General features: G+C 74.8%; 46 protein-coding genes and 1 pseudogene (1 of these 47 cut by a window edge). 19 read left to right on the top strand and 28 right to left on the bottom strand.

Annotation, left to right across the window (positions count from 1 at the left end):
- On the bottom strand, positions 1–871 hold the 5' end (the start) of the coding sequence (locus ACLQ20_RS16135) for an NAD+ synthase (RefSeq protein WP_425856199.1). The gene continues 890 nt to the left of window position 1, outside the view; 871 of the gene's 1,761 nt are visible here — the first part of the coding sequence; the start codon lies at positions 869–871; the stop codon falls past the left edge of the window.
- A gap of 188 nt (positions 872–1,059) precedes the next feature.
- On the opposite strand from ACLQ20_RS16135, the gene glnA (ACLQ20_RS16130) reads away from it, so the two are divergent.
- The 5 genes from glnA (ACLQ20_RS16130) (at position 1,060) to ACLQ20_RS16110 (ending at position 7,552) form a co-directional block, all read left to right on the top strand.
- A complete protein-coding gene (glnA, locus tag ACLQ20_RS16130) occupies positions 1,060–2,409 on the top strand; it encodes a type I glutamate--ammonia ligase (protein ID WP_151454028.1) in 1,350 nt (449 codons plus the stop codon).
- 108 nt (positions 2,410–2,517) lie between these two features.
- On the top strand, positions 2,518–2,943 hold the full coding sequence (locus ACLQ20_RS16125) for a DUF350 domain-containing protein (protein WP_151454027.1): 426 nt from the start codon (positions 2,518–2,520) through the stop codon (positions 2,941–2,943).
- Between the two features lie 35 nt (positions 2,944–2,978).
- On the top strand, positions 2,979–3,674 hold the full coding sequence (locus ACLQ20_RS16120; protein WP_151454026.1) for a helix-turn-helix transcriptional regulator: 696 nt from the start codon (positions 2,979–2,981) through the stop codon (positions 3,672–3,674).
- A 71-nt stretch (positions 3,675–3,745) separates the two neighbouring features.
- Entirely contained in the window at positions 3,746–7,072 is a 3,327-nt protein-coding gene (locus ACLQ20_RS16115; RefSeq protein WP_425856196.1) for an NACHT domain-containing protein, read from the top strand.
- A gap of 102 nt (positions 7,073–7,174) precedes the next feature.
- A complete protein-coding gene (locus ACLQ20_RS16110) occupies positions 7,175–7,552 on the top strand; it encodes a VOC family protein (RefSeq protein ID WP_425856194.1) in 378 nt (125 codons plus the stop codon).
- Between the two features lie 58 nt (positions 7,553–7,610).
- Here the strand turns inward: ACLQ20_RS16110 and ACLQ20_RS16105 are convergent, their stop codons facing one another.
- On the bottom strand, positions 7,611–8,096 hold the full coding sequence (locus tag ACLQ20_RS16105; protein ID WP_425856192.1) for a hypothetical protein: 486 nt from the start codon (positions 8,094–8,096) through the stop codon (positions 7,611–7,613).
- A 210-nt stretch (positions 8,097–8,306) separates the two neighbouring features.
- On the opposite strand from ACLQ20_RS16105, the gene ACLQ20_RS16100 reads away from it, so the two are divergent.
- Complete coding sequence (locus tag ACLQ20_RS16100; RefSeq protein WP_425856190.1) at positions 8,307–9,191, top strand: virginiamycin B lyase family protein; 885 nt, start codon at positions 8,307–8,309, stop codon at positions 9,189–9,191.
- Positions 9,192–9,390: 199 nt separating this feature from the next.
- Here the strand turns inward: ACLQ20_RS16100 and ACLQ20_RS16095 are convergent, their stop codons facing one another.
- Together ACLQ20_RS16095 and ACLQ20_RS16090 are read right to left on the bottom strand one after the other, a co-directional pair.
- Complete coding sequence (locus tag ACLQ20_RS16095; RefSeq protein ID WP_425856435.1) at positions 9,391–10,266, bottom strand: S66 peptidase family protein; 876 nt, start codon at positions 10,264–10,266, stop codon at positions 9,391–9,393.
- Between the two features lie 100 nt (positions 10,267–10,366).
- The gene (locus ACLQ20_RS16090; protein WP_151456101.1) at positions 10,367–10,783 is read right to left on the bottom strand and encodes a VOC family protein; all 417 of its coding nucleotides are present in this window, start codon (positions 10,781–10,783) and stop codon (positions 10,367–10,369) included.
- A gap of 76 nt (positions 10,784–10,859) precedes the next feature.
- Between ACLQ20_RS16090 and ACLQ20_RS16085 the strand changes: the two genes are divergently transcribed.
- The 3 genes from ACLQ20_RS16085 (at position 10,860) to ACLQ20_RS16075 (ending at position 15,388) form a co-directional block, all read left to right on the top strand.
- Positions 10,860–11,450, top strand: coding sequence for a TetR/AcrR family transcriptional regulator (locus ACLQ20_RS16085; protein ID WP_151456100.1), 591 nt, complete (start codon positions 10,860–10,862; stop codon positions 11,448–11,450).
- 69 nt (positions 11,451–11,519) lie between these two features.
- Positions 11,520–12,287 (top strand): type 1 glutamine amidotransferase, encoded by a 768-nt coding sequence (locus tag ACLQ20_RS16080; protein ID WP_151456099.1) that lies wholly within the window; start codon positions 11,520–11,522, stop codon positions 12,285–12,287.
- Positions 12,287–15,388: a bifunctional [glutamine synthetase] adenylyltransferase/[glutamine synthetase]-adenylyl-L-tyrosine phosphorylase gene (locus tag ACLQ20_RS16075; RefSeq protein ID WP_425856187.1), complete on the top strand. Its 3,102-nt coding sequence runs from the start codon at positions 12,287–12,289 to the stop codon at positions 15,386–15,388. The genes ACLQ20_RS16080 and ACLQ20_RS16075 overlap by 1 nt, the downstream gene beginning before the upstream one ends.
- 33 nt (positions 15,389–15,421) lie before the next feature.
- Here ACLQ20_RS16075 and ACLQ20_RS16070 read toward each other — a convergent pair whose 3' ends face one another.
- Positions 15,422–16,129 (bottom strand): SAM-dependent methyltransferase, encoded by a 708-nt coding sequence (locus ACLQ20_RS16070; RefSeq protein WP_425856185.1) that lies wholly within the window; start codon positions 16,127–16,129, stop codon positions 15,422–15,424.
- 138 nt (positions 16,130–16,267) lie between these two features.
- The gene (locus tag ACLQ20_RS16065) at positions 16,268–18,013 is read right to left on the bottom strand and encodes a hypothetical protein (protein ID WP_425856183.1); all 1,746 of its coding nucleotides are present in this window, start codon (positions 18,011–18,013) and stop codon (positions 16,268–16,270) included.
- Positions 18,014–18,057: 44 nt separating this feature from the next.
- Here ACLQ20_RS16065 and mptB (ACLQ20_RS16060) point away from each other — a divergent pair, with 44 nt between their 5' ends.
- The 3 genes from mptB (ACLQ20_RS16060) to ACLQ20_RS16050 all read left to right on the top strand — a co-directional run bounded on the left by mptB (ACLQ20_RS16060) (position 18,058) and on the right by ACLQ20_RS16050 (position 21,944).
- Positions 18,058–19,458 (top strand): polyprenol phosphomannose-dependent alpha 1,6 mannosyltransferase MptB, encoded by a 1,401-nt coding sequence (gene mptB, locus ACLQ20_RS16060; RefSeq protein ID WP_425856181.1) that lies wholly within the window; start codon positions 18,058–18,060, stop codon positions 19,456–19,458.
- Positions 19,459–19,526: 68 nt separating this feature from the next.
- Positions 19,527–21,047, top strand: a complete 1,521-nt coding sequence (gene mptB, locus ACLQ20_RS16055; RefSeq protein WP_425856433.1) for a polyprenol phosphomannose-dependent alpha 1,6 mannosyltransferase MptB — start codon at positions 19,527–19,529, stop codon at positions 21,045–21,047.
- A gap of 147 nt (positions 21,048–21,194) precedes the next feature.
- Positions 21,195–21,944, top strand: coding sequence for a phosphotransferase (locus tag ACLQ20_RS16050; protein WP_327029196.1), 750 nt, complete (start codon positions 21,195–21,197; stop codon positions 21,942–21,944).
- 73 nt (positions 21,945–22,017) lie between these two features.
- Here the strand turns inward: ACLQ20_RS16050 and ACLQ20_RS16045 are convergent, their stop codons facing one another.
- The 4 genes from ACLQ20_RS16045 to glnA (ACLQ20_RS16030) all read right to left on the bottom strand — a co-directional run bounded on the left by ACLQ20_RS16045 (position 22,018) and on the right by glnA (ACLQ20_RS16030) (position 25,681).
- Complete coding sequence (locus ACLQ20_RS16045; protein ID WP_327029195.1) at positions 22,018–23,028, bottom strand: hypothetical protein; 1,011 nt, start codon at positions 23,026–23,028, stop codon at positions 22,018–22,020.
- Entirely contained in the window at positions 23,025–23,384 is a 360-nt protein-coding gene (locus ACLQ20_RS16040) for a PadR family transcriptional regulator (protein ID WP_327029194.1), read from the bottom strand. The genes ACLQ20_RS16045 and ACLQ20_RS16040 overlap by 4 nt, the downstream gene beginning before the upstream one ends.
- 39 nt (positions 23,385–23,423) lie before the next feature.
- A complete protein-coding gene (locus ACLQ20_RS16035; RefSeq protein WP_425856177.1) occupies positions 23,424–23,621 on the bottom strand; it encodes a helix-turn-helix domain-containing protein in 198 nt (65 codons plus the stop codon).
- 635 nt (positions 23,622–24,256) lie between these two features.
- A complete protein-coding gene (glnA, locus tag ACLQ20_RS16030) occupies positions 24,257–25,681 on the bottom strand; it encodes a type I glutamate--ammonia ligase (RefSeq protein ID WP_132236059.1) in 1,425 nt (474 codons plus the stop codon).
- A gap of 264 nt (positions 25,682–25,945) precedes the next feature.
- Here glnA (ACLQ20_RS16030) and ACLQ20_RS16025 point away from each other — a divergent pair, with 264 nt between their 5' ends.
- Positions 25,946–26,347, top strand: coding sequence for an RDD family protein (locus tag ACLQ20_RS16025; protein ID WP_393164957.1), 402 nt, complete (start codon positions 25,946–25,948; stop codon positions 26,345–26,347).
- 59 nt (positions 26,348–26,406) lie between these two features.
- Here ACLQ20_RS16025 and ACLQ20_RS16020 read toward each other — a convergent pair whose 3' ends face one another.
- Positions 26,407–27,096, bottom strand: coding sequence for a DUF4191 domain-containing protein (locus ACLQ20_RS16020; protein WP_425856174.1), 690 nt, complete (start codon positions 27,094–27,096; stop codon positions 26,407–26,409).
- Between the two features lie 194 nt (positions 27,097–27,290).
- On the opposite strand from ACLQ20_RS16020, the gene ACLQ20_RS16015 reads away from it, so the two are divergent.
- Positions 27,291–27,461, top strand: a complete 171-nt coding sequence (locus ACLQ20_RS16015) for a hypothetical protein (protein WP_192581532.1) — start codon at positions 27,291–27,293, stop codon at positions 27,459–27,461.
- Between the two features lie 206 nt (positions 27,462–27,667).
- Positions 27,668–30,565, top strand: coding sequence for a helix-turn-helix transcriptional regulator (locus ACLQ20_RS16010; protein WP_425856171.1), 2,898 nt, complete (start codon positions 27,668–27,670; stop codon positions 30,563–30,565).
- A gap of 83 nt (positions 30,566–30,648) precedes the next feature.
- Here the strand turns inward: ACLQ20_RS16010 and ACLQ20_RS16005 are convergent, their stop codons facing one another.
- Both ACLQ20_RS16005 and lipA read right to left on the bottom strand, forming a co-directional pair.
- Positions 30,649–32,421, bottom strand: coding sequence for a hypothetical protein (locus ACLQ20_RS16005; protein WP_425856169.1), 1,773 nt, complete (start codon positions 32,419–32,421; stop codon positions 30,649–30,651).
- A 64-nt stretch (positions 32,422–32,485) separates the two neighbouring features.
- Positions 32,486–33,535, bottom strand: coding sequence for a lipoyl synthase (gene lipA / locus ACLQ20_RS16000; RefSeq protein ID WP_192581533.1), 1,050 nt, complete (start codon positions 33,533–33,535; stop codon positions 32,486–32,488).
- Positions 33,536–33,974: 439 nt separating this feature from the next.
- Here lipA and aspS point away from each other — a divergent pair, with 439 nt between their 5' ends.
- Complete coding sequence (aspS, locus tag ACLQ20_RS15995; RefSeq protein ID WP_425856165.1) at positions 33,975–35,261, top strand: aspartate--tRNA(Asn) ligase; 1,287 nt, start codon at positions 33,975–33,977, stop codon at positions 35,259–35,261.
- A gap of 133 nt (positions 35,262–35,394) precedes the next feature.
- Here aspS and ACLQ20_RS15990 read toward each other — a convergent pair whose 3' ends face one another.
- From ACLQ20_RS15990 to ACLQ20_RS15980, 3 genes are all read right to left on the bottom strand, one after another.
- Positions 35,395–35,787 carry a VOC family protein gene (locus ACLQ20_RS15990; protein ID WP_151457613.1) on the bottom strand — a complete coding sequence of 131 codons (393 nt, stop codon included), beginning with the start codon at positions 35,785–35,787 and terminating at the stop codon, positions 35,395–35,397.
- A gap of 3 nt (positions 35,788–35,790) precedes the next feature.
- Complete coding sequence (lipB, locus tag ACLQ20_RS15985; protein WP_327029189.1) at positions 35,791–36,432, bottom strand: lipoyl(octanoyl) transferase LipB; 642 nt, start codon at positions 36,430–36,432, stop codon at positions 35,791–35,793.
- Positions 36,433–36,535: 103 nt separating this feature from the next.
- Positions 36,536–38,356, bottom strand: coding sequence for a DUF2079 domain-containing protein (locus ACLQ20_RS15980; RefSeq protein WP_151457611.1), 1,821 nt, complete (start codon positions 38,354–38,356; stop codon positions 36,536–36,538).
- Positions 38,357–38,517: 161 nt separating this feature from the next.
- Here ACLQ20_RS15980 and ACLQ20_RS15975 point away from each other — a divergent pair, with 161 nt between their 5' ends.
- A complete protein-coding gene (locus ACLQ20_RS15975) occupies positions 38,518–39,753 on the top strand; it encodes an extracellular catalytic domain type 1 short-chain-length polyhydroxyalkanoate depolymerase (RefSeq protein WP_327029187.1) in 1,236 nt (411 codons plus the stop codon).
- An 80-nt stretch (positions 39,754–39,833) separates the two neighbouring features.
- On the opposite strand, the gene ACLQ20_RS15970 is transcribed toward ACLQ20_RS15975, so the two are convergent.
- From ACLQ20_RS15970 to lpdA, 7 genes are all read right to left on the bottom strand, one after another.
- Positions 39,834–40,736 (bottom strand): TIGR01777 family oxidoreductase, encoded by a 903-nt coding sequence (locus tag ACLQ20_RS15970; protein WP_425856162.1) that lies wholly within the window; start codon positions 40,734–40,736, stop codon positions 39,834–39,836.
- 103 nt (positions 40,737–40,839) lie between these two features.
- Entirely contained in the window at positions 40,840–41,355 is a 516-nt protein-coding gene (locus ACLQ20_RS15965; protein ID WP_151456451.1) for a M23 family metallopeptidase, read from the bottom strand.
- 101 nt (positions 41,356–41,456) lie between these two features.
- On the bottom strand, positions 41,457–42,374 hold the full coding sequence (locus tag ACLQ20_RS15960; protein ID WP_327029185.1) for an LLM class flavin-dependent oxidoreductase: 918 nt from the start codon (positions 42,372–42,374) through the stop codon (positions 41,457–41,459).
- Between the two features lie 130 nt (positions 42,375–42,504).
- The gene (locus ACLQ20_RS15955) at positions 42,505–43,002 is read right to left on the bottom strand and encodes a hemerythrin domain-containing protein (protein ID WP_327029184.1); all 498 of its coding nucleotides are present in this window, start codon (positions 43,000–43,002) and stop codon (positions 42,505–42,507) included.
- Between the two features lie 226 nt (positions 43,003–43,228).
- The gene (locus ACLQ20_RS15950) at positions 43,229–44,560 is read right to left on the bottom strand and encodes a low temperature requirement protein A (RefSeq protein WP_151456445.1); all 1,332 of its coding nucleotides are present in this window, start codon (positions 44,558–44,560) and stop codon (positions 43,229–43,231) included.
- A gap of 213 nt (positions 44,561–44,773) precedes the next feature.
- The gene (gene sucB, locus ACLQ20_RS15945; protein WP_327029183.1) at positions 44,774–46,585 is read right to left on the bottom strand and encodes a 2-oxoglutarate dehydrogenase, E2 component, dihydrolipoamide succinyltransferase; all 1,812 of its coding nucleotides are present in this window, start codon (positions 46,583–46,585) and stop codon (positions 44,774–44,776) included.
- Between the two features lie 66 nt (positions 46,586–46,651).
- Complete coding sequence (gene lpdA, locus ACLQ20_RS15940) at positions 46,652–48,043, bottom strand: dihydrolipoyl dehydrogenase (protein WP_151456447.1); 1,392 nt, start codon at positions 48,041–48,043, stop codon at positions 46,652–46,654.
- Between the two features lie 179 nt (positions 48,044–48,222).
- Between lpdA and ACLQ20_RS15935 the strand changes: the two genes are divergently transcribed.
- Positions 48,223–48,552 (top strand): hypothetical protein, encoded by a 330-nt coding sequence (locus tag ACLQ20_RS15935; protein WP_151456448.1) that lies wholly within the window; start codon positions 48,223–48,225, stop codon positions 48,550–48,552.
- Between the two features lie 69 nt (positions 48,553–48,621).
- Here ACLQ20_RS15935 and ACLQ20_RS15930 read toward each other — a convergent pair whose 3' ends face one another.
- Positions 48,622–50,193, bottom strand: coding sequence for a leucyl aminopeptidase (locus ACLQ20_RS15930; RefSeq protein ID WP_151456449.1), 1,572 nt, complete (start codon positions 50,191–50,193; stop codon positions 48,622–48,624).
- Between the two features lie 161 nt (positions 50,194–50,354).
- Between ACLQ20_RS15930 and gcvT the strand changes: the two genes are divergently transcribed.
- On the top strand, positions 50,355–51,479 hold the full coding sequence (gcvT, locus tag ACLQ20_RS15925; RefSeq protein WP_327029182.1) for a glycine cleavage system aminomethyltransferase GcvT: 1,125 nt from the start codon (positions 50,355–50,357) through the stop codon (positions 51,477–51,479).
- Between the two features lie 135 nt (positions 51,480–51,614).
- On the opposite strand, the gene ACLQ20_RS15920 is transcribed toward gcvT, so the two are convergent.
- The 4 genes and pseudogenes from ACLQ20_RS15920 to ACLQ20_RS15905 form a co-directional block, all read right to left on the bottom strand.
- Positions 51,615–52,910, bottom strand: a complete 1,296-nt coding sequence (locus ACLQ20_RS15920) for a DUF2314 domain-containing protein (RefSeq protein ID WP_425856156.1) — start codon at positions 52,908–52,910, stop codon at positions 51,615–51,617.
- A gap of 66 nt (positions 52,911–52,976) precedes the next feature.
- On the bottom strand, positions 52,977–53,750 hold the full coding sequence (gene cobS / locus ACLQ20_RS15915; RefSeq protein ID WP_425856154.1) for an adenosylcobinamide-GDP ribazoletransferase: 774 nt from the start codon (positions 53,748–53,750) through the stop codon (positions 52,977–52,979).
- Positions 53,740–55,713 (bottom strand): bifunctional adenosylcobinamide kinase/adenosylcobinamide-phosphate guanylyltransferase, encoded by a 1,974-nt coding sequence (locus ACLQ20_RS15910; protein ID WP_151456669.1) that lies wholly within the window; start codon positions 55,711–55,713, stop codon positions 53,740–53,742. Before ACLQ20_RS15910 ends, cobS begins: the two co-directional genes overlap by 11 nt.
- A gap of 119 nt (positions 55,714–55,832) precedes the next feature.
- Positions 55,833–57,535, bottom strand: a pseudogene (locus tag ACLQ20_RS15905) (serine/threonine-protein kinase).
- Positions 57,536–57,671: the final 136 nt, after the last annotated feature.

The following is a 57,671-nucleotide window of genomic DNA, read 5'->3' as shown; positions in this document are numbered from 1 at the left end:
GCGCCGGCGGGATGTCCCCGGCCTCCGTCCGCACCACGCGCATCCCGTCCGCCAGCTCCTGCTCCGGGGCGGCCGGCTCGCCGGCGGCGGGCAGCTCCACGTCGTGCACCAGCAGGTGCTCGACGAACTGCGGGGCCCGGGCGAGCAGCGTGCCGTCGGCGCCCACGATCATCGAGTCGCCCTCGAAGACCAGCTCGTCCTGCCCGCCGACCATGTTGACGTACGCGATCATCGCCCCGGCCTCGGCGGCCCGGCGGCGGACCAGCGGCAGCCGGACGTCGTCCTTGTTCAGCTCGTACGGCGAGCCGTTGACGCAGAGGACGAGGCCGACCCCGGCCTGGCGGGCGACGGCGAACGGGCCGCCGGCCTGCCACAGGTCCTCGCAGATGGTCAGCGCCACGTCCACCCCGCCGACGCGGACGACGCTCAGCGCGTCGCCGGAGACGAAGTAGCGGTCCTCGTCGAAGACGCCGTAGTTGGGCAGGTGGTGCTTGAAGTAGGTGGCCACGATCCGACCGTGGTGCAGCAGGGCCGCCGCGTTGCGGGCGCCGCGACCGGGCTCGGCGTCGCCGCTCACCTGCGGCGGGCCGTCGGCGTCCAGGTAGCCGACCAGCACCGGCAGGGCGCCCAGCCCGTCGGCGTCGAGATCGGCGGCGAGGCGTTCCAGCGCGGCCTTCGACGCGGCGACGAAGGACCGGCGGAAGACCAGGTCCTCGACCGGATAGCCGGTCAGCATCATCTCCGGGAACGCGACGATCTGGGCGCCGGTGTCGGCGGCCCGGCGGGTCCAGTCACGGACCAGGCCGGAGTTGCCGGCGAGGTCGCCGACGGTCGGGTTGACCTGGCACAGGGCGAGACGCAGGGTGGGCATGTCCTCATCTTGCCCCAGCCGTGCGGACCCGACACGCGGGGCGGGTCGAGACCACGGGAGCCGCGGGACAGGGCAGGACGCCCGCCGGCCGGTCGCGTAACGTCGGCGTAACGAGGCCGGTGGAGACTGGTCGGTCAGGCCGGGTCGACCCCGGTCGCAGGTGCGCAACGGTGTCGCGAGGGGTGGAAGTGGACCGTCAGCAGGAGTTCGTCCTCCGTACGCTGGAAGAGCGGGACATCCGGTTCGTCCGGCTGTGGTTCACCGACGTGCTGGGCACGCTCAAGAGCGTGTCGGTGGCCCCCGCCGAGCTGGAGGCGGCCTTCGAGGAGGGCATCGGGTTCGACGGCTCGGCGATCGAGGGCTTCGCCCGGGTCTTCGAGTCCGACATGGTGGCCATGCCCGACCCGACGACCTTCCAGGTCTTCCCGTTCGAGGGTGGGGCCAGCGGCGAGAGCGCCCGGATGTTCTGCGACATCCTGCTGCCCGACGGCGGTCCGTCCTGGGCCGACCCGCGGCACGTGCTGCGCCGGGCGCTGTCCAAGGCCGCCGAGAAGGGGTTCACCTTCTACACCCACCCCGAGATCGAGTTCTTCCTGCTGGAGAACGGCCCGCTGGACGGCTCGGTGCCCATCCCGGTCGACACCGGCGGCTACTTCGAGCACACCACCCACGCCGTGGCCCGCGACTTCCGCCGGCAGGGCGTGCTGGCGCTGGAGCGGATCGGCATCTCCGTGGAGTTCAGCCACCACGAGGTGGCCCCCGGCCAGCAGGAGATCGACCTGCGCTACGCCGACGCGCTCACCACGGCCGACAACATCATGACCTTCCGGCACGTGGTCAAGGAGGTGGCGCTCTCCACCGGCGTGCAGGCCACCTTCATGCCGAAGCCGTTCACCGACCAGCCGGGCAGCGGCATGCACACCCACCTGTCGCTGTTCGAGGGGGAGCGCAACGCGTTCCACGACGCCGGCGACCCGATGAAGCTGTCCAAGGTGGCCCGGGCGTTCATCGCCGGGCTGCTGGTGCACGCCCGGGAGTACACGGCCGTCACCAACCAGTGGGTCAACTCCTACAAGCGGCTGTTCCCGCAGGCATTGCCGGACCGGGTGACCGAGAGCCCCGCGTACGTCTGCTGGGGTCACCTGAACCGGTCCGCGCTGGTCCGGGTCCCCGCCTACGGCAAGCCGAACTCCGCCCGGGTGGAGGTCCGCTCGCCGGACTCGGCGGCCAACCCCTACCTGGCCTTCGCGGTGCTGCTCGGCGCCGGGATGAAGGGCATCGAGGAGGGCTACGAGCTGCCGCCGGGCGCCGAGGACGACGTGTGGTCGTTGACCAGCGCCGAGCGGCGGGCGATGGGCTACGAGCCGCTGCCGGAGAACCTGTCCGAGGCGATCGACGTGATGGCCGGCTCCGAACTGGTCGCCGAGGTGCTCGGCGAGCACGTCTTCGACTTCTTCCTGCGCAACAAGCGGGCCGAGTGGGAGCAGTACCGCCGCGAGGTCACCCCCTACGAGCGGCAGCGATACCTGTCGCTGTAGGCCCGCCTCCCGGAGCCGGAGCGGGGCTCCCGCTGCTGGCGCGGTGCCGCTATCGTCTCGGTCACCGCGCCGGCATTCCCGCCGGGCGCAGAGTTCGGGAGGCAGTCGGTGCTGGAAGATCTGCTCAGCGGAGCCTGGCAGAGCGTCGTGTTCGGGGTCGTCGGGGTGGCCCTGATGGCGGCCGGGTTCGGGCTGGTCGACATGCTCACCCCCGGCAGGCTGCGGGAGCTGATCTGGGTACGGCGCAACGGCAACGCCGCGCTGCTGCTCGCCGCCAACCAGCTCGGCATCGCCGGGATCGTGTTCACCGCGATCCTGACCAGCTACAGCGACTTCGCCAGAGGGCTCGCTTCGACTCTCGTCTTCGGCCTGGTCGGACTGGTCATCATGGCGCTGGCGTTCTTCGTGCTGGACCTGCTCACCCCCGGCAAGCTCGGCGAGATCATCTGCTCGGACGAGCCGCACCCGGCGGCGCGGGTCAGCGCCGCCACGCACTTCGGCGCCGCGCTGATCGTCTGCGCCTGCATCGCCTGACCTGTCCCGTCACACCCCCGTCGTAGGTTGCGGGGGTGAACCGGACGGACCGTCTCTACGCCCTGGTCGAGGAGCTGCGCGCCGTGTCGCCACGGCCGCGCAGCGCCCGCTGGCTCGCCGCCCGCTTCGAGGTGAGCACCCGCACCATCGAGCGCGACATCGGTGCCCTCCAGGAGTCGGGCGTGCCGATCTGGGCCGAGCCGGGCCGCACCGGCGGCTACGCGCTCGACCGGGCCCGCACCCTGCCGCCGGTCAACCTCACCCCCGTCGAGGCGGTCGCGATGGCGGTGGCGTTGCACCGGATGCGCGGCACGCCGTTCGCCGCCGCGGCCGGCACCGCCCTGCGCAAGCTGATCTCCGTGATGCCGGCCGCCGACGCCGCCGAGGCCCACCGGCTCGCCGCCCGGGTGCACCTGATCGGCGACGGCCCGGTGACGCCCGTCCCGGCCGCCGTCGCCGACGCGGTGCGCGCGCGACGCGTGCTGCGCCTGCGCTACGCCGACCGCTCCGGTGCCGGCTCGCTGCGCGACGTGGAGCCGCTGGGCTACCTCGGCAACCCCCGCCACTGGTACCTGCTGGGCTGGTGCCGGCTGCGGGCCGGCATCCGCGCCTTCCGCGTCGACCGGATCACCTCGGTCACGACCCTCGCCGAGCGGGTGCCGGAGCGCGAGCTGTCCGCCGACGACATCGACATCCCCCAGGAGCGGATCCGCCGGCTCAGCCTGGTCTGACACGGGGCAGCGCGGCCCTCCCGTGCACGGCATGCTGTCTCTTCCGCATGTTCCCCGCAGGAGGTCACCACGTGCCCGACGCGCTCAGCTACGCCGACGCCGTTCGCCTGCTCGGCGGGGAGAAGAGCAGGGTCGTCGACTGGTTCGACAAGCTGACCGGAGGAGCCCTGCTGGCCGCCTCGGTGCCGGTGCCGGCGCTGCTGGGGATCTTCGACGCGAAGGCGGAGTTCGTCCGGCTCGGCCACGAGCTGGTACGCGGCATGTCCGAGAAGCGCTCCGGGCTGTCCCGGTACGACCGCACGCAGCGCCTGGAGGCGGCGCACGCCGTCATCGCGGTGACCGCCTTCTTCGAGGTGCTGAGCGAGATCGACCTGCCCTTCGACGTGGCGAGCGCCCGGATCAGCAAGGCCGAGCAGTTGTCGTTGGCCGGCTCAGGAGCGGTGCACGAGGCGGCCCTCACCGACGCGTTCTTCGCCACCGCGGCGCCGCTGCCTGGTCCGCAACTGCCCTATCCCGCGTTCCGCCATGCCCTGGTCGCCTACTACGGCGGGCTCGTCGGCCGGCTGCAACACCTCCTACGCGGCCTGGCCGTGTGGGAGGCCGTCGACGAATGGCGGCGACAGGCGACGGAGAAGGTGCTGCTCCGGCTGCCCATGACCGCCGCCGACCGGCACCGCGACCTGCTGACCCAGCTCGCGGTGGACTACGTCGAGGTGTCGTTCTGGATCGGCCTGCACGAGCACGAGGCGACCCGGACGCAGGTGCGTGCCCTCTCGGTGGGGCTGGACGAGATGCGGCAGGCCCTGGTCGCCCTCTCCGCGGGAGGCCCACCCGACGGCCGTCGGGCGGCGCTCGCCGTGGCGTACACCACGGAGTTGGGACGGCCGATCATCTCGTCCGGGGAGGTGCCGACCGGGCTGACGGTGCCGACGCTCGGCGAGGCGTACGTGCCGCCGCTGTGCCGGATTGAGGAGTTGCCCGCCCACGCGCGACCGAGCGACGAGGCGTGGTGGGATGGGCGGCCGTTGCGTGACGACCTGTGGCAGTCCCTGGTCGTGCACCTCACCTCGCCGAACGCCACCCGGGCCCCGCTGCTGGTGCTCGGCCAGCCGGGCTCCGGCAAGTCCGTGCTGACCCGGGTCCTCGCCGCGCAGCTGCCGCCTGCCGACTTCATGGTGGTGCGGGTGGTGCTGCGCGACGTCCACGCCGCCGGGGAGCTCCAGGACCAGATCGAGCAGGCGGTCCGTAACGACACCGGAGAGAGGGTGGACTGGCCCGGCCTGTCCAGGTCGGCCGGCGACGCCCTGCCGGTCGTGCTGCTCGACGGCTTCGACGAACTGCTCCAGGCCACCGGAGTCAGCCAGACCGACTACCTGCGCCGGGTGGCGGCGTTCCAACGGCGCGAGGCCGACCAGGGGCGTCCGGTGGCGGTGCTGGTGACCAGCCGCACCAGCGTCGCCGACCGGGCGCAGCCGCCGCCCGGCACGGTGGCGGTACGGCTGGAACCGTTCGACGGCGAGCGGGTACGGGCCTGGACCGCCACCTGGAACCGGGTCAACGACGGGGCGTTCCGCGCGCTCGGCGTGCAGCCGCTGGAGCCGGCGACGGTGCTGGCCCACCGTGAGCTGGCCGAACAGCCGCTGTTGCTGCTGATGCTGGCGCTCTACGACGCCGAGGGCAACGACCTGCGATCGGCCGGCGAGCTGCGCCGGGGCGAGCTCTACGAACGCCTGTTGCGCAGCTTCGCCCGCCGCGAGGTCATGAAGCACCGGCCGGGCCTGTCCGAGCGGGACCTGGACCGGGCGACGGAGGACGAGCTGCGCAGGTTGTCGATCGTGGCGTTCGGCATGTTCAACCGGGGCGTCCAGTGGGTCACCGAGAACGACTTCGAGTCGGATCTCGCCGCGCTGCCGTTCCTGGGCAGCCGTCCGGCGGCTGTCACGACCGACGGACACCTGCGTACCCCGCTGCGACCTGCCGAGATCGTCCTGGGCCGCTTCTTCTTCGTGCACCGCTCACAGGCGATGCGGGACCAGACCCGGGCCAGCACCTACGAGTTCCTGCACGCCACCTTCGGTGAGTTCCTGATCGCCCGGACGACCGCGCTGGTGCTGGACGACCTGGTGGCCCGGGAGGCGAGCGCCCTGCTGGGGGCCACGCCGACGGACGACGATCCGCTCCACGCCCTGCTGTCCTTCGCGACACTGACCGGACGCACCCCGATCGTCACCTTCCTCACCGAGATCCTGACGTCGTGGGGCGGAAGCCGGCGGGACGCCGTGGTCGACATGCTGCTGCGCCTGTTCCGGGCGGCGACCGGCCGGCGACCGGCGCGCCACTTCGAGTCGTATGAGCCTCGGCAGTTGTCGGTTCCGAAGCGCCACGCCGTGTACGGCGTGAACCTGCTCGTGCTGCTGCTCGCCGCGAGCGGGCAACTGCGGGGAAGCGAACTCCCCTTGGACAGCGGCGACGTCGTGTCCGGGTGGAACCGACTGGCTCTCTTCTGGCGTTCCCAGCTCAGCGACAGCGAGTACGCCGGCCTGTTGGGCGCGGTGCGGGTCGAGCGGGCGTGGTCGGGAACGCGACGGGATCTGCTCCTCTCCATCGAGGAAGGTCAGGACAAGTCGCCGCCACCGGCGGGCGACCCCAGGTGGTTCATCAGCGGCTCCAGGGACGACAGCCCCGTGGAGGACGCGGCGAGTTACTACCTGATGACCGGGACAGACTTCGCCCTGTTCGCTCGGACCGCGCACTTCGAGTGCGATCCGAATCTCGACACGGCGCTGCACGCGCTGGGACCGCTGGGGCATCCGCTCGACGCGCTCGACGGCTTCTGGACCTTCAGGGACGGCGACCGGTCGGAAGCCCGGCTCCTGCTCGACGTGTCGCTTCTCCCGATCCTCGGCGCGGGGGCTCGGGAGCGGGAGCGGGCCTACCAACGCCTGCTGGCCATCGTGGAGGAGCCGGACGAGACACCGCAGCTGCCGGTGGCGGAGTTCGTGCTGGATCGGATCTCGACCGATCACGGGTTGTCCGCCGCGTTCGTCGCCGATGTGCTGTGTCTTCTCCAACAGGACGTGACGCTCGTCGGCTCCCTGCTGGCGTCGGCCGCCCGCTGCGTTCTTGCCTTCCTCGGCCGCGACCGGGAGACCGACGTCAGGCTGGCTGAGCAGGCCGACCGCCTGATCGCCGGCGCACAGTGGTACGCCGCCGCTGGCGGCAGTCCGCTCGACTGGCTCGACACCGACACCGCGGAGTTGGTCGTCCGCACGTACGAGGCGGGCGTGCGGCGGTACCCGGTATCGGTGGCCGAAGCGGCGAGTTTCCGCGCCCGCCACGGATCGCGCCGCCCCGACCTGGTCGACCGGTTGATTCCGCTCACCGACCCGTCCGAGTAGCGGTCTGGTCGCAAACACCGACAGGACGGTGTCGCGGACGGGGCGGAGGCTGACTCCTGACGGCGCCGGCCGAACGGCCGGCGCGCGAACGGGAGGCGACACATGTCCACGATCACCAGCGGGGTCAACTGGTTCGAGGTCGGCACGGACCGGCCGGAGGAGACCGGGCGCTTCTACACCGACCTGTTCGGCTGGGCGTTCGGCGAGCAGGGGACGCCGGAGGCGTCGTACCGGGTGACGGAGGCGGGGCCAGCGGGTTCCATCCAGGGCGCGATCCGGGACACCGGCGGGGCGAGCCCGAACTACGCCATCTTCTACGTCCAGGTGGCCGACGTGGCCGACGCCGCCCGGCGGTCGGAGGCGGCGGGCGGCAAGGTGCTGGTGCCGCCGAGGTCCAACGACAACGGGCTCACCTTCGCCCACCTGGCCGACCCGGTCGGCAACCACTTCGGCGTCTACGCCCCGCCACCGGGGGCCTGAGCAAGACCGGCCGGGTCGCCGCCCGCCCCGGCCGGGTCGCCGGGGCGGACGGCGTACGTCACTTGCCGGCCGGACCGCCGTGGCCGCCCCGACCGCCAGGGCCGGGCAGGACGCCGGCCTCGGCGGCGGCGGTGACGGCGTCGGCCTGCTCCTGGGTGAGCTTGCCGTCCTCGACGGCCTGCGCCAGGCGCTCCTTCATCGCGGCCTGCCGGTCGGCGGGGTCGCCCTTACCGCCCTTCTCGGGCCGGTCGCCCTTCCCGGGCCGGTCGGCGGGCTTGTGCTCCTCGCGCAGCTTCTCCAGCGCGGCCGTCACCTTGTCGGTGTCGACGCCCAGCTCCGCGGCCAGCTTCCCGGCGAACTCCTCCTGCCGGTCGGCCCGCTGCTGCTGGCGGTCGCCGCCCTCGGCGGCGCTGGTGCTGGCGCCCGGCGCCGGGGTGTCGCCGTCCGCGGCGAACGCGACCGTCGGGGCGGCGAGGCCCACGCCGAGTACGCCGGCCGCGGCCAGCCCGGCCAGCAGGTGGTTCTTCCTCGTGGTGCGGGACATGTCGTCCTCCAACTCGTCGATGGGTCGTGCGATGACCTCACCGACCGTGACCGGTAGGGCTGAGGGGATGCCGTGGCGACCCTGTCAGCGAGCTGGCAATCCGGGGGCCGCCCGACCGGACAAACGGGTTGCATCGACGCGCGCTAGCGGCGAGGGTGTGCGGTCGGCAGGGCCCCGCCGGGGCGGAGCAGGTGACGGAAGGTGACCCTCGTGACGACGTCCGCGAAGATCAGGGAAGTCCCGCTGGCCGGGGCGGGCGGCGGCCCGTACGGCATCACGGTCGGCCCCGACGGCGCGCTCTGGCTGACGCTGGCCCATGCCGGCGGCATCGCCCGGATAGGTGCGGGCGGTGAGCTGCGCACCTGGTCGGTGTCGCCCGACAGCCGACCGTTGATCATCACCCCGGGCCCCGACGGCGCCCTCTGGTTCACCCGCTCCGGCGACGACCGTATCGGCCGGATCACCACCGACGGCGAGCTGAGCGCCGTCGCGCTTCCGGCCGGGACCGGCCCCTGCGGCATCGCCGCCGGTCCCGACGGCGCCCTCTGGTACGCGGCCATGAACGCCGACGCGATCGGTCGGGTCACCGTCGACGGGGAGCAGACGCGGTTCCCGCTGCCGGTGAGCGGCGGCTTCGCCTCGATGGTCGCCACCGGGCCGGACGAGGCCGTCTGGTTCACGCTCAACCAGGCGAACGCGGTGGGCCGGATCGGCATGGACGGCGCCGTGACCCTGCACGCGCTGCCGACCGAGGGGGCCGCGCCGGTCGGCATCACCGCCGGCGTCGACGGGGCGCTCTGGTTCGTCGAGATCGGCGCCGGTCAGCTCGGTCGGATCACCCCGGACGGGCGGATCACCGAGTACCCGCTGCCGGACCGGTCCGCCCGGCCGCACGCGATCGTCGCCGACCCGGCCGGCGGCTGCTGGTACACCGAGTGGGGCGGCAACCGCATCGGCCACGTCGCCCAGGACGGCACGATCGACACCTACGACCTGCCGACCCCGGCCTCCGAACCCCACGGCCTCACGGTCGCCCCGGACGCCACGGTCTGGGCCGCCCTGGAAACGGGCGCCCTGGCCCACCTGACCCCCTGACCCACCCACCCCCCCACCCGCCCATCCCCCCTCGCCCTCGGCGCGTTGATCATGAAGTTATTGCCGCCAGACGCCCGTATTGCCGCAATTAACTTCATGATCAACGCGCCGGGCGCGGCGCGGGCCGGGCGCGGCGCGGGCCGGGCCGGGCGCGGGGTTGGCGCGGGGCGCGGGGTGGGGTGGGGCGGGGTGGGTGGGGTCAGCGGACGGCGGGGGTGACCGTCAGGGTGCCGGTTTCCGTGTCGAGGGTGGCCTCGGTGCCCACGGGGACGGTGAGCTGGCCGGGGCCGTGGCCGATCGGCAGGCCGCCGAGGACCGGGACCCCGAGGTCGCCGAGGCGCTCGGAGAGCACGTCGGCGACGCCGACCGACCAGCCGTCCGCGCAGTCGGTGAACTGGCCCACCGCCACCCCGGCCAGCCCGTCCAGGACCCCGGCGCGGCGGAGCTGGGTGAGCATCCGGTCCACCTTGTAGGGCGGCTCCTGGACGTCCTCGACGAGCAGGACCGCGCCGGTCAGGTCCGGCATGTCCGGGGTGCCCAGCGACGCCACGACCAGGCAGAGGTTGCCGCCCAGCAGCGGGCCGGTGGCCCGGCCGGGCACGCGTACCGCGAAGGTTTCCTCCTCGGCGACGGCGCTGACCGCGACCGGCTCGGTGGTCATCAGGGCGGCGTGCAGCGACTCGGCCGAGCGCAGCGGCGTGCGCTCGTCCAGCCAGGCCGCCCCCGGGCCGTGCACGCCGGCCAGCCGGGCACCCCGCCAGAGTGCGAACTGCAACGCCGTGATGTCGGAGAAGCCGGCGACCACCTTCGGGTCGCGGCGTACGGCGGCCATGTCGATCGCGTCGACGATCCGCTGCGCGCCGTAGCCGCCCCGGGTGCAGATCACCCCGCGCACCTCGGGATCGGCGAACGCCGCGTTCAGGTCGGCGGCGCGCAGGTCGTCCGTGCCGGCGAGGTAGCCCTGCCGGGCGTACGCGTTCGGCGCCAGCACCGGCCGCAGTCCCCAGCCGGTGAGCAGCTCGACACCCCGGGCCACCCGTTCCGGTCGGGTCGGCCCGGACGGCGACACCAGCATCACCGTGTCGCCGGGGCGCAGCGCCGGCGGTCGTACGGCGGTGGCGGGACTCGTGCGGGCGAGGTCTGACACAGCGGCAGAGCCTAGTCGCGCGGGCGGCTCAGCCGTCGAGGTACTGCTCGGCGTGCGCCCCCGACGGTGGGATGGGCGTGATCACGTCGATCAGGACCCGGTCGGGTGCGGCGACGATGAAGTGCCGCTGCCCGAAGTCCTCGTCACGCAGCGGTAGCTCGGCGTGCAGTCCGCCCCGGACGACGAGCCGCTCCCATTCGGCGTCGACGTCGGTCACCTCCAGGTTGAGCAGGAGTCCTCGCACGGGTGCCCGGTACGCCTCGGGCAGCGTCGGGTGCTGGTGGTCGAGCAGTGCCAGTTCGTACGCGGGCGGCCCCGGTCGGCGCAGGCTCACGTACCAGTCGGCCTCGAAGGTCGTCTCGAAGCCGAAGAAGCGTCGGTAGAAGTCGTGTGACTCGCGCAGCTGTGCGGTGCAGACGACGGGGTAGAAGCTGGTCAGGTTCATCTCGGCCCTTTCGCATACCATCGGTATGTCGAGGACCGTATTTAACATACCGTTGGTATGTCAACGAGGGGGTGCGATGACCGAGGGTGTCCGGGCGCAGCAGCGGGAACAGACCCGGCGGGCCCTGGTGGCCGAGAGCCGGCAGCTGTTCGCCACCCGGGGCTACGCGGCGGTCGGCCTGGCGGAGATCGTGCGGGTGGCCGGAGTCACCAAGGGCGCGCTCTACCACCACTTCGCCGGCAAGGCCGAGCTGTTCCGGGCGGTGCTGGCGGAGGTGCAGCGGGAGGTGGCACACCGGGTCGCCACGACCGCCGACGCCGAGGCGGACCCGTGGGCCCGGTTCACGGCGGGCTGCCAGGCGTTCCTCACCGCGAGCACCGATCCCGAGATCCAGCAGATCATGTTGATCGACGGCCCGGCGGTGCTCGGCTGGAACGAGTGGCGCGCGCTGGACGAGGCGGCGTCAGGCCGGCACCTGGCCGACGCGTTGACCCTGCTGATCCAGGAGGGGCTGATCGCGCCGCAGCCGGTGGCGCCCATCACCCACCTGCTCTCGGGTGCGATGAACGAGGCGGCGCTCTGGATCGCCAGGGCGGCCGACCCGACCGCCCTGGCCGACACCCGCACCGCCCTGGCCCGGATGCTCGACGCGCTGCGCGCCCCCTGAGTTCGATCGTCCGCCGCGCCGGTGGAGGCGTTCCGGGGTCCGTCCGGGCCACCGGCTAGCCTCGACGTCGTGGCTACCGCGCTGGTGATCGAGAACGACCCGACCGACGACGTCCGCCGGCTGGGCGAGTGGCTGACCGAAGCCGGCCTCGACCTGTGGGTGGTTCGCGCCCACGCCGGTGACGAGATCCCCGCCGACCTGGAGGGATACTCGGCGCTGGTCGTGCTCGGCGGCGCGATGGCGCCGTACCCGCTGCCGGACGGGTCGCCCGCCGCGCCCTGGCTGCCGGCGCTGGAGGGGCTGCTGCGCAAGGCCGTCCGGCACCGGGTGCCGACCCTCGGCATCTGCCTCGGCGCGCAGCTGCTGGCCACGGCGCACGCCGGCGAGGTCGTGCGCAGCCCGAGCGGCCCCGAGGTCGGCCCCTGCGTGGTCGGCAAGCGGGACGCCGCCGACACCGACCCGCTGTTCCGCTACGTCCCGCTGATCCCCGACGTGTTCCAGTGGCACGCCGACGAGATCACCGAGCTGCCCCGCGGCGCCACCCTGCTGGCGGCCTCCACCCGCTACCCCCACCAGGCCTTCCGCCTCGGCGACCGGGCCTGGGGGTTGCAGTTCCACATCGAGTGCGACACCGCCATGATCGCCGACTGGGCAGCCGACTCGAGGCTGCTGGCCGAGCTGGGCTACGACCCCGACCTGGTGGTGGCGGCCTGCCACGACGTGATGGTCGACGTCGAGGAGGTCTGGCAGCCGTTTGCCGCCCGGTTCGCCGCGCTGGCCCTGGGTGAGCTGGAGGACGCCACGCCCCGCCGCAGCCTGCCCCTGCTCGGGCAGTGATGAGCCGGCCGGCCAGGGCCGCGGGACGGCTCGCCCGCTACGGCTTCGGCACCGACGGCGGTGCCGGCGCCACCCGCGCCGCCGACCTGCTCGGCCCGGACGGGCTGGGGCTGTGGCGGCCGGACGTGCAGGAGCCCACCGACGGTCGCGCGGCGGAGCTGCTCGCCGCGCTCTCCCGGGCCGCCGACCCCGACCTGGCGCTGCGCCAGCTGCACCGCATCGTCGAGGCCGAGCGCCGGATGGCCGCGAACGGCACCGGCCCCGCCACGGGCCGGTCCGGGGGGAAGGCCCACCCCGGGACGCCGGTCGAGGCCGAGCGTCGGGAGGCCCCGGAACAGGCGCCGTCGGCGCTGCTGGCGGGGCTCGCCGACGACCCCGGCCTGCGCCGCCGGCTGATCGCCGTCCTCGGCGCCTCGTCGGCGCTCGGCGACCACCTGGTCGCCAACCCGGACCAGTGGCCGGCGCTGTGCACCGCCCCGGACGGGCTGGCGCCGACCGCCGAGGGGCGGCTCGACCTGTCCGGCGACGGGCAGCCGGTGGCGGTGCTGCGCAGGGCGTACCGGCTGGCGCTGTTGCGGATCGCGGCGGCCGACCTGACCGGCGGCCGGGGCCTGGAGCAGACCATGGCCGCGCTCTCCGCGCTGGCGGACGCGACCCTGGCCGCGGCGTACGAGATCGCGGTCGGCGAGCTGCCGGAGGGCACCCCCCGGCCCCGGCTGGCCGTCGTGGCGATGGGCAAGTGCGGCGGCGACGAGCTGAACTACGTCTCCGACGTCGACGTGATCTTCGTGGCCGCCGAGGACGACGACCTCGCCGCGGCCACCACGGTCGCCACCCGGCTCATCCACGTCTGCGGACTGGTCGCCTGGCCGGTCGACGCGGCCCTGCGTCCGGAGGGCAACCGGGGGCCGCTGGTGCGGACGCTGGCCAGCCACCTCGCCTACTACCGGCGTTGGGCGCGCACCTGGGAGTTCCAGGCGCTGCTCAAGGCGCGGCCGGCGGCCGGCGACCTGACGCTGGGCCGGGCGTGGATCGACCAGCTCGCCCCGCTGGTGTGGCGGGCCGCCGAGCGGCCCGAGGCGGTCGAGGACGTCCGCGCCATGCGGCGCAAGATCATCGACAACATCCCGCCGAAGGAGCTGGAGCGCGAGATCAAGCGGGGTCCGGGCGGGCTGCGCGACATCGAGTTCGCCGTGCAGCTGCTGCAACTCGTGCACGGCCGGGGCGACGAGTCGCTGCGGGTGCCCGGCACCATCCCGGCGCTGCGCGCGCTGGTCGCCGGCGGCTACGTCGGCCGGGCCGACGGCGAGGCGCTGCTGCGCGGCTACCGCTTCCTGCGCGGCGTCGAGCACCGCCTCCAGCTCCAGGGGCTGCGCCGCACCCACACCGTGCCGACCGAGCCGACCGCGCTGCGCTGGCTGGCCGCCGCGCTGGGCCACACCGCCACGCCGGGCCGCAGCGCCGTCGAGGAGTTCCGCGCCGAGTGGGTCACCCACGCCGCCGAGGTACGCCGACTGCACGCCAAGCTGCTCTACCGGCCACTGCTGGAGTCGGTGGCCCGGGTGCCGGCCGACGGGCTGCGGCTGACCCCCGAGGCGGCCCGGCACCGGCTGGAGATCCTCGGCTTCGCCGACCCCGCCGGGGCGCTGCGTCACCTCCAGGCCCTCACCGGCGGGGTGAGCCGCACCGCCGCCATCCAGCGCACCCTGCTGCCGGTGCTGCTCAGCGAGTTCGCCGACGCCCCCGAGCCGGACCGCGGCCTGCTCAACTACCGGCAGGTCTCCGACAAGCTCGGCAGCACCCCCTGGTACCTGCGCCTGCTGCGCGACTCCGGGCCGGTGGCCCGCCGGCTGGCCCGGGTGCTCTCCTCCTCCCGCTACGCCGCCGACCTGCTGGCCCGCGAGCCGGAGGCGCTGCGGCTGCTGGCCGAGGAGAGCGAGCTGGTGCCCCGGCCCAGCACGGTCCTCTGCGAGGGCTTCGCCGCCGCCGCGGCCCGGCACTCCGACCCGGTCGAGGCCACCCGGGCGATCCGCGCGCTGCGCCGTCGGGAACTGGTCCGGATCGCCTGCGCCGACCTGCTGTGCCGGGCCGGCTCGCTGGCCCCGTCGCCGCCCCGGCCCGACGGCGGGCGCGCGGCGCTGGGCCTGGCCGATGTGACCGCCGTCGGCACCGCCCTGGCGGACGTCACCGACGCCACCCTGGCCGCCGCGCTGCGGGCCGCCCGCGCGGCCCAACCGCCCGTGCCGGGGCTGCGCTTCGCCGTCATCGGCGTGGGCCGGCTCGGCGGGTACGAGTCGAACTACCTCTCCGACGCCGACGTGCTCTTCGTCTACGACGCGCCGACCGGCGCGGGCGACGGTGCGGCGGGTGCCGCCGCCCGCGCGATCGCCGAGGAGCTGCGCCGGCTGCTCGGCATGCCCGCGCCCGACCCGCCGCTGGGCGTCGACGCCGACCTGCGTCCGGAGGGCCGGCAGGGCCCGCTGGTGCGCAGCCTCGCCGCGTACGCGCAGTACTACGCACGCTGGTCGAAGGTGTGGGAGGCTCAGGCGCTGCTGCGGGCCCGGTTCGTCTGCGGCGACGCAGACCTCGGCGCCGAGTTCGTGGCGATGATCGACCCGGTGCGCCACCCCGCCGACGGGCTGAGCCGCGAGCAGGTGGTGGAGATCCGCCGGATCAAGGCGCGGGTGGAGCACGAGCGGCTGCCCCGGGGCGCCGACCCGGCCACCCACACCAAGCTGGGGCGGGGTGGCCTCGCCGACGTCGAGTGGGCCGTGCAGCTGCTCCAGCTCCGGCACGCGGGGGCACTCCCGGCGCTGCGCGGCACGCGTACGCTCGACGCCCTCGCGGCGGCCCGGGACGCGGGCCTGGTCGACCCGACGGACGCCACGGAGATGGCGGCCGGCTGGACGCTGGCCGCGCAGGTCCGCAACGCGCTGATGCTGGTCCGGGGCCGGGAGGGCGACCAGCTGCCGCGGCACGGCGTCGAGCTGGCCGGGGTGGTCCGGCTGCTGGGCCGCGACGATCCCGGCGAGTTCCTCGACGAGTACCTGCGCACCTGCCGCCGCTCCCGGGCGGCGATGGAACGGGTGCTCGACTCCTGAGCCCGCCGGACGGCCGGGCCGTCGCTGCGGAACTCAGCGACGGCGGTGCACCAGCACCACGTGGTCGACCAGCTCGCCGGTCTCGCCGTTCGGGCCGGTGGCCTGCCGGCGCGGGGCGTCGAGCCGCTCGGTGTCCCACCGGTCGGGGTCGAGGTCGAGCGCGGCCAGGGTCTCCTGCGGGGTGGAGAAGCGGGCGTGCGCGTGGTCGTGCCGCCCCCAGGGCGGGACCTCGCCGTGCTCGACGATCAGCAGCCGGCCGCCGGGGGCCACGGCCCGGGCCGCCGACCGCAGCAGCTCCGCCCGGGGGAACTCCAGCGGCGACTGGAGGAACTGCGCGGAGACCAGGTCGTACGCGCCCGGCGGGAAGGTCCGGGTGAGGTCGTGCCGGCGGAACTCGATGCGGGACGTGACCCCGGCAGCGGCCGCCTCCTCGGCCGCCCGGGCCAGGGCGGTCTCGGAGACGTCGACGGCGGTCACCCGCCAGCCCCGCGCGGCCAGCCAGAGCGCGTCGCCGCCCTCCCCGCAGCCGAGGTCCAGCACGGTGCCGGCCGGCAGCGAGCCGGCGACGTCGACCAGGACCGGGTTCGCCCGGCCGCTCCAGACCCGCTCGTGCCGCCCGTAGTGCTCCTCCCAGAACCGCGCGGTCTCCTCGTCCACGTCCGGGTGCCGCCGCCCGTCGTGGCCGGAGGCCGCGCTGGTGTCGTCGTGCCGGTGTCCACCGGTCGTCGCGTCGTGCCGCACGTCTCGTCCTCCTGGTGCGCTGCCTGCCTCCTCGCCGAGCATGCCGACTGCGACGAGGTCGTCCCTGCCCGTCGATCGTGGCGTGGCGGCAGCGTGGGAGCAAAGATTGTTGCCGGGTTGGCAAAAGGTGGTGACCGGTCAGCTGCCGAGCCGGTACTGCCCGGCGCGCGGCACCGTCACCGCCGTCCAGCCGCCGTCGGCGGCGACCGTGGCCCCGCCGGAGGCGGTCAGCCAGCGGCTGTGCCGCACCCGGACCGGCACCGAGCCGGCTTCCGGCGCCCGGAACGTCACCGACGCGCCGTCGTGCGCGACCAGCTCGGCCGGCGCCTCGACGATCGGGGTCGGGTCGGTCACCGCCCAGACCCGCCAGTGCGGGCCGGACCAGACGGGCGTCAGGTAGGGCAGCCCGCCCGCCACCAGCTCGGCCTCGGCCCGCCCCACCCAGGACAGCGGGGCGTCCGGCACCGCGACGAACTGCACCGCGTTGGCGGTGAGCCAGTCCCGGTAGCTCGCGCCGGTCAGTGGCATCCCGGTGCCCGCCGCCCCCGGCACGGTGGTGAAGAAGAGCGGGTTGCGGTCGATGTCGGCCTGCCGCAGCCAGCCCCGGGCCAGGGGCACCTCGCCCAGCCTCGCCGCCTCCCAGTAGTTGCGGGTCGGCGGAACCTCCACCCGGCCGGTGAGGCGCTGCCCGTCGAGGAACGCCCGCAGCGGCGCGAAGTAGGCCGCCCGGCTGGTCGGGTCCTCGACGCTGCGCAGGTCGGCGGGGGACACCGGCGGCTGCCACCAGCACACCGCCGCCAGCAGCCCGGCCAGCACGACGCCCCAGGCCCGCGTGCCGCTGGCTCCGGCGGGTCCTACGCCGGTCCGCCCGGCCGCCCCGGGCCCGTTGGCGGGTGACGCGCCGCCCCGGCCCAGCCATGCCGTCAGCCGGGCCGGGGGGCGGGCGGCGGCGGCCAGCAGGGGCAGGGCGAACATGACGGCCAGTCGGGTGGCGTTCAGCCCCACCGGGGTGTGCACCAGCGCCGCCGCCAGCACCCCGGCCGCCGAGAGCAACGCACCCGCCCGCACCGGCCGGTACCCCACGAGCGCGGCCACGAGCAGGCTGGTCAGCACGGCGCGGACCGTGTCGGTGCGGCTGATGTTCATCCAGCCACCATCGCCGAAGAGCAGGGCGGTCAGCCCGAGCGGCAGCGCGGCGGCGACACCGAGCACCAGGCCGTCGGCGTACCGGCGGGTCAGCAGCAGCGCCGCCCCGGCCAGGCCGACGAAGAGACCCGCGACCGGGCTCGTCGCCGAGGCCAGCAGCGCACCGGCCGCCGCCAACCCGAGCCGCACGAGCCGCCGTCGCCGCCCCCGCCTGTCGGGGCCCGCGCCGGTCGGCCCACCCGGGCCCGTGCCGGTCGGTCCCTCGGGGCCGGAATCGGTCGGTCCACCCCGGGCGCCGCCGGTGGGGGCAGTCGGGCCGAGGGTGAGGGCCAGCAGCGCGCCGAGGCCGAAGGCCACCCCGAGGCCGTACGTCACCCGGCCCGAGACCAGGTTGGCGGCGATCGTGAGCACCCCGACGAGGCTGCCGAGCAACGGGCGGGGCACCCCGGTACGCACCAGCAGCGCCGCGAACGCGGTCGCCGCCGCCACCAGGGCCAGCGCGCCGGTGACCCGTACCCCGAGCAGCGCCATCACCGGCTGCGAGACCAGGCTGTAGCCGAACTGCTGCACGCCGCCGTACCAGCGCAGGTCCACCGGAGCGAGGCCGTGCGCGGCGAAGAAGTCGGCCCGGGCCACCTGGGCGGCGAGGTCGGAGCCGGTCGGCGGGAGGGCGACGTACGCCACTGCGAGGAGCACGGCGGAGACGGCGGCCACCGCCACCACCCGACTGCGCCGCATGCCCACCTCCGTACCGCGACCACCGTACTGGCAGCATGTCCGGCGTGCCTCACCACCTCGCGCGCTGGATCGGCCTCGCCGGCTCGACGCTGCTCGCCGTGGCCGCGTTCCTCGGCGGAGCGTTCCCCGACGGCGACCTGCGCCCCACCCCGGTCAGCATCTGGCAGGGCCCGTACGGCCCGCTGATCATCGCGAGCTGGGCGGTCGGCACCGGCGCGATGGCGTACGCCTGGTGGACGCTGCGCGACCGGGTGCCGTCGACCCGCTGGGCGCTGGTCACCGTCGGGCTCTGGCTGCTGCCGCTGCTTCTCACGCCGCCGCTGGGCAGCCGGGACGTCTACGCGTACGCCTGCCAGGGGGCCAGCTTCTCCGCCGGCCTGAACCCGTACGAGCAGGGCGTCTCGGCGCTGCCGTGCCCGTGGCTGGACACCATCTCCTACATCTGGCGGGACACCTCGGCCCCGTACGGGCCGCTGTTCGTGCTGCTCGCCGGGGCGGTGGTGAAGGCCACCGGATCCCTGTACGGCAGCATCGTGCTGTTCCGGCTGCTCGCCGTCGTCGGGGTGGGGCTGACGGCGGCCTGCCTGCCGGCGCTGGCCCGCCGCTGCGGCGTACCGGGCGGCCGGGCGGTCTGGCTGGCGCTGGGCTCACCGCTGATCGGGGTGCACCTGGTCTCCGGGGCGCACAACGACGCGCTGATGGTGGGGCTGCTCGTCGCGGGGCTGGCGGTGGTGGTGTCCCGGCCGGGCCGCCCCGGCCCGCTGCTCGGCGGGGGAGTGCTGCTCGGCCTCGCCGTCGCGATCAAGGTGACCGCGCTGGTCGTGGTGCCGTTCGCGGCGCTGGCCGCGATCGTCGGGGCGTACTCGATCAGGGCGCTGGTGCGCGACGGCGGGTGGGTGGTCGGCGGGGCGGTCGCCGCCGTGGTCGGCGCGACCCTCGCCACCGGCCTGGGCTTCGGCTGGGTGACCGGGCTCGAACAGGGCGGCCTGGTGATCGCCTGGACCTCGCCGCCGACGGCGGTGGGGCAGACCGTCGCCTACCTCGCCGCGCCGTTCGGCTGGCACGGCGACCCGCTGCCGGCCACCCGGGGGATCGGCATGGCGGCGCTGGCGCTGGTGCTGCTCTGGCTGTGGTGGCGGGCGCGCACCCGGGAGCCGATCTGGCACGCCGGCCTGGCGCTGGCCGCCACCGTCGCGCTCGCCCCGCTCTTCCACCCCTGGTACTGGACGTGGCCGCTCGCGGTGCTCGCGGCCACGGCCCGGCGCACCGAGTGGTTCGCGGTCGTCGCGATCGTCTCGTCGTTCCTGGTGCTCGCCGACGGCACGGGGCTGGCCCGGTACACCAAGACCGTCGGGGCGCCGCTGATGACGCTGTTCGTGATCGTGGTGGTGGTCCGCTTGGTACGGTCGGCCCGAGCGGCCCGTCGACCGGCCGCCGTGGACTGAGGAGAGGGACGCCGGTGACCGCTTCCGGCGCTCCGCCGGTCCCGCCCGGCACCCCGCGACCGCCTGGCATCCCGCCCCCGCCCGGCCCGCCATCCGGGCCCCCGCCGTCGCCCGGATCCCCGTCGCCCGGACCTGCCCCGCCGTCGCCCGGTCCCGCCGGGCTCGCCCGGTGGGCCGGCCTGGCCGGGGCGGTGCTGCTGACCGTCGCCGGCTGGCTCGGCGGCGCGCTGCCCCGGGCCACCCCTGCTCCGAGCCCTGCCGACGAGCCGTGGACCGTCGCGCTGTGGCTGGTCGGCACCGGGCTGCTGGTCGGCGCCTGGTGGGCGCTGCGCCGGGGCGCGCCGTCGACGCGGTGGGCGTACCGGACCGCCGGGCTGTGGGCGCTGCCGCTGCTGGCCGCGCCGCCGCTGGGCAGCCGGGACGTCTACTCGTACGCCTGCCAGGGCTGGGCGTACGCGCACGGCGTCGACCCGTACGCCGTCGGCGTGGCCGGGGCCGGCTGCCCCTGGGTGGACGCGGTGGCACCGATCTGGCGGGACACGCCGGCGCCGTACGGTCCGTTCTTCGTGCTGCTCGCCGCGCTCGCGGTGACCCTCGGCGGCGGGCTGGTGGGCGCGATCGTGGCGTTCCGGCTGCTCGCGGTCGCCGGGGTGCTGCTTACCGCCGGATGCCTGGTCGGGCTGGCCCGGGCCGCCGGCGTGCCCACCCGCCGGGCGGCCTGGCTGGCGCTGGCCAGCCCGCTGGTCGGGGTGCACCTGATCGCCGGTGCGCACAACGACGCGGTGATGCTCGGGCTGCTGACGCTGGGCCTGCTCGTGCTGGTCCGCCGTCCCGGCAGGCCGGGGCCGCTGCTGCTGGCCGGGGCGCTGCTCGGGCTGGCGGTGACCGTGAAGGCGACCGCCGTGGTGGTGCTCCCGTTCGCGGCGCTGGCCGCCGTGCACGGCCGTCACACCGTACGGGCGCTGCTGCGCGACGGCGGCTGGCTGGCCGGCGGGGCGCTCGGCGCGGTGGCCGTCACCTCGCTGCTCTCCGGTCTTGGCCTCGGCTGGGTGGGCGGGCTGACCCGCAGCGGCGACTCGGAGCAGTGGACGTCCCCGCCCACGGCGGTCGGCTTCGTCGTCGACTACGCGGGCGGCCTCGCCGGCCGGGAGCCGGGCGCGGTGCCGGTCACCCGCGCGGCGGCCCTGCTGCTGCTCGCCGTGCTGGTGGCGGCGCTGTGGTGGCGGGCCTGGTCGGGGCTGCGCCGGGCGAGCGGCGTCGGGCAGCGGGTGGCCCGCCCGGACGCCGCCCGCCCCCGGGCCGCGCTGCTCGGCGCCGGGCTGGCGCTGGCCGCCACGGTCGCGCTGGCCCCGGTCTTCCACCCCTGGTACGCCACCTGGCCACTGGCGCTGCTCGCGGTCGCCGCGGCGCGTACGACCTGGTTCGTGGCGCCCTGCGCGGCGGCGGCCTTCCTCGCCCTGCCCGACGGCACCAACCTGGCCCGGTTCAGCAAGGCCCCGGGCGCGCTGGCGATGACCGCGCTGACGGCCGGGCTGGCGGCGTGGGGCCTGCGCCGGCTCCGCCGGACCGGTGCCGCGCGCCCGGACTGAGGGGCCACGCCGCGCGTTCCGGCCGGCGGGGTTCGCGCCGCGTCCTCGGGGCGTCGCGCCCGTGCCGCGCGCCCGGCTGAGGTCCGTGACGCGCGCCCGGCTGAGGTCCGTGACGCGCGCTGCGGCTGGCGGGTCCATGATCGTGGGATGAGCGCAGCCGAGGAACCGTTGCCGAGCAACGCCACCGCCGGCGTGGTGCGCGTCGGCGACACCGTGCGCCGTCCGGTCGGCCCCTGGACCGACGCGGTGGACGCCCTGCTGGAACACCTGCACGCCGTGGGATTCTCCGGTGCGCCCCGACCCCTGGGCCGGGACGCGCAGGGCCGGCAGGTGCTGGAGTACGTCCCCGGCGAGGTCGGCGCGGCGTCGGGCACGTACCCGGTGGCGGACCTGTTCGCGATCGGCCGGATGCTGGCCGAGCTGCACGAGGCGCTGGCCAACTTCACCCCGCCGGCCGGCGCGGCGTGGCAGCGGCTCATCCCGCCCGACCGGGAGGAACTCGTCTGCCACAACGACGTGGCCCCCTGGAACCTGATCAGGGCGGACCGGGGCTGGGTGCTCATCGACTGGGACGCCGCCGCGCCGGGCTCCCGGCTGTGGGACGTCGCGTACGCCGCGCAGAGCATGGCCGGCCTGCGTCCGGACCGACCGGTGGCCGAGTCGGCGGCCCGGCTGCGCGCCTTCGCCGACGGCTACCGCCTCGACGAGGCGTCCCGCCCGGCCCTGGCCGGAATGCTCGGCCGCCGCGCCCGGGCGATGTACGAACTGCTGCGCGAGGGCGCGGAGCAGCGGCGCGAGCCGTGGGCCCGGATCTGGACCGAGGACGGTCCGTACTGGCTGGCCACCGCCGACCACCTCGCCGCCCACACGCGGGAATGGGAGGCGGCCCTGCGTTGACCGCCCTCCCTCTCGCCACGGGTGAGACAGCCGTGGCGTTCCACCCGACCGCACGGATGTTGCGGCCGCTGCTCTACAGGACCCGCTCGGCGGTGTGCCCACAGGTGGGGCAGCGGGCGTCCGCTCCGAGCGGGCCGGCCCCGCGCGCCCGCCCGCGCAGGGCGATCGCCAGCGGGAGCAGCGCCGGGCCGACCAACGCGACCACGACGGCCGTCGCGGCGAGCGCGGCCCAGCCCGGTCTGGGTGCGCCATGCAGCAGGCCATCCGCCGCACCGGCCAGAATGTGCAGCGAGAGCAGGCCCAGCGGGGTGAGCAGGACGAGCAACGCCCACCCGCCCCGGGGGTCCGCGCGCGCCGCCCACCAGGTGCCGAGCAACGACACCACGGCGAGCATCGCCGCGGCGGTCCAGGGCAGAACCTGGCTTCCGACCCACTGGTAGGAGGTCGCGACGAAGTCGACCGGGGGTTGAAGATTGGTCTGTGCGAGCGCTGCGGCCCCGGCGGCGAGCAGCGGCAGGCTCCGCACCGGCGCCGGCAGCCGGTCGGGAAGGGCGAGCGCCACCAGGCCCAGCCCGAGTTGCGGCACCAGCACCAGCAGCGGCGGGCGGGGCAGATCGGCGAGGGCGGCGGCGGGCATGACCGCGAGGGTCAGCAGCACCGCGACGGCGATGACACGCCGTGCCCAGCGGGCCGGCGCGGCGGCGTGCGCCACTGCGGCCAACAGCCAGCCAAGCCACACCGCGACGCCGATCGAGACGAATGGCCCCGCGGTCGGCGTGCCCCACTCGGCGGGCGGTGGCCGCAGTTCCAGCACCGACCAGGTCCCCGCCAACGCCGTCGCGGTGAGGAAGGCGAGGACGGCGGCGAGGCGTACGCCCGGGATCAGGCCGGCGGCCCCGGCGGCCCGCAGCCGCTGGCGCAGGCCGCCGCGCACCAGGTCCGCGGCGTCCGCGGGCGAGGGCCAGCGTCGCCCCGGCCCGGACAGGTCGAGGTACGTGCCGACGATCTCCGCGCCGCGCGCCCGCCGGTACTCGGCCGGGTAGGCGCGCAGCAGGCGGTGGTAGCGCCGCTCCAGGCCGCTCATGCCAACCCCCCGGCGGTACGCGCGGCGAGCGGTCGGGCCGCGCGGGCGCGCAGGCGGGCGGTGGCCGCCTCGACGTTGCGGCGCAGGCGCTCGGTCTCGGCGCTCAGCGTGGCGTCGCCAGCGGGGGAGAGGCGGTAGTAGCGGCGCAGCCGGCCGTCCACCACCTCCTCGCGGTCGACCTCGACCAGGCCGGCGTCGGTCAGCCGGTCGAGCGCGCCGTAGAGGGTGCCGGGCCGCAGCGACACGCGCCCGTCGGAGAGGGCGGCGACCTCGCCGATCAGGCCGTAGCCGTGCATCGGCTCGCCGGCCAGCGCGGTGAGGATCAGGAAGGTGGGTTCGCGCAGCGGTGTGTCCACGCCAGCAATATAACGGACGCAAAGGTATGCAGCGGCCCGTTACGTGCTGAACCTGCTCCGGCCGCGCCGTCCGGCGGCCGCACCCTGCTCGGCATACCGCACGGCCCACCGCTTCGCGGTCGGCCAGGACACGTCATAGCGCTCGGCCGCCCGAGCGGCCGGCCAGCCCTCGTCCACGGTCAGGCGCGCCAGACGGAGACGTGCACGAGGCGGCAAAGCAGCGTCAGCGCGGGACACGAAGCCTCCTGGTCGGCGGAGCGGTCCACTCCACAACCGGAGGTCTTCGTCATCACGCCTATCTACGTCGTGTCGTCCACACGACCTCAAACAACGTCCCTGGGCAGTACAGCCAGGGCCGCCAATCGGCGCCGCGACGGGCGAGGTATGGACGCCGATCGCGCGTCGAGTGGAACACCACGGGTGTCAAAGCGCTCCGGTGACACCCGTGGTGTTCCACCGACCGCGATCGCGGAGCTGGTCGGCCCCACCCGCCCCGGCCCCACCCGCCCCGGCCCCACCCGCCCCGGCCCACCCGCTCCCGGTTAACCCCACCGGCCCGACCGCACCCGGCGCACCCGGCGCACCCGGCGCACGCGGCGCACCTGGCGCGCGGGGCGCACCTGGCGCGCGGGGCGCACCTGGCGCGCGGGGCGCACCTGGCGCACGCGGCGCAGCGCACGGGGGCGCATGCGGCGCACGGGCGCATGGGGCGCACCTTGGCGCATTCGCCCCTGCCGCCAGAGCTGGTCGGGCCGGGGCGGTCGGGCCGGGGCGGATGGGCCGGGCGGGGAAGGTGCGGCGCGCGGCAGGGGTGCCGGTGAACGCAGGAAGGCCCCGGGGGACCCGGGGCCTTCCTTGGGTGTCCTGCTGCGTCAGCAGTCGAAGTACATGGCGAACTCGTGCGGGGTCGGGCGCAGACGCACCGGGTCGACCTCGTTGGTGCGCTTCCACTCGATCCAGGTCGAGATCAGGTCGGGGGTGAACACCCCGCCGTCGAGCAGGTAGTCGTGGTCGGCTTCGAGGGAGTCGAGCACCGCCGACAGCGAGCCTGGCACCTGCTTGACGTCGCCCCACTCCTCCGGCGGCAGGTCGTAGAGGTCCTTGTCGATCGGCGCCGGCGGCTCGATCTTGCTCTTGATGCCGTCGAGGCCGGCCATCATCATCGCCGAGAAGGCCAGGTAGACGTTGGCCGACGGGTCCGGCACGCGGAACTCGACGCGCTTGGCCTTCGGGTTGCTGCCCGTCACCGGGATGCGGGTGCAGGCGGAGCGGTTGCGCTGCGAGTAGACCAGGTTGACCGGCGCCTCGAAGCCCGGAACCAGCCGGCGGTACGAGTTGACCGTCGGGTTGGTGAAGGCCAGCAGCGACGGGGCGTGGTGCAGCAGGCCGCCGATGTACCAGCGGGCCATGTCGGACAGGCCGGCGTAGCCGGTCTCGTCGTAGAACAGCGGCTCGCCGTTGAGCCACAGGCTCTGGTGGGTGTGCATGCCGGAGCCGTTGTCGCCGAAGAGCGGCTTCGGCATGAACGTCGCGGTCTTGCCGTTGGCCCAGGTCTCGTTCTTCACGATGTACTTGAAGAGCTGGAGCTGGTCGGCCGCGTGCAGCAGCGTCGAGAACCGGTAGTTGATCTCGGACTGGCCGGCGGTGCCCACCTCGTGGTGCGAGCGCTCCACGGTGAACCCGCTGTCGACCAGCCGGCGCACGATGCTGTCGCGCAGGTCGGCGAGGTGGTCGACCGGCGGCACCGGGAAGTAGCCGCCCTTGTACGCGGTCTTGTAGCCGCGGTTGCCGCCCGGCTCCTCGCGGCCGGTGTTCCAGGCGCCCTCGATCGAGTCGATGTAGTAGAACGACTGGTGCGCCGAGGTCTCGTGGCGGATGGAGTCGAAGATGTAGAACTCCGCCTCCGCGCCGAAGTACGCGGTGTCGGCGATGCCGCTGGCGGCCAGGTAGGCCTCGGCCTTCTTCGCCACGTTGCGCGGGTCGCGGCTGTAGGCCTCGCGGGTGAACGGGTCGTGGATGAAGAAGTTGAGCGCGAGGGTCTTCTGCGCCCGGAAGGGGTCGATGAAGGCGGTGGCGACGTCCGGGAGCAGGAGCATGTCCGACTCGTGGATCGCCTGGAAACCGCGGATCGACGACCCGTCGAAGGCCAGGCCCTCGGTGAAGAAGGCATCGTCGACGGACTCGACCGGCAGGTTGAAGTGCTGCATCACGCCGGGCAGGTCACAGAACCGTACGTCGACGAACCTCACGTCCTCGTTCTTGAGGTATCGCAGGAGTTCCTCGGGATTGGCGAACACACGTCCTCCTGGCACGTCCACGGGTGGCTAGGCTCTTGGCGACGCTATGGCCGCGCGGTTGCCCGGCCATGTCTTGAGTGTTTCTGCCGTGTTACGTCCCTCGCGGAGCGTCATCCGCGCCGCTCGGGCGGGGCCGGGCCGTGCGACGGGACGCCACCGGCTGTGCCATTCTATTGACACTTGCTCGCTTTCGCCCCTTTTTGCTGCCCGGGTGCGGGCGACCGTCCCCGATCCGTCCACACCCCCTGGATACCCTTGACCGTTGTGACCAAGCCGCATGATCGCCCCGTACCGCCCGCGTCGGATCCCGCCTTCACGCCGCCCAGCCTGGGACGCCGGTTCGGCGCGCTGGTGATCGACTGGGTGCTCTGCCTGCTCGTCGCCGGGGGCTTCGCCGACCCGGTGCGTGACGGGTGGGCACCCGTGCTGGTGCTGATCGTCGAGTACGGCTTCTTCCTCGGGCTCTTCGCGCAGACGCCGGGCATGTTCATCACGAAGATCCGCTGCGTCGCCTGGGCCGACGGCGGTCGCATCGGGGTGGCCCGGGCCCTGCTGCGCGGCCTGCTGCTCGCCCTGGTCGTCCCGGCCCTGCTGATGGACGGCCACCGTCGCGGCCTGCACGACCGCCTGGCGGGCTCCGTCGTCACCGACGCCCCCCGCCCCTGAGACACACGAAGAGCCGGGCCCTGCGAACAGGCCCGGCTCTTTCGCGTACGCGTCGGAAGTCAGCGACCGCGCGTCTGGCGGAACGCGCCCCGCGCGGGCCGCATGTTCTTCGGGATCGCGCCCTTGGGCATCTGCGGGCGGGCGGTGAGCGCCTTGAGCCGCTTGTCCAGCGAGTTGACGTCCTTGCCGCTGAGGTTGCGCGGCAGCCGCATCAGCGTCATGCGCAGCTTGCGGATCGGCAGCTCGCCCTCCTCCTGCCCGATCACGTAGTCGAAGAGCGGGGCGGAGCCGATCACCTTCGCCAGCCGCCGCTTCTCCTGGCCGAGCAGCCCGCGTACCCGCTGCGGGTTGCCCTCCGCCAGCAGGATCACCCCGGGCCGGCCGATGACCAGGTGGACCATGTCCATCTGCGTGGTGGAGCTGACCGCCGGGGTGACCCGCCAGTCGCCCCGCATGCTCTCCATGATCTGGGCCGCCGCGCCGGGCTGCCCCTCGGCGGCGTTCATCATCGCCCGGTTGGACCGCAGGTTGAGCACGATCAGCAGGCAGAGCAGGGCGAACAGGATGCCCAGCGGCAGCCAGATCCAGCTCCAGAGCAGGACCGCGACCACGGTGAGAGCGAGCGGGATCAGCACCGCGCCGGCGGCCAACGGCGCGAACCACCGGTCCTGCTTGGCGGTGAACTTGAACACCATCCCGATCTGCTTCAGCCGCTGGCCGAACGAGACCTTCTCCTGGGGCTTTGCCATGCCGCAGAGTCTAGTGGTCGCCGCACGTCGCGTTGTCCGCGGCCAGGCTGAGTACCTTACGCCGCCGTAGCGCCGCCGAGGGGCGGGAGTAAGGAGGGCAGGCGGGCGAAGATCGGGCGGCGGACCCATGCCCCGGGGGCACCTTCGCGCGCAGAGTCGGAGTCGACAGCCGAAGACGACCCAGGGAGCCCCACATGTTCGGCAACGACGCAGACTTCATCCTCTCGATCCACCGTACGCACGCCGCCGAGCTGCACGCCGAGGCCGCGGTCGACCGGCTCGCCCGGGCCCTGCCGCGCCGCACCACGCGCGCCTGGCTCAGTCGACGGCATCACCCGGGACGCGCCGGCGACGTGCGTCGGTGAGCGGCCCCGCGCCCCCGGCGGTCGCCACCGAACCGCCGGGGGCCGACGCCGCCCGGGCCGACCGTCGACGGGACGACGGCGCGCGGGCCGGCCAGCGACAGGCCGAGCGTGCCGATCGGCCGGCCCGCGACCCGCGCCGGGTGCCTTCCGCTGACCGGCCGGTCAGCGGAGCCGGCGGCGGCGAGGGCCGTGGCATGCTCGGAGCCGTGACCGTACGCGCCGCCAGCACCGTCCTCGTGGGCCGTCAGCGGGAGATCGCGGCCCTGCGCGACGCCCTGGGCCGGGCCCGCGCCGGGGAACCGACCACGGTCCTGGTCGGCGGCGAGGCCGGCGTGGGCAAGACCCGGCTGCTGGAGGAGTTCGGCCGGTCGGCCACCGAGGCCGGCGCGCGGCTGCTGGTCGGCCAGTGCCTTGAACTCGGCGAGGCCGGGCTGCCCTTCGCGCCGTTCGCCGCCGCGCTGCGGGCGGTGCTGCGCCGCGACGGTCCCGGTGTCTTCGACGGGTACGAGGCCGAGTTCGCCCGCCTCCTGCCGGAGCTCGCCCGGGGACCGGCCGGCGTCGCCGCGCCCGCCGTCGCACTCGTCCCGGACGCCCCGCGCGGTTACCTGTTCGACCTGGTCGCCGAGCTGTTTCAGCGGCTCGCCGCCGGGCAGCCCCTGGTGCTGGTGATCGAGGACCTGCACTGGGCCGACCGGTCCACCCGCGACCTGATCGCCTTCCTCGTGCGCGCCGCCCGCACCGCCCGGCTGCTGCTGGTCTGCACCTACCGCACCGACGAGCTGCACCGTGGTCACCCGCTGCGGCCCTTCCTCGCCGAGCTGGACCGGGCCCGTGGTGTCGAGCGGATCGAGCTGGGCCGCCTCGACCGGGACGGCACCGGGGCGGTCCTGGCGGACCTGCTCGGCGCCGAGCCGCTCGCCCGCGCGGTCGACGACATCCACCAGCGCACCCAGGGGAACCCGTTCTTCATCGAGGAGCTGGCCGCGGCCGGCGGCCCGGTCGGCTGCGGCACGCTGCCCGAGACGCTGCGCGACCTGCTGCTGGCCCGGGTGGACCGGCTGCCCGACGCCGCCCAGCGGGTGCTGCGGATGGCCGCCGCCGGGGGCACCCGGTTCGCCCACCAACTGCTCGCCGAGGTCGCCGGGCTGCCCGAGCCGGAGCTGGAGGACGCGCTGCGCGCCGCCGTCGCCGCCCAGCTCGTGGTGGCCGACCCGGAGGGCGACTACGAGTTCCGGCACGCGCTGGTCCGCGAGGCCGTCCACGACGAGCTGCTGCCCGGCGAGCACGCCCGGCTGCACGCCCGCTGGGCGGCGGCCATCGAGGCCCAGCCGCACCTGGTCGCCGCCGGCCGTGCCCCCGCCGAGACGGCCCACCACTGGTACGCCGCACACGACCACCCCCGGGCCCTGGTGACCGCCCGCACCGCGGCGCGCGCCGCCGCCGACCGGTACGCGTACGCGGAGCAGAGCCGGCTGCTGGAACGGGTGCTGGAGGTGTGGGAGCTGGTGCCCGACGCGGCCGACCGGCTCGACATGGACCACCTCGCGGTGCTGGAGGAGACCATCGCCGCCGCCACCACCGCCGGCGACTACCAGCGCGCGCTCACCCTCACCCGGGCCGCCCTGGCCGAGGTGGACGTCGAGGCGGAGCCGCTGCGCGCGGCGCGGCTGCTGGACCGGCGCGGCCGGATGCTCGCCATGCTCGGCAAGAGCGACGGCGCGGCCGAGCTGCGGGAGGCGTACCGGCTGTCCTGCGGGGCGCCGGACGGGCCGGAACGGGTCCGGCTGCTCGCCGACATCGCGGCGCAGCTGTTCCGGCTCGACCCCGAGCAGGCCGGGACGCTCGCGGCCGAGGCGGCGGAGGCGGTGGAGGCGCTCGGCGACGACCTGGAGCTGCTGCCGACCCGGATCGCCATCCTCTGCCGTACCGAGCCGTCACCCGAGCGTCGCCTGGCCGGGCTGCGTCTGGCCGAGGACCGGGCCCGCGCCGCCGGCTCGGCGCCGGCGCTGGTGAGCGCGTTGGTCCACCTCTCCGACGTGCTGTTCGAGCTGGGCCGGTACGCCGAGTCGGCCGACGCGGCCGCCGCCGGGGCGACCGAGGCGCGCCGGGTCGGCGTCAGCCGCTCCACCGGCGCGTACCTGCTGTCGAACCAGGCCGAGGCGCTGATCGCCCTGGGGCGCTGGGACGAGGCCGACGCCGCCTGCGCGGAGGCGGCCCGGATCGACCTGCCGGGCGTGTCCGGCCTGCACTGGCTACAGCTCCGCGCCGGGCTGCGGCTGGCCCGGGCCCACCCCACCGCCGAGGAACTGGTGGACCGCGCCCTGGCCTTCCTGGCCCGGCCCTACCTGTGGCCGAACCACCGGCTGCCGCTGCGGGAGCTGCGGATCGAGGCGGCGCTGGCGGCCGACGACCCGGCCGGCGCGGTACGCGCGGCACACGCCGCGCTGGCCGACGAGCGCCTGCCGCAGCTTCCCCGGGAGGGCTGGCCGGTGCTCAGCGCCGTCGCCCGGACCGCCGAGCGGACCGGGGACGCCGAACTGGCCGGCGCGGTGTCCGCCCTCGCCGCCGGGCTGCCGGCCCGTCATCCGGCCGAGCGGGCGCACGCCGCCCAGGTGGCGGCGCTCCTGGCCGTCGGCGGCGAGACACTTGCCGCATGGCGTACGGCGGTCGCCGCGTGGCGCACCGACGGGCAGCCGTACCCCCTCGGGCGGGCGCTGCTGTCGCTCGCCGAGGTGGCGGCCGCGGCGGGGGAGCGGGACGAGGTGGCGGCGGCGGTCGCCGAGGCCGCCGCGATCGCCGACGGGCTGGGCGCGGTACCGCTCGCGGCGCAGGCCGCCACCCTGGCCCGCCGGGTCGGCCTGCGCGGGGCGACCCGGGGGCGTCCCGGCGCGGACCTGCTCACCCAGCGCGAGCGGGAGGTGCTGCGGCTGGTCGCCGAGGGCCACAGCAACAGCCGGATCGCCGAGCGGCTCTTCATCTCGCCGAAGACGGCCAGCGTGCACGTCTCCCGGATCATCGCCAAGCTCGACGTGAGCAACCGCGTCGAGGCCGCCGCGTTGGCCCACCGCCTCGGCCTGCTCGGCGCTCCCACCGCGCCCCGCTGATCCTGTCGCCCGGCGGGCGCCAGTCGAGGGCGACCGGTCGGGCGACCGGCCGGTGGGCGTGGGACCAGGAGCGAAGGAGCCGGTCAGGGGCGGGGCAGGTAGATCCGCCAGCCGGGGACGGTGACCAGGTCGAGCGCCGCCGGGTCGGCGTGCCGGCGCTCGTCCAGGCGGGCCGCCAGCGGTGAGCCGGCCGGCGCGATCCAGCCCGGCGCCGCCGCCTGCCGCACCGCCCGGCGGTACGGCAGGTACCGGTCGTGTCCCGGGCGCAGGTCGTCGTCGACGACCGCGCAGAGCACGTCCTCGCGGGTGGCGAAGGTGAGCCGGTTGCAGGTCCAGTAGCCGCCGTACACGTGCCGGACGCCCCGCTGGCGTAGCGCGGCGACCAGTCCGGCGTGCCGGGCCTCGGCGGCGCGGGCTGCCGGCGCGGCGTCGACCGCGCCGCCGGTGGCCACGGCGGCGGTGCCCAGCGTCGCCGCGAGCACCATGGCCGCCGCGATGCCCGTCATGCCCCGCCACCGCGCCCCGGCCCCCGCGCCACCGCGTGTCCGGACACCGTCCGCTCCGGCAATGTCTGCCCCGGCCGTGACCGTTCCGGCCAGGCCTGGCCCCGCCGTGTCCGTGCCGGCCGTGACCGTGCCGTCCGTGACCGGTCGGAGTGCGCGGCGGGCGGCCGACCAGAGCGGCCAGAGCAGGGCCGGAACGGAGATGAGCAGGCAGGACAGGTACCGGGAGCTTTCCACCGGGGTGCGGCCCGCGGCGCTGCTGACGGTGTAGACGGCGAGCGTCCCGACGGCCGCGACCACCAGGGCGAGCCGGACCGCCCCGCCCGCCGCCACGATGGATCTTGGACAGTTGCCGTTCAGAGCTGACGGCAACTGTCCAAGATCTGCGACGGGTGGGCGCAGCGTGCGCCAGGCCGAAAGGGCGGCCGCGAGGAGCAGCAGCGGGAGGGCGACCGCCCACCACGACTGGCCGGGCGTGCAGTGGCTCGGGGAGCAGAAGCCCATGCCCAGCGGCGGGCCGAGCACCAGCCCGCCGTGCAGCCGGTCCGCCCAGCCGGCGGGCTGCCCGGAGCCACCGGCGGCGAGCACCGCCGCGATCGGATTGCGCCCCGCCGCCAGGCTGTGCACCAGCAGCGGCCCGGCCCCGACGAGCGCGGCGGCACCGAGCAGCACCCCGGCCCGGCCGCGCAGCTCGCGCCGGCCGTACGCGAGGAGCACCGCGCCGGTCGCGGCCACGTACGGCAGCACCAGCGGGTCCACCCAGAGCATCAGCCCGGCCAGGAATCCCCACCCCGTCCAGCGCGGCAGTCGGCGTCCGGGGCGGCCGGCCGCCAGGTCGTACGCCAGCACGGCGAGCGCCACCCCGGCCGCGTTCATCTCCGGGTAGCCGCCCCCGGCGATGAGCTGGTTCTTCACCACCCGGTCCGAGCCGAGCGCCAGCAGCACCACGACGAGCAGGGCGAACCAGTGGTCCCCGGTCAGCCGCAGCGTCAGCCGCCAGGCGAGCACGACGAAGACCGCGTACAGGGCGAGGGTGGGCAGGCGCAGCCCGAGCGTCGACGGGCCGACCAGCGCGAACACCGGCGCGGCCAGGTAGGCCTCCAGCGTGCCCATGTACGCCTGGCCGTAGAACCAGACGGGGAACTCCTGCCCGCGGGAGATGTGCAGTGCGGCCAGGCCCATGGTGGCCTCGTCGCTGTTGGTCGGCGGGGCGTCGTGCAGCAGGAGACCGAGGCGGTAGCCGGTCCCGGCCACGACGGCGAGCACGGCGAGGACGGTCGGCAGCACGCGCCGCCGGTCGGGCGGGAGCGCGGGACGCGAGTCACGCCACCGCTGGCGTACGCCGACCGTCATGAGCCGATCATGGCAGTTTGCCGCCGGCCCGTGGTCGAACGGTGCCGGCGCGTCGCCGGGGTGGTCAGCCGGCGGTGACCGGAAGGCCCTCGCGGGCCTCGAGCGCCTGCCGGTAGAGCCGCCCGGCGCGGTACGACGAGCGCACCAGCGGCCCGCTCATCACGCCCGCGAAGCCGATCTCCTCGGCCTCCTCGCGCAGCTCGACGAACTCCTCCGGCTTGACCCAGCGGGTGACGGGGTGGTGCCGGGGGGTGGGGCGCAGGTACTGCGTGATGGTGATCAGCTCGCAGCCGGCCTCGTGCAGGTCGCGCAGCGCCTGGGAGACCTCGGCGCGCTCCTCGCCCATGCCCAGGATCAGGTTGGACTTGGTGACCAGCCCGTCGGCGCGGGCCTGCCGGATCACGTCCAGCGACCGCTCGTAGCGGAAGGCCGGCCGGATCCGCTTGAAGATCCGCGGCACGGTCTCCACGTTGTGGGCGAGCACCTCCGGCCGGGCGCCGAAGACCTCGGCGAGCTGCTCGGGGACCGCGTTGAAGTCGGGGATCAGCAGCTCGACGCCGCAGCCCGGCTGGAGGGCGTGGATCTGCCGGACGGTCTCGGCGTAGAGCCAGGCGCCGCCGTCGGGCAGGTCGTCGCGGGCCACCCCGGTGATGGTCGCGTAGCGCAGGCCCATCGAGACCACCGACTCGGCGACGCGGCGCGGCTCGTCGGCGTCGAACTCGGCCGGCTTGCCGGTGTCGATCTGGCAGAAGTCGCAGCGCCGGGTGCACTGGTCGCCACCGATGAGGAAGGTGGCCTCCCGGTCCTCCCAGCACTCGTAGATGTTGGGGCAGCCGGCCTCCTGGCAGACCGTGTGCAGCCCTTCGCGCGAGACGAGCCCGCGCAGCTGGGTGTACTCCGGCCCCATCTTGGCCTTGACCTTGATCCACGGCGGTTTGCGCTCGATCGGCGTCTCGGCGTTGCGCGCCTCGATCCGCAGGAGGCGCCGCCCCTCGGGGGCGGGCGTCGTCGTGCGCGCTGCCTGGCCGGTCGTCGGCGCGGAGTGCTCGATCGTCACAAAACCGAGCCTACGCCCGACGGCCGCCGTCGATGTAGTTCGGGCGACCGGCGTCACCCCGGGAGTCTTGTGACGCCGGACACCGGGGCCGGGAAAAACCAGTCACAGGAGCCTCGGCGGGGATGCTAGCGTGCCCGCCAGAGCTGTGACGGAGCCGAGTAGCGCCCCGACCCGCCAGTTGAAGAGAGCCGCCGGTTGCTGCGAGGCGGTCTGGCACCGGGCCCGCGAAGACCCTCCCGAGCTGCGGGAAGAACGGCATGCAAGGAAGGGCACCTTCTCAACGCCTCCGGTGGAGGAAGGGCCCCTTCCGCACGCAGAGCCCAGTAGAGCCCGCCCGGCTGGCCCCGGTGAAAAGGCGACGAACGAGGCCCCCGTCCGCGGGGGCGAAGGTGTGGTGGCACCGCGAGGTTTCCCGCTCGCCCACACCTGACGGGGTTGGGGCGACGCCCGCCACCCCGCTGGCAGGCGTCGCGATCGACCGAGAGGCAGCCCTGCCATGCAACGTGTCCTGTCCCGCCAACTCTCCGCCCATGTCGGCGTACCCGTCCGGATCGCCGGCTGGGTGCACCGCCGCCGGCTGCTCAAGTCGGTGGCCTTCCTGATCGTCCGGGACGCCGCCGGCCTGACCCAGGTGGTGGTCACCGACCCGACCGTGCGCGCCGAGGTGGAGGCACTCACCGAGGAGACGGTCGTCGAGGTCACCGGCACGGTGGTCGCGAACCCGACCGCGCCCGCCGGGGTCGAGCTGACCGCGCCGACGGTACGACCGCTCGGCCCGCCCGCCGTACCGCCGCCGTTCGACCTGTACCGGCCGGCGCTCACCGCGAGCCTGCCCACCCAGCTCGACCACGCGCCCGTCGCGCTGCGCCACCCGACCCGGGCGGCGGCGCTGCGCGTCTCGGCGGCGGCGGTGGCCGGGTTCCGGGCCACGCTCGACGCCCGCGACTTCGTGGAGATCCACACGCCGAAGGTCGTCGGCTCGTCCACCGAGAGCGGGGCGAACGTCTTCGCGCTGGACTGGTTCGGCCGGCCCGCGTACCTGGCGCAGTCGCCGCAGTTCTACAAGCAGCTCATGGTCGGCGTCTTCGAGCGCGTCTACGAGGTGGGGCCGGTGTTCCGGGCCGAGCCGCACGACACCGTCCGGCACCTGGCGCAGTACACCTCGCTCGACGCCGAGCTGGGCTTCGTCGCCGACCACCGGGACGTCATGGCCGTGCTGCGGCACACCGTGGCCGGGATGCTCGACGCGGTACGGGAGCGGGCCGGGGGCGCGCTCGCCACCCTCGGGGTGTCGGCGCCGGACGTGCCGGCCGAGATCCCCGCCGTGCACTTCACCGAGGCGCTCAGGATCGCGGGCGCGCCGGCCGACGAGCCGGACCTCGCCCCGGCGCACGAGCGGGCGCTGGGCGAGTGGGCGCGGCGGGAGCACGGCTCGGAGTTCCTCTTCGTCACCGGCTACCCGATGGCGAAGCGGCCCTTCTACACCCACCCGGACCCGGCGCGGCCCGCGTACTCCAACGGGTTCGACCTGCTCTTCCGGGGACTGGAGCTGGTGACGGGCGGGCAGCGGCTGCACCGGCACGCCGACTACCTGGCGGCGCTCGCCGCCCGGGGCGAGCCGGTCGAGCCGTACGCCGGCTACGTCGACGCGTTCCGGCACGGCATGCCCCCGCACGGCGGCTTCGCCATCGGCCTGGAACGCTTCGTGGCCCGCCTGACGGGCGCAACCAACGTCCGAGAGGTCACCGCCTTCCCCCGCGACCTCCACCGCCTAACCCCATAGCGCCCCCCGGCCGCCCCCTCCCTCCCCCCTGGCCCGCGTTGATCATGAAGTTGTTGTCGTCGGCATCGGCGTGTCGTGACAACAACTTCATGATCAACGGGACGGGACGGGGCTGGGGGAGGGGCGGGGGCGTTCAGGGTGGGCCGAGGAGGTCCCAGGGGTTGCCGGCTATGTCGCGGAAGACGGCGACCCGGCCGTACGGTTCCGTGCGCGGGGGCTTCACGAACTCGACGCCCGCCTCGACCATCCGCTGGTGGACGGCGTCGAAGTCGTCGACCTGGAGGAAGAAGCCGACCCGGCCGGCGACCTGGTCCCCGACCGATCGAGCCTGCCGGTCGCCGTCGGCGCGGGCCAGCAGCAGCCCGGTCTGCGCGCCGGGCGGGCGGACGACGACCCAGCGCTTCGGCCGGCCGTCGTTGGTGAGCGACGGGGAGTCCTCCACCAGCTCGAAGCCGAGCACCCCGGTGAAGAACTCGATGGCCGGGTCGTACTCGGCCACGACGATCGTGACCAGGTCGATCCGCACCCGTCAGGCCGTGACGAGGGTGGGGAGGTGGCGCTCCACCACCGGCAGTACGTCGGCCACGGACACCGGGCGGCCCAGCTCGGCGGTGAGCGAGGTGACCCCGGCGTCGCGGATGCCGCAGGGCACGATCCGGTCGAAGTGACCCAGGTCGCAGTCGCAGTTGATGGAGAAGCCGTGCAGGGTCACCCCGCGGGCGACCCGGATGCCGATGGCCGCCACCTTGCGCGCCGGGCCCCGGTCGTCCTCGGGCACCCAGACCCCGCTGCGCCCCTCGACCCGGCCGGCGGTCAGCCCGAACTCGGCGCAGACGTCGATCAGCAGCTGCTCGGTGCGGCGGACGTAGGCGACCACGTCGACCGGGTCGGGCAGCCGCACGATGGGGTAGCCGACCAGCTGCCCCGGGCCGTGCCAGGTGATCTTGCCGCCCCGGTCCACGTCGACGACGGGGGTGCCGTCCATGGGGCGGTCCCACGGCTCCGTGCGCTTACCGGCGGTGTAGACGCTCGGGTGCTCCAGCAGCAGCACGGTGTCGCCGCGCTCGCCGGCCACCACCGACTCGTGCAGCCGGCGCTGCTCGTCCCAGGCGGCCTGGTAGTCGAGGACACCGGCGCGGACGGCCGTGAGGCCGGAGGTCGTCGTGGTCACGCCGCCAAGCCTAGACCCGTACCGGCCGGTCACCAGCGGTGACGCGGCTCACGGCGGGACCCGGCGGCGGGGTCGGCTGCCCGCGATCGGCCGGGGCGACGGCTCAGCCCTGCGGGACCCGCCACAGCCACACGTCGTCCACCCGCTCGGGCGGGCCGAGCAGCGAGGTCACCGTACGCCGGACGGCCTCCTCGTCGACCGGCCACTTCGCCCCGTGCACCTCGTCGGGCAGCACGATCGTCTCGATCCGCCAGTGCCGCAGGTCGGCGCGGACCTCCTGGAGGCTGCCCTCCGTGATGATCGGCACCAGCCCGGTCCGGCCGGCCTGGTCCACCAGCGCGCTGAACGGGCGCGGCGGCGGGCCGATTCGTCCCCGCCCGTCCGGGCCGCCGGGGCCGAGGAAGAAGCCGGAGGGGATGGCGAACTCGCCCTGCCGGTGCGCCAGCGCGTACGCCTGCCAGCGCTGGCCGTCGGGGTAGACGTCGAGGGTCAGCGGCACCGGGGTCAGCACCCCGCCGGGGGAGACGTACTCCCGCCACGTCCCGGCGGTGATGAAGCGCGGGATCGGCTCGCGTTCGATGGTCAGCAGCGGCGTCGGCACCAGCGGCAGCAGCGCCAGCGCGAACCCCGCCCACCAGGCCAGCCGCGTCCGGCGGCGCCGGGGCGGATCAGCGCGGAGCTGGTCGACGGCGTACGCGAGCAGCACCCCGATCACCGGCGCCACGACCAGCGCCAGCCGGGCGGGCAGGGCGGCGTTCACCACCGGCAGGTGCCCGAGCAGGTCGAACGGCATCGGCAGGTCCGTACGACGGCCGTCGATCTTGGCCTCGGGGCCGAAGGAGAGCACGGTGAACACGACGGCGGTCACGCCCAGCGCCCAGAGCGTCGCCCGACGGGCCGCGTCGGCCCGGCGCCACAGCGCCACGAAGCAGGCGACGGTGAGCAGCAGCAGCCCGATGCCGAAGAACGAGTTCTCCTCGGTCGGGTTCGGCGCCAGCCGGGTACCCAGGCCCACCTCCCCGGCCAGCGAGCGGCGCGGGTACGCCCCGTAGGCGACGACGTCCTCGGAGTGGATGACCGCGTCGAAGCCGGTGCCGTGGAAGCGCTGCGGGCCGGCGAAGTGCAGCCACAGCGGGTACGCCAGCAGCACGCCCGCGACGACGGCGGTCACGCCGAGGCCGCGCAGGAAGGTCGGCAGCGCCGCGCGGGCCTCGGCGCGGCGGGCCGGGTGCAGTGCCCAGACGGCGACGAAGACGCCGAGGGCCAGCGCCGTGAAGAAGAGCCCCTCGGCGGCGATGGAGAAGGCGACGGCGACGAGCAGGCCGAGGATCGCGCCGTCGCGCAGCGGGTGCCGGGAGCCGCGCAGCGCGAAGGTCCGCCAGATCAGCAGCGGCACCAGCCAGCCCGCCGTCCAGTTCAGGTGCGCGTTGGCGTGCGAGACCATGCCGGGGGAGAAGCCGATGAACAGCCCACCGACGGCGGCGGCGAGCGGGCTGCGGACCAGGTGCCGGGAGAGCAGCCAGTACCAGGCGAACGCGGTGGCGGCCAGGTTGAGGGTGAGGATCACCAGGAACGTGGCCGGCGGCCCGATCAGGTACGTCAGCGGCGCGAAGACCACCGCGTACACGGTGATCGAGGTGTTGACCGCGAGGTTCACCCCGTCGGGGACGTTGACCAGGTAGGTGAAGAGCGGGTCGTCGCCGTGGGTCACCGCGTGGCCGCCGAAGGCCAGCAGCCACTCGAAGAGCGCCTGGTCGCTGGAGTTGACCGTGATGGCGCGGGCGTTCGGGTCCTGCCACAGCCCGCTGGTCACCCAGACGGCGAGCGCCAGCGCGACCAGCGCCACGATCAGGTCGGCCCGCCGGTGGCGGACGACGCGGGGCGGCGAGGCCGGCGAAGGCGCCAGGGACGGGGAGGTCGGCACGCAGCGGACGTTACCAACCGCACCGGGGCACGCCGGTCAGGACGCACATCCTTCGGGCACGGAATGTGTGACCGTGCCCCATGTCACAACATCGACGTATCGACGTAACGTCGCGGCAATTCGCGGGTGACCCAGTTCACACCCCGTCCCCAGGAGGCCCCGTGCGCCGCTCCCCGTCCCTGCTCTCCCGGCTGACCGGCGCGGTCGCCGGGATGGTCCTCGCCGCCGCCGCGGTGGCGACCGTCGCCGCCCCCGCCCAGGCCGCCACCCTCACCCAGGTCACCAACTTCGGCTCCAACCCGGGCAACCTCGCCATGTACGCGTACCGGCCGGACAACCTGCCGGCGGGCGCCCCGGCCGTCGTGCTGCTGCACGGCTGCACCCAGAACGCGGCCGGCTACTTCGCCAACTCCGGCTGGCAGAAGTTCGCCGACCAGTGGAAGTTCACCCTGATCGTGCCGCAGCAGTCCAGCGCCAACCAGCCGCTGAGCTGCTTCAACTGGTTCGTCGAGCAGGACATCACCCGAGGCTCCGGCGAGGCCCTGTCGATCAGGCAGATGGTCGACCACGCGCGGAACAACTACGGCACCGACGCCCGCCGGGTGTTCGTCAGCGGCCTCTCCGCCGGCGGGGGAATGAGCGCGGTCATGCTGGCCACCTACCCGGACGTCTTCGCCGCCGGCTCGGTCGTCGCCGGCCTGCCGTACCGCTGCTCGCCGCCCGCCTCCACCAGCACCTGCCAGTACAGCGGGGTGAACAAGACCCCGCAGGAGTGGGGCAACGTGGTCCGGGCCGCGTACCCCGGGCACACCGGCCCGCGCCCCCGGGTCGCCATCTGGCACGGCACGTCGGACTCCACCGTCGTGCCGGCCAACGCCACGGAGCTGCGCGACCAGTGGACCAACGTCCGGGGCGTCTCGCAGACCCCCACCAGCACCGCGTCGCTGCCCGCCAACACCAGCCTGGAGGTGTACGGCAACAACGACGTGCGCGTCTACCGGGTCTCCGGCATGGGTCACGGCACCCCGGTCGACCCGGGCCCGGGTGCCGAGCAGTGCGGCACCGCCGCCGCGTACATGCTCGACACCATCTGCTCGGCGTACCACGACGCGGTCTTCTTCGGCCTGAACGGCGGGACGAACCCCACCCCGACGCCGACGGCGAGCCCCACCGCGTCCCCGACCGCGAGCCCCACGGCCTCCCCGACCGCCAGCCCGACCACGGCGCCGACCTGCGTCACGGCCAGCAACTACGCGCACGTCGCCGCCGGCCGTGCCTACCAGTCCGGTGGCTACGCCTACGCCAACGGCTCGAACCAGCGGATGGGCCTCTACAACACCTTCTACACCAGCACCCTCAAGCAGACCGGCCCCAACCACTGGGTGATCGGCTGCTGATCCCGCTCCCGACGCGCCGATCATGAAGTTGTCGTCACCCCGCCCCGCGCGGCGTGACGACAACTTCATGGTCGACCGGCTCAGGGGGCGGTGAGGGCCGCGTGCAGGGCGGTGGCCAGGGTGGGATGGCGGTAGGTGAAGCCGGCCCCGGTGAGCACGCCCGGGAGGACGCGGGTGCTGGTCAGCGCCTCGTGGGCGAAGCCGCCCAGCACCACCTTCAACGCCAGCGCCGGGATCGGGACGATCGCCGGCCGGCGCAGCTGCCGGGCCAGCTCCCGGGTGAACTCGGCGTTGGTCACCGGGGCCGGCCCGACCAGGTTGACCGGCCCCACCAGGTCGTCGCGATCCAGCACGAACCGCGCGGCGTCCAGCCAGTCCGCCATGGAGATCCACGGCAGCCACTGCCGGCCGCTGCCGAGCCGCCCGGCGATGCCCAGCCGGAAGGGCAGCAGTTGCGGCTTGAGCAGCCCGCCGTCGCGGTGCAACGGCAGCCCGATGCGCAGCCGCACGACGCGTACGCCCGCGTCCTCGGCCGGCCGGGTCGCGGCCTCCCAGACCCGGCAGACGTCGGCCAGGAAGCCCTCGCCCGCCGGGGCGTCCTCCTCGACCGCCCGGTCGCCGGTGTTGCCGTACCAGCCGACCGCCGAGGAGTTCAGCAGTGTCCTCGGCCGGTCGGCTTCGGGCAGGCCGGCGATGGTGATCGCCAGCGTGGTGGTGGTGTCGACCCGGCTGGACCGGATCAGCTGCCGGTACCCGTCGTTCCACCGCTTGTCGCCCACGCCCGCGCCGGCCAGGTTGACGACCGCGTCCGCCTCCGCCACCACCGCCGGGTCGAGCTGCGCGGCGGACGGGTTCCACTGCCGCTCGTCGGCGGTGCGCGGCGGCCGGCGGACCAGCCGGGTGACCTGGTGGCCTTCCGCCGTGAGCCGGTCGACCAGCCGGGTGCCGAGGAAGCCGGACGCGCCGGCCATGAGGATCCGCATGCTCCCATCTTCGGGTACGGACGGCGGATCGGATGCGCTGTGGCGGGCGCGCACCGTACCGGGGCGACGCCGCCGACCGGCCGGCCGGCGGCGTCGCGCCGGATCAGCAGCCGGCGGTACGCGTGTAGTTCTGCGTCCCGAAGTAGAGCGCCAGGTTGCCGCTGAAGCGCACCTTGATGTCGCTGCCGTTCAGGCGCTGCTCGTAGTGCAGGTGCGAGCCGGAGGAGCCGCCGCTGTTGCCCACGTACCCGATGGTGGTGCTGTAGCCGACGGACTGGCCGACCGAGACGTTGAATCCGCTGAGGTGGGCGTAGTAGGTGGTGTACCCGTTGCCGTGGTTGATCCGCACGTACCGCCCGTAGCTGGTGTCGCCGAGGTTGGCGACGACGTCCACCGTGCCCGGGGCGCTGGCCTTGACCGGATCGCCGTGGTCGTCGGTCCGGTTGAAGTCGATCGCGTACTGCGGGCTGTGGGCGGTGCGGGTCTGGCCGGACCACGTCTGGTTGCACGGGAACGGGGTGCGGAACGACGGCGCGGCGGCGGCGGGCGACGCCGGCACCAGGAACGCGGCGGTCGCCAGCAGGGCGACGCTGAGGGAACTCGTCAGGCGGGTACGCATCCGAACCTCCATGGTCATAACCTTCGATCTATCTGCCGGATGATGTCAGAAAGTTTCGATGACCGGAAGCGTCCCCGCCCCGATTGCCGTCGATGCGTCGCTCAGGCGGCGAGGCGGGCCAGCACCGGCGTGAGCGGGTCGAGTGCGTCCTCGCGTACGACGAAGCGGGTGACGCCCCAGCGACGCCGGTGTGCGGCGACTGCCGCGACGATCTCGTCCTCGGTGCCGATGAGCACGAACGGCGTCGCGAGCAGCTCGGCGACGCTCAGCCCGATCCGTTCGGCGGTCGGCGCGGCGGCGGCCTCGGCGTCGTCGGTGACGGCGACGTGCTGCACGAGCGATTCCAGCACCGGTGGCTCGGCCCGCCCTTCCGCCCCGGCGGCGACGCAGGCCAGTTGCGCCTCGATGTCCGCCTCGCGCCAGCGCACGTCGTGCCGGTGACCGTCAGGCAGCGTGCGCCCCAGGCCGGACAGCCCGACCACGTCGGCGTGCGCGCCGGCCCAGCGCAGCATCGCCGAGTTCGCCGTGCCGAGGGTGAACGGGATCCGCCGCTGCACCGGGCGCGGGGCCTCCAGCCGCGCGCCCCGCAGGACCAGGTCGGGGGAGTCGACGGTGACCTCCTCGCCGTCGAGCAGGGCGCGGACGGCCTCGGCCACGGCCAGGCAGCGGCGTACCCGCCCGGCGACGTCGGGGCGCTCCCGGCCGACCGCGCGCCACTCGGCGGGGGTGTGGCCGGCGCCGAGGCCGAACCGGGCCCGCCCGCCCGACAGCAGGTCGAGGGAGGCCACGTCCGAGGCGAGCAGCATCGGCTCGCGGACGCCGGCGTTGGAGACGTACGAGCCCAGGCCGATCGTCGAGGTCACCGCCGCCGCGGCGGCCAGCGAGACGAAGGGGGACGCCGCCGAACCCGGATGGTCGGCGGTGAACAGGGTGTCGAAGCCGGCTGCCTCGGCCCGCCGGGCCAGGTCCAGCCAGCCCGGGCCGTCGGACGGGACCGCCTGGAGAGAGAAGATCGCCATGCGCCCACCCTGCCGGGCCCGGGCCCGCCGACAAAGCCCGACCGCGGCGATTCTGCTACCGGCAGACCCGGGCCGGGCCGAACGTCGCGTGGACCCCGTGGTGCCGCCGGCGCGCTCGCCCGGGTACGGGTCAGTGGACCGGTCCAGGGTCACGGTCGAGCGGCGGGAGGGGCACCCCGAGGAGCCCCTTGGTGCTGCCGGCTGTCAGCGCGTTGAGCGCGCCGACGAGCTTCTTCTCCTCGTAGACGAAGTGCGTCTCGAGCAGCGCGGCGAGGGTGTCCAGCTCGGCCCGCACCTCGTGCGGCGGCGCGGTGGCGTCGGCCAGCTCCTCGACCCGGTGCAGGGCCTCGGCCACGATGTGATGGTCGGCCTCAAGCTCGCGCAGCACGGGGACCAGTTCGGGCACCTGCTCGGCCAGCACCCGGAACGCCCCGGCGTCCTCGCCGGTGTGGTGCCGGGTCAGCGCCGCGCAGAAGGCCAGGCAGTGGGTCCGCAGGTCCCTCGGCCGTACGCCGGGGTCGCCCACGCCGTCGCGCAGGCGGGCGAGCTCCTCGCGGAGCCAGAGGTGGATCTCGATCAGTTGGTTGCCGAAGGCCCGCAGGCGCTCGTCGGGCGTGAACGGAGGCATGTGTTTCCCATGCGGTCCCGCGCCTCCATGCCCTCGGCGGTCTCCTTGCCGGGTGCACCGCGACGCTGTGGCCAGCCTACGACAGCAGGCGCGAGGCCACGTGCCCCGTCAGGGCCGACGGACGGGCCGGATGGTGACCACGGCGTAATCCTGACGAGCGTGCTACGAGGTGCTACCCGGCGCCGTGGGCCGAGGGATGACATCCGGGTGCTCCGGTGCCCAGGTGTCAGGTCGACGGCTCGTCCGGGGTGGGCTCGCGCCAGCGGGCGCGCCAGGCGGCCTCGTGCGCCTCGTGGGTGGTCTTCTCCTCGAAGACCATCTCGCGCAGGGCGCGCCGGGAGTCCGCCATGACCACCGCCTCGACGGCCACCAGCCCGACGCAGATCGTGGTGAGCAGGGCGAGGGCGGCCAGCCCCGGCAGCCGTTGGCCGACGGGAACGGTGGCGGCCAGGAGGAGCACGGCACCGACCCTGGTCCACGAGACGGTACGCAGGGTGCGCCACTGGAACAGCATGTTCGCGCACAGGTAGCAGGCGACCCCGCCGAACAGCAGCAGGACACCGGGGCCGATCGTGGGGTCCCCGACGGGCGTGTCCGGATCGGCGACCTGGTGCACGATCTCCTCGGCGCCGAGGGCGAACAGGATGATTCCGGCGATCATCGGCAGGTACATGTAGGCGTACGCGTCGCGGGCCATCGAGACCCGGGGCCGGCCCTCGGCTGCGTGCAGGGCTATCCGGGCGGCCGGTGCGATCACGTCGTAGTGCGCCCACCACAGCGCGGCCGTGAAGAAGATGCCGAGCACCGCCGCGGCGACCGCCGGCCACGTGGGCGGCTGGCCGAGCAGGTTGCTGCCGACGCCGACGGAGATGACCGATTCGCCCAGGGCGATGATCAGGATGAGGTCGTACCGCTCCGTCCAGTGCTCGGCGGAGGTCACCATCCAGCCCCAGGCGCCGGCGACCAGGCCCATGCCGTACTGGAGCAGGACGACGCTGACCCACAGGCCGTCGCGCAGCATCGCCGCCCGGTCCGGGTCCTCGATCTGGGGCGGGATCAGCGCGGCGGCCGTGAGCAGCATGGTGCTGATCGTGACCTCCGGGGAGTACTTCAGCAGCAGCCGCCGCTCCCCGGGTCTCTCCTGCGCGACGTGCCAGTACAGCGCCAGGTGCACACCCCTGATCACCACGTAGCTGAGCGCTACGACCATCGGCCCGGCGGCCACGTCGGTCGCGTCGCTGAACGCCTGGGGGAGGGAGAGCGCGAAGCAGAACAGCGCGGCCATGCCGATGACCATCAGCACGGGGACGAAGCCCTCACCGAGCCGGACCCGGGTGGCGACCACGCAGTGCACCACCCAGCACCACCAGAGCACGGCCAGCACGAGCATGGCGTGCACGAGCGACCAACCGGAGATGTTGGCGGCGGTGGTCCGGGTGATGATGAAGAACGAGAAGACGAAGACCAGGTCGAAGAAGACCTCGAACCGGTCGACCCGGGCGCCGGGGGCGATCGAGACGGCCGGTCCCAGCCGCTCGCGCCACCGGATGACACCCACCCAACCACTCTGGCAGCGCCCTGTCCCGGCCGGGCCGGAATCGCGCCAGCCCGGCGGCGCGCGGGCCGGGCGGCGGGCGAACCAGGCGACGGGCGGCCGGACGGCGGGCCGGTCGGGCGGCGGGGAACCAGACGGCGCGCAGGCCGGGCGGCCGGACGGCGAAAGGGCGCCCCGGTCGGTGACCGGGGCGCCCTTCGTGCCGTCGGGCGGGAACTACAGGCCGAGCTCGGCCTCGAAGTTGCCCGACTCCAGCCGCTCCTTGACCGCGACCAGGAAGCGGGCGGCGTCCGCGCCGTCGATCAGCCGGTGGTCGTACGACAGGGCCAGGTAGACCATCGACCGGACGGCGATGACCTCGCCCAGCTCCGGGTCGTTGACGACGACCGGACGCTTGACCACGGCACCCGTGCCGAGCATCGCCGACTGCGGCGACGGCACGATCGGGGTGTCGAAGAGGGCGCCCCGGCTGCCGGTGTTGGTCAGCGTGAAGGTCGCCCCGGCGATCTCGTCCGGGCTGATCTTGTTGGTCCGGGTGCGCTCGGCCAGGTCGGCGATCCGCTTGGCGATGCCACCCAGGTTCAGGTCGCCCGCGCCGTGGATCACCGGCACCATCAGGCCCCGCTCGGTGTCCACGGCGATGCCGAGGTTCTCCGAGTCCGGGTAGGTGATCGTGCCGGCGTCGAGGTCCATGCTGGCGTTGACGATCGGGTACGCCTGCAGCGCCTCGACCGCCGCGAGGGCGAAGAACGGCAGGAACGACAGCTTGACGCCGTGCCGCTGCTGGAACGACTCCTTGGCCTGCGCCCGCAGCTTGGCGACCTTGGTGACGTCCACCTCGACCACGGTGGTCAACTGCGCCATCTCGTGCAGCGACTGCTGCATCCGCTTGGCGATCGTCGCGCGGATCCGGGGGAGCTTCTCGGTGCTGCCGCGCTTGGCGCTCGGCTGCGGCTTGGCGGCCGGCTTGGCCGGGGCAGCCGCGGCGGGCTGCTGCGCCGGGGCCGGCGCGGCCTTGGCGGCCTTCGCCTTCTCCGCCGCCTCCAGCACGTCCTGCTTGCGGATCCGGCCACCGACGCCGGTGCCGTTGACCGAGGAGAGGTCGACGCCGTGCTCGCTGGCCAGCTTGCGCACCAGCGGGGTCACGTAGCCGGCGGCCTCCTCGCCGCCCTGGGCGGGCGCCGACGGGCGCTGCTGGGCCGGGGCCGACGGCACGGCCTTCTGCTCGGCCTGCGCGGGCTGCGCCGAGGTCTCGGCCTCCGCCGACGGCTCGTTGTACGACATGCCCGGGGTCGGCTCCTCAGCCTTGGGCTCCGGCTTGGCCTCGGCCTTCGGCTCGGGCTTGGCCTCCGCCTTGGGCTCGGGCTTCGGCTCCGGCTTCGCCTCGGCCGGGGCGGCGCCGGCGGCACCGATCACGGCCAGGTCGGCGCCGACCGCGGCGGTCTCGTCCTCGGGAACCTTGATCTCCAGGACCGTGCCGGCCACCGGCGACGGGATCTCGGTGTCGACCTTGTCGGTGGAGACCTCCAGCAGGGGCTCGTCCACCTCGACGGTGTCGCCGACCTGCTTGAGCCAGCGGGTGACAGTGCCCTCGGTGACGCTCTCGCCCAGGGCCGGCATCTTGACCGGGGTGCCCTCGCCCGACGGCGCCGGCGCGGCCTGCGCCTGGGTCTCCGGCTCCTCGACGGCCGGCTGCTCCGCCTCGGCCTGCGGCTCCTCGGCGGCCTCGGCGGCCTCCTCGGCCGGCTCCTCCTGCTGCGGGGCGGTCTCGCCGCCGCCGGTGGACTCGCCCTCGCCCGCGATCACGGCCAGCTCGCTGCCGACCTCGGCGGTCTCGTCCTCGCCGACCACGATCCGGCTCAGCACGCCCGCCGCCGGGGACGGGATCTCGGTGTCGACCTTGTCGGTCGACACCTCGAGCAGGGGCTCGTCGACCTCGACGGTGTCGCCCTCCTGCTTGAGCCAGCGCGTGACGGTGCCCTCGGTGACGCTCTCACCGAGCCGGGGCATGGTGACCGATACCGGCATCTTCAAAGACTCCTTCATTCCCCTGGTGGGATCATCGCCCGTCGCCGGACGCCGCAGTTGTCGTGATCAGGCGTGTGCGTGCAGCGGCTTGCCGGCGAGCGCCAGGTGCGCCTCGCCCAGGGCCTCGTTCTGCGTCGGGTGGGCGTGCACGAGCTGCGCCACCTCGGCCGGGTACGCCTCCCAGTTGTAGATGAGCTGCGCCTCGCCGACCATCTCGCCGACCCGGGCGCCGACCATGTGCACGCCGACGACGGGGCCGTCCTCCACCCGGACGAGCTTGACGAAGCCGGCCGTCTTGAGGATCTGGCTCTTGCCGTTGCCGCCCAGGTTGTAGTTGTAGGTCTTGACCTTGTCGGCGCCGTACTGCTCCTTGGCCTTCGCCTCGGTCAGGCCGACCGACGCCAGCTCCGGGTCGGAGTAGGTGACGCGGGGGATGCCGACCTCGTCGATGACGGCCGGGTTCTGCCCGGCGATCTCCTCGGCGACGAAGATGCCCTGCTGGAAGCCCCGGTGGGCGAGCTGGAGGCCGGGCACGATGTCGCCGACGGCGTAGACGTTCGGCACGCTGGTGCGCAGCCGCTCGTCGGTCAGCACGTAGCCGCGGTCCATCTTGACGCCCTGCTCCTCGTAGCCGAGGTCGGCGGTGTTCGGGCCGCGGCCGACGGCGACCAGCAGCAGCTCCGCCTCGACGGTGTCACCGCCGGCGATGCTGACCTTGACGCCCTTGTCGGTCTTCTCGACCTTCTCGAACGGCTTGCCGACCTTGAAGTTGATCTTCCGCTTGCGGAACGCCCGCTCCAGCGCCTTCGAGGATTCCTCGTCCTCGGCCGCGACCAGCCGGGGGAGCGCCTCGACGATCGTGACGTCCACCCCGAAGGACTTCCACACGCTGGCGAACTCGACGCCGATCACGCCACCACCGAGCACGATCGCCGAGGCCGGGACCCGGTCGAGGGTGAGCGCGTGGTCGCTGGTGATGACCCGCTCGCCGTCGACCTCCAGGCCGGGCAGGCTCTTGGCGTACGAACCGGAGGCCAGCACGATGTTGCGGCCGGTGTAGCGCTTGCCGTCGACCTCGACGACGTTCTTGCCGACCAGCTTGCCGTGGCCCTCGACGATGGTGATCGACTTGTTGCCCTTGAGCATGCCCTGCAGGCCCTTGTAGAGCCGGGAGATCACGCCGTCCTTGTAGGCGTTGACCCCCGCCATGTCGATGCCGACCAGCTCGGCCTTCACGCCGAACTGCTCCGACTCGCGGGTCTGGTCGGCGATCTCGGCCGCGTGCAGCAGCGCCTTGGTCGGGATGCAACCGTTGTGCAGGCAGGTGCCGCCGAGCTTGCCCTTCTCGACCAGCGCGACCTTCAGGCCCAGCTGGACGGCGCGCAGGGCGGTCGCGTAGCCGCCGCTGCCACCTCCGAGGATGACGATGTCGAAGGTTGCGTCGTTCGGCTCGCTCACGTTCAACTCCCAGGTCGCGTCACTGCTTCGGGGGTCACGGCGGGGCAACAACGGGCACACCCCACCTCGGTCATCTTGTCACCACCGCCCGCCGCCCGCGTAGTGAGGTGCCCAACGACACGTCCGTGACACGTACGCTTGGCCCTGGCTTCGATGACGGACTGAGGGGGAGACGCTCGGTGGGACTGTTCCGGCGACGCAAGAAGACGCGGGCGGTCAGCCTCGACCGGGCCGCCGACCGCGCCGATCTGGAGCACCTGGAGGGCTTCGTCCGCAGCCGGCGCGGGGTCGAGGCCTACATCGAGCCGCGGACCACCGTCACCGAGACCACGGTCATGCTGATCGCCGACGACGGGGAGTGGACCCGCCGCCGCATCGACGGCCCCGACGGCGCCCGCCGCTTCGCGTACCGGATGGGCATCCCGGTCTACGACGTACGGCTGATGGGCTACCCGCAGCGGATGCGCGACTACAACGAGCGCCGCAAGCGCCGCCCCGAGCTGTATTGAGCCGGCGCCCGGCCGGGTGAGAACGCAAGGAGGGCCCCTCGCTCGGCGAGGGGCCCTCCTTCGCGTACGTCAGCCGTTGGCGGCGACGTCCTCCACCAGCTGGACGAGCGTGCGGACCGGCACGCCCGTGCCGCCCTTGGTCCAGTAGCCGGTCGCCTCGCCCGAGTGGTAGCTCGGGCCCGCGATGTCGATGTGTGCCCAGTCGACGTCGGCGCTGACGAACTCCCGCAGGAACACCCCGCCCTGGAGCATGTGCCCCGCCCGGTCCATGCCGGCGTTGACCTGGGAGATGTCGGCGACGTCGGAGTCCATGCCCTTACGCACGTCGTCCGGCAGCGGCATCGGCCAGGCCGGCTCGCCGACCGCGTCGCCGGCGGTGCGGACCCGCTCGCACAGCTCGGGGCTGCCCATCACGCCGGCGATCCGCTTGCCCAGCGCGACGACCTGCCCGCCCGTGAGGGTGGAGGTCTCGAAGAGGTAGTCGCAGCCGTCCTCGCAGGCCCGCGCCATCGCGTCGGCCAGGATCATCCGGCCCTCGGCGTCGGTGTTGAGCACCTCCACCTTCTTGCCGTTGTACATGCTGATCACGTCACCCGGCCGGTACGACCGCCCCGACGGCATGTTCTCCGCCATCGGCAGGTACGCCGTCACGGCCACCGACGGCTTGAGCGCGGCGACCGCCAGCATGGTCGCGGCCACCGCCGCGGCGCCTCCCATGTCGGACTTCATCTCCCACATGCCCTGCGCCGGCTTGATCGAGATGCCGCCGGTGTCGAAGGTGATGCCCTTGCCGACGAGCGCCACCCGCTTGCCGTTGCCGCCGCCGGCCGGGGTGTAGGTCAGCTTCACCAGCCGCGGCGGGGCCTCCGAGCCCTGCCCGACGGCGATGATGCCGCCGTACCCGCCGGCGGCCAGGGCCGCCTCGTCGAGCACCTCGACCGTCAGGCCGGCCTCCCGGGCGGAGTCCGCCACCGAGTCGGCGAAGGACGGCGGGCGCAGCTCGTTCGGGGCGGTGTTGACCCAGTCCCGGCTGCGCCGGACCGCGCCGCACACCACCTGGGCGCGGGCGATCTCGGCCTGGGCACCGGCGTCACCGGCGTCCGGCACGGCGACCAGCACCTCGGCCACCGGCTCCCGCCGGGACGGCTGCGGCCGGGTCTTGTAGCCGGCGAAGCGGTAGCCGCCGAGCAGTGCGCCCTCCGCCACCGCGCGCAGCGCCGCAGGCGCGTCGGCGTCGTCCGGCAGCGGCAGCGCGAGCGCCACCCGCGGCGCGCCCGCGAGCGCCCGTACGGCCCCGCCGGCGGCCCGGCGCAGGGTCTCCGGGGCAGGGGCGGCGCCGGTCGGCTCCGGGCCGAGCCCGACGGCGGCGACCACCGGGGCGGTCACGGTGCCCAGCGTGGCCAGCTTGATCACCTCGCCGGGGGCGCCGGTCGCGCCGAGCAGGGCCAGCGTCTCGGTCAGCTTGCCGTCGAAGGCGGCGGCGATGCTCTCCGCGCCGCTGGCCAGCAGCAGGGTTCCGGCCAGGCCGGTGGTGGCGTCCTGCTCGCCGGTCTGGCTGTGCAGGCCGATCACGATCGCGTCGACGGCGAGCTCGGCGGGGTCGGTGTCGACCAGGCTCAGGGTGGTGCTGGGCGATGTCACTGAAGCTACTCCGGGCGGGCCGGGCCGGTCGCGTCGTCGCGTACCGGCGATGGAGGTCTCCGGCGGAACGTACCCGTCGGAGGTCGGGGCTGTCCCGTCGACGGCTCCGACGGGTCCCGCCGATGCTAACCAGCCGCCCAGCTCCCGGTAAGTTCCCACCCATGACCGACGTGACCTCCGACGCCGCCGCGACCCGGCTGCGCCGTTCCCCGCTGCACGAGCGGCACACCGCTCGCGGCGCCAAGTTCGCCCCGTTCGGTGGCTGGGAGATGCCGCTGGAGTACGCCGGGGGCGGGGTGCTGAAGGAACACACCTCGGTGCGGACCGGGGTGGGCGTGTTCGACGTCTCCCACCTGGGCAAGGCGCGGGTGACCGGGCCGGGCGCGGCGGAGTTCGTCAACGCCTGCCTCAGCAACGACCTGGGCCGGATCGGGCCGGGCCGGGCGCAGTACACCCTCTGCTGCGACGACGCCACCGGCGGCGTGGTGGATGACATCATCGCCTACCTGCACGCCGACGACCACGTCTTCCTCATCCCGAACGCCGCGAACACCGTCGAGGTGGTGCGCCGGCTGCGCGCCGCCGCCCCGGCGTCGGTCACGGTCACCGACGAGCACGAGGCGTACGCCGTCCTCGCCGTGCAGGGCCCGCGCTCGGCCGAGCTGCTCGGCGCGCTGGGCCTGCCGACCGGGCACGACTACATGAGCTTCTCCACGGCGACGCTCGACGGGGTCGAGCTGACCGTGTGCCGCACCGGCTACACCGGGGAGCTGGGCTACGAGCTGGTGGTGCCGGCGGCCGACGCGGTCGCGGTCTGGGACGCGCTCTTCGCGGCGGACGCCGACCTGCGCGCCTGCGGGCTGGCCGCCCGGGACACCCTGCGCACCGAGATGGGCTACCCGCTGCACGGTCAGGACCTGTCGCCGGAGATCACCCCGGTGCAGGGCCGCTCCGGCTGGGCGGTCGGCTGGGACAAGCCGGCCTTCTGGGGCCGCGACGCGCTGCTCGCGGAGAAGGCCGCCGGCCCGAGGCGTACGCTGCGCGGCCTGGAGGCGGTCGACCGGGCGATCCCGCGCCCCGGCATGACGGTGCACGCCGGCGACGCGGAGGTCGGCACGATCACCAGCGGCACGTTCTCGCCGACGAAGAAGCAGGGCGTCGCCCTCGCCCTCCTCGACACCGCCGCGAAGCTGACCGACGGCGACCTGGTCGAGGTGGACATCCGCGGCCGCCGCGCCCAGATGCGCGTCACCCGCCCCCCGTTCGTAACCCCCTCGGTGCGCTGACCCCCCTCACCCTCGGCCCCGGCCCCCTTCCCCCCGTTGATCATGAAGTTGTTGTCACCCGGACCGGCGTGTCCCGGCAACAACTTCATGATCAACGCGAGAGTGGGAGGGGGAGGGGGAGGGTGAGAGCGGGGGTCAGAGTGGGGGGTGGGGGCGTTCGCCGGCGTCCAGGACGGCCTGGGTCCAGCCGCCCTCGATGACGCCGGTGCCGTCGAGGACGGCCCAGTCGACGACGTCGGTGGCCTCCACGACGACCGGTGAGCCGATGCGCACGGTCGGGTCGGTGTTGGCGTCGCTGGCGCTGGCGGCCACGATCCGCTCCGGGGTGTCCCACGAGGTCACCCCGGCCCAGACCAGCTCCGGGCCGTCGTCGCCGGGCAGGCCGTACTTGACCACGAGCTGCGTCTCCGGCGGAAGCTGGCCGGCGAGGAACCGGGCCCGGATGTCGCCCAGCCCGGCCCGGGCGGTGGCGACCGCCCTGCTCATCGCGTCGCCCGCCCGGGCGTAGCGCACGTCCGGCTGGATGCCGGCGAAGAGGGTGGCGCAGGCGGCGGCGTAGTAGCGGCCGTCCGGCCCCGGGTGCCCGGCGGGCGGGCGCAGGCTGAGGAACGAGTCGGCGTCGGGGTCGGTGGCCGGGTCCAGCTCCAGGCGCAGGAGCACCGGCGCCGTCGCGCCGTGCTGTTCCGGATTGCCGTACGCCACCGCGATGTCGTGCCCGGTCACCGTGGCCAGCACCGGCAGCTGCACGAACGCCGGCACCTCCTCCCCGGAGAGCCCGTCGGTCCAGTCCCGCAGCAGCCGCCGGGCGGCCCCGGTCATCACCGCGCCCCAGGCCCGGGTCAGGTGGTCCGGCACGCCCTGGGTCTGCAACTCCAGCAGCCCGAAGCGGCGCAGCCCCTTCGTGGTGAACCAGAGCCCCTCGGCGTCGGAGGAGTAGGGCACCAGCACCCAGTCGACCAGCCGGATCCGCCCCTGGTCGTCGGGGAGCGAGCGCAGCGCCGTCGCCGGGTCGAGGAACTGGAGGCCGAAGACGTCCACCACGTCGCCGTCGACGGACTCGGCGACGGCGGCGGCCACCGCCCGGGCCGCCCACTCGTGGGCCGGCGGCCAGCCGGGCCGGTACTCGGCCTGCACCACGACCAGGTGGCTCGCGGCGGCCAGCCGGGCCAGCTGCGCCTCGGTGGCGCCGAACGCGGTGAGCAGGTCCGGCGGCAGCTCGGGGAACTCGCCGATCGGCCGGGTGTCGACGCTCATCAGCGGGCTGTCGAGCATGTGCCGCGCGAGCCCGTGCACCGGCTCCGCCAGCCGGCCGGTGAGCCGCGCCACCGCCGTCTTCGCGCTCACCTTCGGCAGCCCCGTCATGGGCACCAGGTAGGTCGCGCTCAGCGACTCCGGAACCGGTACGGGCAGGAAGTCGTCCGTGATGAGCATGTCGTCCCCCGGTTGGCCGCGCCGGTGCTGTCGTGGGAGAACGCTACCCGGCGCGGTGCGCCCCGTTCAGCCGGACAGCACCACTCCCAGGTAGACCAGCGTGGTGACCACCTCCACGGTCGCGCCGAGCACGTCGCCGGTGACGCCGCCGAGCCGGCGTACCACGTGTCGCAGCAGCCCCACCGCGACGGCGAGTGCCACGGCGACGGCGAGTGGCCCCTGCCACGGGCGGCCCGGCACGGCCGCGAGCGCCGGCAGCGCGACGGCGACCGCCCCGGCGGCCAGGGCGGCCGGCCCGACGGTGCCCGCGACCAGCGCGCCGAGCCCCTCCGGGCGGGCGGCCGGCACCCCGCGCCGGCAGGCCACCGCCACCCCGAGCCGGCCGGCGGCGGTCGCCGTGACCACCGCCGCGAGCGCTGCCGGCCACGACCGTCCCGCCAGCTCCGCGAGGGCCGCCGCCTGCACCAGGAGTACGACCACCAGCGCGACCACCCCGAACGGGCCCACGTCCGGCTTTTTCATGATCTCCAGCGCGGCGTCCCCCCGCCGGTAGGACCCCAGCGCGTCCACGGTGTCGGCCAGCCCGTCGAGGTGCAGCCCCCGGGTGAGCAGCGCCCCGACGCCGACGGTCACGCCCGCCGCCACCAGCGGGGGCGCGAGCGCACCGGGGAGCAGCAGGACGCCGGCGAGGACGACGCCGAGCAGCGCGCCGACCGCCGGGGCGAGCGCCATCGCCGTGCCTGCCACCGACCGGTCGATACGGCCGGCGGGTACCGGCAGGGTGGTGAAGGTGGTCAGCGCCAGCCGCGCCCCGTCGGCGAGCCGCGACTCAGCCGGCACGCCGGCCGGACGGGTCCACCGCTTCCGTGTCCGGCCCGGCGCTGCCGGGCTCGCGGAGGTCGGCCTCGGTGCTGGTCGGCCCGGGGCCGGCGGGCTCCGGCTCGCGGAAGTCGGGTTCGGTGCTGGTCGGTCCGGGGCCGGCGGGCTCCGGCTCGCGGAAGTCGGGCTCGTCGGTGTCCGGCGCGGTCTCCGGCTCGTCGTCCTCGCCGCCGCCGAGCGACGGGTGGGCCGGCAGCGCGGCGGCCAGCGCCAGCACCGAGCGCAGCAGCGGCAGCGCGGCCAGCGCGTTCGCGCCCTCGCCCAGGTCGAGCCGCAGGTCGAGCAGCGGGGTCAGGCCGAGCACGTCGGCGCCGAGCTGGACGGCGGGGTGCCCGCCGTGGTCGGCCAGCAGGCACCAGTGCCGGGCCTGCCCGGCCAGGTCGCGGGTGACCATGGCGGCGGCCACCCCGACCGGACCGTCGAGCATCACCGGCAGCCGGCGGGCGGTGGCGCCGAGCAGCACGCCGGTGGCCACGGCGACGTCCCCGCCGCCCAGTTCGGCCAGCACGTCCTTGGCGCTGCGCGGCGAGTTCCGGGTGCGGTGCAGCGCGTCCCGTACCGCCGCGCACCGCCGCATCCAGGCCGCGTCGTCGATCTCGCCCGAGTCGGTGACGACCCGCCGGAGCACCGCCGGCGCCTCGGCGCCCGCCGTCGCCACCAGCACCGCCGCCGCGGCGGCCTCGGTGCCGGCGCCGCACGCCCCGAGCACCAGCAGTCGTACGCCCGCGTCGGCGGCCTCCTCGGCAAGCCGCCAGCCGTAGCGCAGGGCGACCTCGACCTGCTCGCCGGTCAGCGTGGGTTCGGTCTCCATCGGCGCGGACGCCGGGACCTCCACCACCTGGAGCTCGGCGCCACTCTCGGCGGCCAGCCGGGCCAGCGCCCCCTGCCCGGCGCGGGCCTGCCGGGCGCGGCGCGTCGACTCGCCCTCCACGGTGCCGGCGGCGGCGTCGCCGAGGTGGTCGCCGTGCAGCAGCAGCACCCGCACCCGGCCCCACGGGGCCGGGGTGACGGTGCCCTGGGTGGCGGCGGCGAACCCGACGGCCCGCTCCAGCACGCCCAGCCCCGACCCGGGCACGTCCAGGGTGGCGAGCCGCTCGATCGCCTGCGGGCCGGCGTACTCGTCGGGCATGGGCAGTTCCATGCCGGGCTGGATGACCAGGCCCGTGGCGACCATCGGCAGCGCCATGGTCGGGGCGGCCCAGGCGGTGCCGGTCGGCTCGGCGCCGGGCACCGCGTCCGGTGCGGTCGGCGGCGTGGGGGTGAACACGTCCGGGGAGGGCTCCGACGCGGCCACCGACCCGCCAGCGCCGCCGGGAACGCCCGGGGCGCCGGCCTGTGCGGGGCCGGCCTGTGTGGGCACGGTGGCCGGGTGCGGGGCGCCGGGCTTGAGCCAGGCGGCCTGGCCGGCGACCACGAGGACGACCGCGTCGCAGGCGTCGGCGACCGCCCGGTTGGCCGCGCCCAGCGCGTCGGTGAAGGCCCGCCCGAGCGGGGTGGTGGGCACCAGGGAGAGCCCGACCTCGGGGCTGACCAGCACCAGCCGAGCCGCGCAGGAGCGCACCGCCGCCGCCAGCTCGGCGATGGTGGCGGTGTCGTCCGCCGGCTGGTGCGCCGGGTCGAGCAGCACGGTCACCCAGCCGCCGAGGTCGTCGACGAGCAGCGTCTCGTTGGGCCCGGCGGAGGCCAGCACGTCCGCGAGGCGGCGCGGGTCGGCCGCGGTCTCCTCGGTGGTCCAGGTCTCCGGTCGGCGCTCGCGGTGCGCCGCCAGCCGGGCCGCCCACTCCGCGTCGTCGGCCGGCGCGTCGGCGGCCGTGGCCACGTAGCGGACCGTCGGCGCGTCGGCGACCAGGGCCTCGGCGAACTCGGACTTTCCGGACCGGATACCGCCGAGCACCAGGACCGTGTTCCACCCGTCAACGGACATGCCCGTACTTTAGAGCCAGCGCCCGGGTGCGGCCCCCCGGAGGTGCGGGGTACGGCCGGCCCGGCCCCGCAGGGAGGCGGCCGGTCGCCGCCGCGGGCAGGGGCACCCCCGGGCGGCGCTCAGTCGCAGTGCTCGAAACCGCTGGCGTAGCTGGCCCCGCCGGTGGACCCGCCCCACTTCACGCACACCCCGGCGGCCCTGGCCCGCACCGGCCCCGCGTAGTACGAGAACGACCCGCTGTCGGTGCTGCGGGCCCGGCCCCGCACCTCCAGCCACGCCGAGGCGGCCGTGGCCGTGCCCACCGCGGTCGCCTTCATCGTGACCACGCAGTTGTTGCCGCTGCCGGCGTGGTAGAGCAGGTAGACCCTGCCCTTCCGGCTGCCCGAGGCGGTCAGCGGGGCCGAGTCGATCACCCTGTACCCGCTGCCGCACGCCTCGACCGGCGTGTACGGGTTCGGCTTCGCCGGCTGTCCGGCCGTCGGTCCGGGGCCGGGTCCGCCGGGAGCGGTCGCGGTCGGCTCGCCGCTGCCCGCCGTCGGGACCGGGGAGCGCCCGGGCGGCGACGCCGACGGACTGCGGGACGCCGCCGACGACGCCGTCGCGCGGGTGGCACCCGGCGTGGGCTCGACGCGCAACCGGCCCGTACCGTCGTCGGCCGCCGCGCCGGACGGGCCCGCCGCCGCGGACTCGCCGGTCAGCGCCGCCGGGACGTCTCCGCCGGCCGGGCCGTCGTCAGGGGCCAGGGCGAGCGCGGCCACCCCGACCAGCACCACGAGCCCGGTGGCCGCCGCGCCGAGCAGCGCGGCCCGACGCCGCCGTGCCGGCTGCGGCACGACCGGGTCCTCCCGGGTGGGCGGGACCGGTCCCAAGGCGTCGCTTCCCGTCGCCGGTCCCGGGTACGGCCGGGCGGCGACGGGCGGCAGCGGCGCCCACGGATCCGGCGGGGCGACCGGCCCGGCGGGGGCCGGCGCAACGGCGTCACCGGCCGCCGGGGTACCGCCCTGGTCCGGTTGCGCGGCGGCGGGCGCCGCCGAGGTCGGGCCGGCGACGGCCCACGGCGGGCGGGCGGACGTCGGCACCACGGCCAGGGTCGCGTCGCGGGCCTCGGCCGCGGCGTCGGCCATCGCCGCCGCGTCGCCGAACCGGTCGCCGGGGCGCTTCGCCATCGCCCGCTGCACCAGCGCGGCCACCGCCGCCGGGATGTCGGGCGGCAGCGGCGGCGGCTCCTCCTGGAGGTGCCGCAACGCCACCTGGAGCGGGTTGTCCCCGTCGAACGGCGGCTGGCCGGTCAGGCAGAAGTACGCCACCGCGCCGAGCGCGTAGACGTCCGTCGCCGGGGAGACCGGCTGGTTCGCGGCCTGCTCGGGCGACATGTACGAGGCGGTACCGAGCATCACGTTGGCGGCGGTGATGCCCGCCATGGAGCCGGAGCGGGCGATGCCGAAGTCGACCAGCACCACCCGGCCGTCGCCCTTCACCAGCAGGTTGCCCGGCTTGACGTCCCGGTGCACGATGCCGGCGAGGTGGGCGGTGTGCAGCGCCTCGGCGGCCTGCGCCACCACCGACATGGTCGACGCCGGGTCGAGCCGCCCCCCCCGCGCCGCAGCCAGGAACTCAGCGGCTGGCCGTCGACGTACTCCATCACCAGGTAGTCGACCTGGCTGCCGTCGTCGAGGACGGACCGGCCGACGTCGTGCACGGCGACCACGCCCGGGTGGCGCAGCGCCGCCAGCATCCGCGCCTCCGCCCGGAACCGGGCCGTGAACTCGGGATCCGCGCTCAACGCCGGCAGCAGCGCCTTCACCGCCACCGTACGTTCCAGCATGAGGTCGGTGCAGCGCCAGACCGCGCCCATGCCGCCGATCGCCACCCGGTCGTCCAGCCGGTACCGGTCGCTGAGCACCACTCCCCGAGTAAGCACCGCGACACCGTACCGGCCCGGCGGAGCGGGGCTGGCC

Origin of the sequence: Micromonospora sp. DT46, assembly GCF_049841735.1 — a bacterium.
Lineage (GTDB): Bacteria > Actinomycetota > Actinomycetes > Mycobacteriales > Micromonosporaceae > Micromonospora > Micromonospora reichwaldensis.
This window is presented reverse-complemented; position numbering and strand designations above follow the sequence as displayed.

Coding starts and splice junctions, on each gene's coding strand:
- ACLQ20_RS16110 (WP_425856194.1), top strand. CDS start 7,175: ATGTCCACGATCACCAGCGGGGTCAACTGGTTCGAGGTCGGCACGGAC.
- ACLQ20_RS16105 (WP_425856192.1), bottom strand. CDS start 8,096: ATGTCCCGCACCACGAGGAAGAACCACCTGCTGGCCGGGCTGGCCGCG.
- ACLQ20_RS16095 (WP_425856435.1), bottom strand. CDS start 10,266: ATGCTGGTGTCGCCGTCCGGGCCGACCCGACCGGAACGGGTGGCCCGG.
- ACLQ20_RS16090 (WP_151456101.1), bottom strand. CDS start 10,783: ATGAACCTGACCAGCTTCTACCCCGTCGTCTGCACCGCACAGCTGCGC.
- ACLQ20_RS16085 (WP_151456100.1), top strand. CDS start 10,860: ATGACCGAGGGTGTCCGGGCGCAGCAGCGGGAACAGACCCGGCGGGCC.
- ACLQ20_RS16075 (WP_425856187.1), top strand. CDS start 12,287: ATGAGCCGGCCGGCCAGGGCCGCGGGACGGCTCGCCCGCTACGGCTTC.
- ACLQ20_RS16065 (WP_425856183.1), bottom strand. CDS start 18,013: ATGCGGCGCAGTCGGGTGGTGGCGGTGGCCGCCGTCTCCGCCGTGCTC.
- ACLQ20_RS16050 (WP_327029196.1), top strand. CDS start 21,195: ATGAGCGCAGCCGAGGAACCGTTGCCGAGCAACGCCACCGCCGGCGTG.
- ACLQ20_RS16045 (WP_327029195.1), bottom strand. CDS start 23,028: ATGAGCGGCCTGGAGCGGCGCTACCACCGCCTGCTGCGCGCCTACCCG.
- ACLQ20_RS16020 (WP_425856174.1), bottom strand. CDS start 27,096: ATGGCAAAGCCCCAGGAGAAGGTCTCGTTCGGCCAGCGGCTGAAGCAG.
- ACLQ20_RS16015 (WP_192581532.1), top strand. CDS start 27,291: ATGTTCGGCAACGACGCAGACTTCATCCTCTCGATCCACCGTACGCAC.
- ACLQ20_RS16005 (WP_425856169.1), bottom strand. CDS start 32,421: ATGACGGTCGGCGTACGCCAGCGGTGGCGTGACTCGCGTCCCGCGCTC.
- aspS (WP_425856165.1), top strand. CDS start 33,975: ATGCAACGTGTCCTGTCCCGCCAACTCTCCGCCCATGTCGGCGTACCC.
- ACLQ20_RS15970 (WP_425856162.1), bottom strand. CDS start 40,736: ATGCGGATCCTCATGGCCGGCGCGTCCGGCTTCCTCGGCACCCGGCTG.
- ACLQ20_RS15965 (WP_151456451.1), bottom strand. CDS start 41,355: ATGCGTACCCGCCTGACGAGTTCCCTCAGCGTCGCCCTGCTGGCGACC.
- ACLQ20_RS15960 (WP_327029185.1), bottom strand. CDS start 42,374: ATGGCGATCTTCTCTCTCCAGGCGGTCCCGTCCGACGGCCCGGGCTGG.
- ACLQ20_RS15955 (WP_327029184.1), bottom strand. CDS start 43,002: ATGCCTCCGTTCACGCCCGACGAGCGCCTGCGGGCCTTCGGCAACCAA.
- sucB (WP_327029183.1), bottom strand. CDS start 46,585: ATGCCGGTATCGGTCACCATGCCCCGGCTCGGTGAGAGCGTCACCGAG.
- gcvT (WP_327029182.1), top strand. CDS start 50,355: ATGACCGACGTGACCTCCGACGCCGCCGCGACCCGGCTGCGCCGTTCC.
- ACLQ20_RS15920 (WP_425856156.1), bottom strand. CDS start 52,910: ATGCTCATCACGGACGACTTCCTGCCCGTACCGGTTCCGGAGTCGCTG.
- ACLQ20_RS15910 (WP_151456669.1), bottom strand. CDS start 55,713: ATGTCCGTTGACGGGTGGAACACGGTCCTGGTGCTCGGCGGTATCCGG.